The 57,671-nt window shown below is 47.5% G+C and carries 45 protein-coding genes and 1 pseudogene (2 of these 46 cut by a window edge); 18 read left to right on the forward strand and 28 right to left on the reverse strand.

The features are described 5' to 3' along the window. Positions 1-447, forward strand: partial view of a valine--tRNA ligase gene (locus HMPREF3091_RS19400; RefSeq protein ID WP_070718177.1) — the final stretch only. Its footprint begins 2,409 nt before the window's first position; 447 of the gene's 2,856 nt are visible here — the last part of the coding sequence; its start codon lies off the left edge, out of view; it ends in the stop codon at positions 445-447. Positions 448-534: 87 nt separating this feature from the next. On the opposite strand, the gene HMPREF3091_RS19405 is transcribed toward HMPREF3091_RS19400, so the two are convergent. The 6 genes from HMPREF3091_RS19405 to atoS form a co-directional block, all read right to left on the reverse strand. Further along, a complete protein-coding gene (locus HMPREF3091_RS19405; protein WP_070718181.1) occupies positions 535-1,713 on the reverse strand; it encodes an acetyl-CoA C-acetyltransferase in 1,179 nt (392 codons plus the stop codon). Positions 1,714-1,724: 11 nt separating this feature from the next. Continuing rightward, a complete protein-coding gene (locus HMPREF3091_RS19410; RefSeq protein WP_004097239.1) occupies positions 1,725-3,047 on the reverse strand; it encodes a TIGR00366 family protein in 1,323 nt (440 codons plus the stop codon). Beyond that, the gene (locus HMPREF3091_RS19415) at positions 3,044-3,709 is read right to left on the reverse strand and encodes a 3-oxoacid CoA-transferase subunit B (RefSeq protein WP_070718185.1); all 666 of its coding nucleotides are present in this window, start codon (positions 3,707-3,709) and stop codon (positions 3,044-3,046) included. Before HMPREF3091_RS19415 ends, HMPREF3091_RS19410 begins: the two co-directional genes overlap by 4 nt. Continuing rightward, entirely contained in the window at positions 3,706-4,371 is a 666-nt protein-coding gene (gene atoD / locus HMPREF3091_RS19420) for an acetate CoA-transferase subunit alpha (protein WP_070718187.1), read from the reverse strand. The genes HMPREF3091_RS19415 and atoD overlap by 4 nt, the downstream gene beginning before the upstream one ends. Positions 4,372-4,639: 268 nt before the next feature. Beyond that, positions 4,640-6,034: an acetoacetate metabolism transcriptional regulator AtoC gene (gene atoC / locus HMPREF3091_RS19425; protein ID WP_070718191.1), complete on the reverse strand. Its 1,395-nt coding sequence runs from the start codon at positions 6,032-6,034 to the stop codon at positions 4,640-4,642. Then, a complete protein-coding gene (atoS, locus tag HMPREF3091_RS19430; protein WP_256385893.1) occupies positions 6,031-7,881 on the reverse strand; it encodes a two-component system sensor histidine kinase AtoS in 1,851 nt (616 codons plus the stop codon). The genes atoC and atoS overlap by 4 nt, the downstream gene beginning before the upstream one ends. 502 nt (positions 7,882-8,383) lie before the next feature. On the opposite strand from atoS, the gene HMPREF3091_RS19435 reads away from it, so the two are divergent. Further along, a complete protein-coding gene (locus HMPREF3091_RS19435; protein WP_070718198.1) occupies positions 8,384-8,887 on the forward strand; it encodes a GNAT family N-acetyltransferase in 504 nt (167 codons plus the stop codon). A gap of 39 nt (positions 8,888-8,926) precedes the next feature. On the opposite strand, the gene HMPREF3091_RS19440 is transcribed toward HMPREF3091_RS19435, so the two are convergent. The 4 genes from HMPREF3091_RS19440 to lysA are packed head-to-tail and all read right to left on the reverse strand — an operon-like array spanning position 8,927 to position 14,351. After that, positions 8,927-10,324, reverse strand: a complete 1,398-nt coding sequence (locus HMPREF3091_RS19440; protein WP_070718201.1) for an amino acid permease — start codon at positions 10,322-10,324, stop codon at positions 8,927-8,929. 46 nt (positions 10,325-10,370) lie between these two features. Further along, positions 10,371-11,474 (reverse strand): alanine/ornithine racemase family PLP-dependent enzyme, encoded by a 1,104-nt coding sequence (locus HMPREF3091_RS19445; RefSeq protein WP_070718204.1) that lies wholly within the window; start codon positions 11,472-11,474, stop codon positions 10,371-10,373. Between the two features lies 1 nt (position 11,475). Further along, positions 11,476-12,897: an APC family permease gene (locus HMPREF3091_RS19450; protein WP_035504391.1), complete on the reverse strand. Its 1,422-nt coding sequence runs from the start codon at positions 12,895-12,897 to the stop codon at positions 11,476-11,478. A 56-nt stretch (positions 12,898-12,953) separates the two neighbouring features. Next, positions 12,954-14,351, reverse strand: coding sequence for an ornithine/lysine decarboxylase DokD (lysA, locus tag HMPREF3091_RS19455; RefSeq protein ID WP_004097228.1), 1,398 nt, complete (start codon positions 14,349-14,351; stop codon positions 12,954-12,956). Positions 14,352-14,544: 193 nt separating this feature from the next. Here lysA and HMPREF3091_RS19460 point away from each other — a divergent pair, with 193 nt between their 5' ends. After that, the gene (locus HMPREF3091_RS19460) at positions 14,545-15,990 is read left to right on the forward strand and encodes a sigma-54 interaction domain-containing protein (protein WP_070718207.1); all 1,446 of its coding nucleotides are present in this window, start codon (positions 14,545-14,547) and stop codon (positions 15,988-15,990) included. Positions 15,991-16,083: 93 nt separating this feature from the next. Here the strand turns inward: HMPREF3091_RS19460 and HMPREF3091_RS19465 are convergent, their stop codons facing one another. Then, positions 16,084-17,712 (reverse strand): ABC transporter substrate-binding protein, encoded by a 1,629-nt coding sequence (locus HMPREF3091_RS19465; protein ID WP_070718210.1) that lies wholly within the window; start codon positions 17,710-17,712, stop codon positions 16,084-16,086. A 242-nt stretch (positions 17,713-17,954) separates the two neighbouring features. Next, positions 17,955-18,386: a ribonuclease E inhibitor RraB gene (gene rraB, locus HMPREF3091_RS19470; RefSeq protein WP_070718212.1), complete on the reverse strand. Its 432-nt coding sequence runs from the start codon at positions 18,384-18,386 to the stop codon at positions 17,955-17,957. Between the two features lie 166 nt (positions 18,387-18,552). On the opposite strand from rraB, the gene argF reads away from it, so the two are divergent. Further along, positions 18,553-19,569, forward strand: coding sequence for an ornithine carbamoyltransferase (argF, locus tag HMPREF3091_RS19475; RefSeq protein ID WP_083321471.1), 1,017 nt, complete (start codon positions 18,553-18,555; stop codon positions 19,567-19,569). 62 nt (positions 19,570-19,631) lie between these two features. Here the strand turns inward: argF and HMPREF3091_RS19480 are convergent, their stop codons facing one another. Continuing rightward, entirely contained in the window at positions 19,632-20,555 is a 924-nt protein-coding gene (locus tag HMPREF3091_RS19480) for a carbamate kinase (RefSeq protein ID WP_070718218.1), read from the reverse strand. A gap of 435 nt (positions 20,556-20,990) precedes the next feature. On the opposite strand from HMPREF3091_RS19480, the pseudogene HMPREF3091_RS19485 reads away from it, so the two are divergent. The 5 genes and pseudogenes from HMPREF3091_RS19485 (at position 20,991) to allS (ending at position 26,876) form a co-directional block, all read left to right on the forward strand. Next, positions 20,991-22,214, forward strand: a pseudogene (locus tag HMPREF3091_RS19485) (MFS transporter). Between the two features lie 15 nt (positions 22,215-22,229). After that, positions 22,230-23,897: an acyl-CoA synthetase FdrA gene (fdrA, locus tag HMPREF3091_RS19490; RefSeq protein WP_070718221.1), complete on the forward strand. Its 1,668-nt coding sequence runs from the start codon at positions 22,230-22,232 to the stop codon at positions 23,895-23,897. Between the two features lie 10 nt (positions 23,898-23,907). Continuing rightward, positions 23,908-25,149: a YlbE family protein gene (locus HMPREF3091_RS19495; RefSeq protein WP_070718223.1), complete on the forward strand. Its 1,242-nt coding sequence runs from the start codon at positions 23,908-23,910 to the stop codon at positions 25,147-25,149. A gap of 121 nt (positions 25,150-25,270) precedes the next feature. After that, the gene (locus HMPREF3091_RS19500) at positions 25,271-25,945 is read left to right on the forward strand and encodes an oxamate carbamoyltransferase subunit AllH family protein (protein ID WP_083321472.1); all 675 of its coding nucleotides are present in this window, start codon (positions 25,271-25,273) and stop codon (positions 25,943-25,945) included. 1 nt (position 25,946) lies between these two features. Beyond that, the gene (allS, locus tag HMPREF3091_RS19505) at positions 25,947-26,876 is read left to right on the forward strand and encodes an HTH-type transcriptional activator AllS (RefSeq protein ID WP_035504383.1); all 930 of its coding nucleotides are present in this window, start codon (positions 25,947-25,949) and stop codon (positions 26,874-26,876) included. A 75-nt stretch (positions 26,877-26,951) separates the two neighbouring features. On the opposite strand, the gene HMPREF3091_RS19510 is transcribed toward allS, so the two are convergent. The 4 genes from HMPREF3091_RS19510 to HMPREF3091_RS19525 form a co-directional block, all read right to left on the reverse strand. Then, positions 26,952-27,419, reverse strand: a complete 468-nt coding sequence (locus tag HMPREF3091_RS19510) for a NanQ anomerase/TabA/YiaL family protein (RefSeq protein WP_070718229.1) — start codon at positions 27,417-27,419, stop codon at positions 26,952-26,954. A gap of 150 nt (positions 27,420-27,569) precedes the next feature. Beyond that, positions 27,570-29,219, reverse strand: coding sequence for an alpha,alpha-phosphotrehalase (treC, locus tag HMPREF3091_RS19515; RefSeq protein ID WP_070718231.1), 1,650 nt, complete (start codon positions 29,217-29,219; stop codon positions 27,570-27,572). A 57-nt stretch (positions 29,220-29,276) separates the two neighbouring features. After that, positions 29,277-30,692 carry a PTS trehalose transporter subunit IIBC gene (gene treB, locus HMPREF3091_RS19520; protein ID WP_004097204.1) on the reverse strand — a complete coding sequence of 472 codons (1,416 nt, stop codon included), beginning with the start codon at positions 30,690-30,692 and terminating at the stop codon, positions 29,277-29,279. Between the two features lie 227 nt (positions 30,693-30,919). Further along, positions 30,920-32,104, reverse strand: coding sequence for an MFS transporter (locus HMPREF3091_RS19525; RefSeq protein ID WP_070718402.1), 1,185 nt, complete (start codon positions 32,102-32,104; stop codon positions 30,920-30,922). Positions 32,105-32,242: 138 nt separating this feature from the next. On the opposite strand from HMPREF3091_RS19525, the gene HMPREF3091_RS19530 reads away from it, so the two are divergent. Further along, on the forward strand, positions 32,243-32,953 hold the full coding sequence (locus HMPREF3091_RS19530; RefSeq protein WP_070718234.1) for a MurR/RpiR family transcriptional regulator: 711 nt from the start codon (positions 32,243-32,245) through the stop codon (positions 32,951-32,953). 31 nt (positions 32,954-32,984) lie between these two features. Here the strand turns inward: HMPREF3091_RS19530 and HMPREF3091_RS19535 are convergent, their stop codons facing one another. The 5 genes from HMPREF3091_RS19535 to glpA form a co-directional block, all read right to left on the reverse strand. Beyond that, entirely contained in the window at positions 32,985-34,364 is a 1,380-nt protein-coding gene (locus HMPREF3091_RS19535; RefSeq protein WP_070718239.1) for a family 4 glycosyl hydrolase, read from the reverse strand. Between the two features lie 13 nt (positions 34,365-34,377). Continuing rightward, positions 34,378-35,949, reverse strand: a complete 1,572-nt coding sequence (locus tag HMPREF3091_RS19540) for a PTS transporter subunit EIIC (protein ID WP_070718241.1) — start codon at positions 35,947-35,949, stop codon at positions 34,378-34,380. Positions 35,950-36,488: 539 nt separating this feature from the next. Continuing rightward, positions 36,489-37,688 carry an anaerobic glycerol-3-phosphate dehydrogenase subunit GlpC gene (gene glpC / locus HMPREF3091_RS19550; RefSeq protein WP_070718247.1) on the reverse strand — a complete coding sequence of 400 codons (1,200 nt, stop codon included), beginning with the start codon at positions 37,686-37,688 and terminating at the stop codon, positions 36,489-36,491. Further along, positions 37,685-38,956 carry a glycerol-3-phosphate dehydrogenase subunit GlpB gene (gene glpB, locus HMPREF3091_RS19555; RefSeq protein WP_070718250.1) on the reverse strand — a complete coding sequence of 424 codons (1,272 nt, stop codon included), beginning with the start codon at positions 38,954-38,956 and terminating at the stop codon, positions 37,685-37,687. The genes glpC and glpB overlap by 4 nt, the downstream gene beginning before the upstream one ends. Continuing rightward, positions 38,946-40,601: an anaerobic glycerol-3-phosphate dehydrogenase subunit A gene (gene glpA, locus HMPREF3091_RS19560; protein WP_070718251.1), complete on the reverse strand. Its 1,656-nt coding sequence runs from the start codon at positions 40,599-40,601 to the stop codon at positions 38,946-38,948. The genes glpB and glpA overlap by 11 nt, the downstream gene beginning before the upstream one ends. A 447-nt stretch (positions 40,602-41,048) precedes the next feature. Between glpA and glpT the strand changes: the two genes are divergently transcribed. The 8 genes from glpT (at position 41,049) to kch (ending at position 51,999) form a co-directional block, all read left to right on the forward strand. After that, positions 41,049-42,404 carry a glycerol-3-phosphate transporter gene (gene glpT, locus HMPREF3091_RS19565; protein WP_008815371.1) on the forward strand — a complete coding sequence of 452 codons (1,356 nt, stop codon included), beginning with the start codon at positions 41,049-41,051 and terminating at the stop codon, positions 42,402-42,404. A gap of 144 nt (positions 42,405-42,548) precedes the next feature. Further along, a complete protein-coding gene (glpQ, locus tag HMPREF3091_RS19570) occupies positions 42,549-43,625 on the forward strand; it encodes a glycerophosphodiester phosphodiesterase (protein WP_004097194.1) in 1,077 nt (358 codons plus the stop codon). 840 nt (positions 43,626-44,465) lie between these two features. Beyond that, complete coding sequence (locus HMPREF3091_RS19575; RefSeq protein WP_008815373.1) at positions 44,466-44,744, forward strand: YdgH/BhsA/McbA family protein; 279 nt, start codon at positions 44,466-44,468, stop codon at positions 44,742-44,744. A 204-nt stretch (positions 44,745-44,948) separates the two neighbouring features. Next, positions 44,949-45,560: a glutathione S-transferase gene (locus HMPREF3091_RS19580; RefSeq protein ID WP_070718253.1), complete on the forward strand. Its 612-nt coding sequence runs from the start codon at positions 44,949-44,951 to the stop codon at positions 45,558-45,560. Between the two features lie 102 nt (positions 45,561-45,662). Beyond that, on the forward strand, positions 45,663-47,066 hold the full coding sequence (gene selA, locus HMPREF3091_RS19585) for an L-seryl-tRNA(Sec) selenium transferase (protein ID WP_070718255.1): 1,404 nt from the start codon (positions 45,663-45,665) through the stop codon (positions 47,064-47,066). Further along, the gene (gene selB, locus HMPREF3091_RS19590) at positions 47,063-48,931 is read left to right on the forward strand and encodes a selenocysteine-specific translation elongation factor (protein WP_070718258.1); all 1,869 of its coding nucleotides are present in this window, start codon (positions 47,063-47,065) and stop codon (positions 48,929-48,931) included. Before selA ends, selB begins: the two co-directional genes overlap by 4 nt. A 185-nt stretch (positions 48,932-49,116) precedes the next feature. Then, on the forward strand, positions 49,117-50,652 hold the full coding sequence (locus HMPREF3091_RS19595) for an acetaldehyde dehydrogenase ExaC (RefSeq protein ID WP_070718260.1): 1,536 nt from the start codon (positions 49,117-49,119) through the stop codon (positions 50,650-50,652). A gap of 153 nt (positions 50,653-50,805) precedes the next feature. Further along, positions 50,806-51,999, forward strand: a complete 1,194-nt coding sequence (gene kch, locus HMPREF3091_RS19600; RefSeq protein WP_070718262.1) for a voltage-gated potassium channel protein — start codon at positions 50,806-50,808, stop codon at positions 51,997-51,999. 64 nt (positions 52,000-52,063) lie between these two features. Here kch and ridA read toward each other — a convergent pair whose 3' ends face one another. The 6 genes from ridA to aaeB all read right to left on the reverse strand — a co-directional run. Beyond that, the gene (ridA, locus tag HMPREF3091_RS19605; RefSeq protein ID WP_008815379.1) at positions 52,064-52,450 is read right to left on the reverse strand and encodes a 2-iminobutanoate/2-iminopropanoate deaminase; all 387 of its coding nucleotides are present in this window, start codon (positions 52,448-52,450) and stop codon (positions 52,064-52,066) included. Positions 52,451-53,064: 614 nt separating this feature from the next. Beyond that, positions 53,065-53,493, reverse strand: a complete 429-nt coding sequence (locus HMPREF3091_RS19610) for a hypothetical protein (protein ID WP_070718265.1) — start codon at positions 53,491-53,493, stop codon at positions 53,065-53,067. A gap of 972 nt (positions 53,494-54,465) precedes the next feature. Beyond that, on the reverse strand, positions 54,466-55,149 hold the full coding sequence (locus tag HMPREF3091_RS19615) for a hypothetical protein (protein ID WP_070718267.1): 684 nt from the start codon (positions 55,147-55,149) through the stop codon (positions 54,466-54,468). 437 nt (positions 55,150-55,586) lie between these two features. Further along, positions 55,587-56,051 (reverse strand): aspartate carbamoyltransferase regulatory subunit, encoded by a 465-nt coding sequence (gene pyrI / locus HMPREF3091_RS19620; protein ID WP_070718270.1) that lies wholly within the window; start codon positions 56,049-56,051, stop codon positions 55,587-55,589. Between the two features lie 15 nt (positions 56,052-56,066). Further along, on the reverse strand, positions 56,067-57,002 hold the full coding sequence (gene pyrB / locus HMPREF3091_RS19625) for an aspartate carbamoyltransferase (protein WP_004097182.1): 936 nt from the start codon (positions 57,000-57,002) through the stop codon (positions 56,067-56,069). Between the two features lie 346 nt (positions 57,003-57,348). Beyond that, positions 57,349-57,671: the final stretch of a p-hydroxybenzoic acid efflux pump subunit AaeB gene (gene aaeB / locus HMPREF3091_RS19630; protein WP_371328697.1), read on the reverse strand. Its footprint extends 1,624 nt past the window's final position; only the last 323 of its 1,947 coding nucleotides appear in the window; its start codon lies beyond the right edge, outside the window; its stop codon occupies positions 57,349-57,351.

Below are 57,671 nucleotides of genomic sequence, written 5' to 3' on the forward strand. Positions count from 1 at the left end.
ATCATCGCCGTACGTAATATTCGTGCCGAGATGAACATTGCGCCAAGCAAGCCACTAGAACTGCTTCTGCGTGAATGCAGCGCTGACGCTCAACGTCGTGTTCAAGAAAACCTGAGCTTCATCAAATCACTGGCGCGTTTGGAAAACATCACCGTGCTGCCTGCTGGCGATAAAGGCCCAGTATCTGTGACTAAGCTGGTTGACGGCGCAGAGCTGCTGATCCCGATGGCTGGTCTGATCGACAAAGATGCCGAGCTGGATCGTTTAGCTAAAGAAGTGGCTAAAATCGAAGCGGAAATTGGCCGTATCGAAGCAAAACTCTCTAACGAAGGTTTTGTCGCTCGTGCACCAGAGGCCGTTGTTGCTAAAGAGCGCGAGAAGATGAACGGTTATGCGGATGCGAAAGCGAAGCTGATCGAACAACAAGCGGTTATTGCCGCGCTGTAATTATTCGTCTTTTCATCAGCAACATATAAACAGGGAGCGATAATCGCTCCCTGTTTTCTTATGGTAACTTGAGGCAATTTTCGTAGATTAAATACGCTCAACCACCATCGCGATACCCTGCCCACCGCCGATGCACAGCGTTGCTAAACCTAGCGTCTTATCTCTGGCGGCTAAAGCGTGTAGCAGAGTGACCAGAATACGCGCACCGCTCGCACCTATCGGATGACCTAACGCGATCGCGCCGCCGTTCACGTTCACTTTATCTTCATTAAACCCTAACGTTTTCCCTACTGCGCCAAACTGGGCGGCAAAGGCTTCATTAGCCTCAATGAGATCGATATCCGACAAACTCAAACCACCATTTTTAAGTGCTAGCAGCGTTGCTGGTACCGGGCCCATTCCCATCAACGCAGGTGCAACACCGCCGCTGGCGTAGCTACGGATCCGCGCAAGCGGGGTTAATCCCTGTTCTTTTGCCATGCTTTCAGACATCACAACCAAAGCCGCGGCACCATCGTTGATCCCTGACGCATTGCCTGCCGTTACCGTTCCTTCTGAGGTAAAAGCGGGTTTTAAGCTGGCTAACTTATCTAACGACGTCATACGCGGATGTTCATCCGTAGAAAAAATCTGATCGCCCTTTTTATTCTTAATCACTACTGGCGTAATTTCTTTCTCAAAGCACCCAGTGGCAATCGCCAGCGAAGCTTTTTGTTGAGATGAAAACGCGATGCGATCCTGTTCTTCGCGGCTAATGCCATACTCTTTAGCCACATTCTCCGCGGTGATCCCCATGTGATAACCTTCCGTTGCACACATAAGCCCATCACGCAAAATCACATCATAAACTTGGCCATCACCTAACCGATATCCCCAGCGAGCTTGGCTCTCCAGCAGATAGGGAGCCCGGGTCATGTTCTCCATACCTCCGGCTATCACCGCTCTAGCGTCGCCTGCGCGAATAGCCTGAGCAGCCAGCGCTACGCATTTTAAGCCAGAACCACACACTTTGTTGACGCTATAGGCAGGCACTTGATGCCCAATACCCGCCTTAAGCGCCGCCTGCCGTGCAGGGTTTTGCCCTAACCCGGCCTGAAGCACATTGCCCATGATAACTTCATCAACCAAATTCACATCTAGACCAGCACGATTCAATGCTTCACGAATCACGATTTCGCCAAGAGAAACCGCAGGAATAGAAGAGAGTGAGCCATTAAAGCTCCCTACAGCAGTACGAGTTGCACTGACAATAACGACGTTTTCCATAATGAGATTCCCTAGAAGAAGACCAAACCAATGATGAAAATGGGGCATGTTAGGAGCAGCACGGTGACGCAATAGCCCATGATGTCGCGCACTCCCAAACCTGCGATAGCGAGTGCTGGCAATGCCCAGAATGGCTGCGCCATGTTCATCCACTGCTCACCATAGGCGATAGCCATGGTGGCCTTGCCTAAGTCAGCGCCTAGCGCTTGAGCGGCGGGAATAACAAACGGTCCTTGGATAACCCAATGCCCACCACCAGAAGGGACGGCAAAGTTGATCAGCGCAGAGCTGAAGAAAGTCATGACCGGGAAGGTGTCTTTGTTGGCGATTTCGATGAACCACTGGGTGATCATTCCACCTAACCCCGAGTGTTCCATCATCAACTGGATACCCGCATAGAAGGGGAATTGAACCAGAATACCCGCCGTGCTGCGTGCCGCAGCCGTCACCGCACGCATGTAGGCCATCGGCGTTTTATGCAGCAGCAAACCGGCGATCATGAACAGCAAATTGACAATGTTAATTGTCAGATTGAAACCGTTCTTCCAGAAATACATCACCAAATAGCAGATGCCTAATGCGCTGATAATGAGCGTGATAATGCGGCTCTCTTCCATTTTTTCAGCTACTGTTGCATTCGCTGAAAGGGTCTTTTGGAAATCAGGTTCTTCAGCCAGTAAAGCAGGATCGATGGAAACCACGTTTCCTGCTTTTGGCATCATCATTCTGGTAATAAACGGTAAAAGGACGATCAGCGTGCCGGTAATAAAAATATTGGCGCCAGACAACAAGGTATGACTAACAGGGATAAGCCCCGCAATATGCTCAACGGGGTTACCTGGCGTCGCTGCCAACAAAGGCATTGAGCCAGAAAGGCCACCGCCCCAAGTCATAAAGCCGATATAGGCACAGGCAATCAGCAGCGGATAGTCTGAACCGGGTACACGCCGAGCAACTTCTCGAGCAAACATGGCACCGACAATCAACCCGAAACCCCAGTTAATCACGCAGGCAACCAAGCCAAAGAAAGTCACCAGCATGACGCCTTGAACCGGCGTTTTCGCCATGGACGCGACGGTTCTCAATAGGCGTTTAACCGGAGCCGAGCTGGCTAACGCATGGCCGGTAACAATAATGAGCGCCATCTGCATCCCAAAACCAAGCAGGTTCCAGAATCCATCCCCCCACATTTGCACCATCTGTATCGCGGAGTGCGGCGTACAGGAAAGACCAATGATGAACATAATCATGGTCAGCAACATGGCAAATATCAGGGGGTCAGGAAGATAGCGGCTAACGACTGCCGACATCGCACGCGAAATGCGTCCAATCATAGAGCCCCCTCATTGATCTGAATGGGCATCTCTTTGAAATCGCTCGCCACGCTAAACTGCGCACCGGTCTTCTCTATGATGGTCTCCAAAGAGACTCCAGGTGCATGTTCTTTGAGAATTAATTCCCCTTCAGAGAACGCAAATACCGCCAGCTCGGTCACGATCATATCGACGCAGTTTGTCGCCGTGAGTGGTAGCGTACACAGCGGTAATATTTTCGCCGAACCATCTTTAGCACAGTGCTCCATGGCGATAATCACGTGGCGAGCACCGGTCACCAAGTCCATTGCGCCCCCCATGCCTGGCACCATTTTTCCTGGCACCATCCAGTTAGCTAAATTTCCCTGCTGATCGACCTGCAAACCGCCGAGAATACTGGCATCAACATGGCCACCGCGAATTAATGCAAACGAAAACGCGCTATCAAACATGGCGGCGCCAGCTCGCAGACCACAAGGTTTGCCTCCGGCATCCACCAAGTTTGGACAGGCTTCAGTCACTGGCCCAAGACCTAAGAATCCATTCTCTGATTGCAGAGTGATTTCAATGCCATCAGGCAAGTAGTTCACGACCTGCGTTGGTAGCCCAATTCCCAAGTTCACAACGTTGCCGTCTTTAAGTTCCAACGCAACACGGCGCGCAATTAACTCTTTCGCATTCATGAGCAAACCTCCGGTGAAACCACAACGTAATCAATCAATGCACCTGGCGTGATAACCTGATCGGGCGGGATAGAGCCGACATCAACCATCTGATCTGCTTGGGCAATAACCAGATCGGCCGCTAAGGCAATGATGGGATTGAAATTTCGGGCAGTGAGTTGATAGGCCAGATTGCCGGAACAATCGGCGGTATGCGCATGTACAAGAGCCAAATCGGCGCGCAGCGGAAGTTCTAATAAATATTCAACGCCGTTTTGGACGATCTTTTGTTTGCCTTCCTCAACCACGGTGCCAACGCCTGTTGGGGTCAGAAAACCGCCAAGCCCTGCACCACCACAGCGAATACGCTCAATCAACGTCCCCTGTGGAACAAGCTCAACCAGCATTTCATCGGCGATCATCCGGCGCCCCGTTTCAGGGTTAGTACCAATGTGTGAAGCAATAACTTTTTTGACCCGGCCACTGCTGATCAATGGGCCGACGCCGGTATCTACAAACGCGGTATCGTTGCCAATAATGGTTAAATCTTTTATACCAGATTCAAGTAAGGCTTCGATTAACAGTGGAGGCGTCCCAACCCCCATAAACCCGCCAAACATAATCGTCATCCCATCATGGAAATAAGGGATCACATCAGCGAGAGATATTTTTTTATTTTTCATTGCAGCTCCTTAGAGTTTGCCCTTACTGGGCTACGCCAAGGCCATTGCAATGAGCAGGCCATTATTTATCAACAGTCAGAAATGAATATGCGAATATCTATCCAAATGAATTTTAAGAATATATTTTCACAGAGTTTAAAAGACAAGAAAATAAACAGCGGGCGCAGGTGCAATTTCTTGCACCCATCGCTGCAAGAAACTTCACCTGAACATTAATTTATGTGATCACAATGACTAAAGGGGCTGGCTGAAAATAACATTAAGATAGCTAATTAATACTGTATTCCTGAAGTTTATACATTAAAGCACGGCGACTAATCCCTAACGCTTTAGCCGTATCAATCCGGTTTCCCTGATATATTACCAGCGCTCGTTCAATAATCTCTTTTTCATACTGTTTTAAGCTCTCTTTTAATTTCATTGGTTTATCGAGTCGCTCTGCCAGTTTCGGACTATTTTCCACTACAGCAGCGTCTTGAATCATTTCTTGCTTAAATCCGATAGGCAGATCGTCAACGAAAATCATATATCCCGTACTCATAATCACGGCGTGTTCAACGGCATTAGCAAGCTCACGCACGTTACCTAGCCATGGATAATTCTCAAGCATACGAATAGCACTGACGTCAAAGCCGATAATGTCTTTATTATTTTCCGCGCTAAATTTCTGCAAAAAATAGCGCGCCAGTAATAAAATATCTTCCGGTCTTTCACGTAGAGGTAATGAATATAGGTGCATTACATTAAGACGATAATAAAGATCACGCCTGAACTCACCTTGCTCAATCATGTCACTCAAATCACGATTGGTAGCCGCCACAATGCGCACATCAATTTTGATGGTTTGACTGCCACCAACACGTTCAAACTCCTGCTCTTGTAATACGCGCAACAGCTTCACCTGCAAATTAAGTGGCATCTCACCAATTTCATCCAGCAGCAGTGTTCCCTGATGGGCACGCTCAAATAGCCCCTGCCGTTGCATTTGCGCACCGGTAAATGCCCCCTTCTCATGGCCAAACAATTCGCTCTCTAGCAACGATTCGGGCAATGCGCCGCAGTTAACCTTAATAAACGGTTGCTTAGAGCGCGGGCTATTATAATGAATCGCCTTCGCGATAAGCTCTTTGCCAGTACCGCTTTCGCCTGTGACCAACACATTGGCATGGCTCTGAGCCACTTTGGCAATGGTTCTACACAGCTCCATCATTTTAGGGTTATTCGTCAGAATTTTGTCACAGTGATAACTATCTGACAGTTCACGGTGCAGAATATTGATTTCTTGCTTCATGTTGCGTAATTGCAGCGCACGATTAATTAAAAGTTTTAACTCATCCAATTCAAACGGCTTGATGACATAATCAAAAGCGCCTAGGCGTAATGCCTCCACGGCCGTTTCAACGGCGGCATAAGCCGTCATTAAAATAATCGGCGTATCCAGCCATTTCTCTCGCATGCGCTGCAAAGCTTCAAGGCCATTCATCGTTGGCATACGGATATCCATCAACACGATGTCAGGCCTTTCTTGTTCAAAAATAACCAGTGCATCCTGACCATTATCTGCACAGAAAACCTGATTACCTTCCTGTGAAAAAACCGTGTTCAACATCCTGAGAACGTTTTTTTCATCATCAACGATAAGAATACGGCAAGGTTGGCTCATAGCAAATTCCCACTATTTCTTTTCAGAGGTAAAATAATCATGACCTTTGTACCCTGGTGAATTTTACTTTCTATTATCACGTCACCAGAGTGGTCGTTAATAATGCGCTGCACAATCGATAGTCCTAATCCCGTACCCTGTGACTTGGTGGTAAAGAATGGCATGAATATTTTCTTCTGAACGTCATCACTCATGCCACCGCCGGTATCTTTGATTGTGATCTGTATCTTTTCCATCGTTAAGCGGTTCGTTTCTATAGAAATTTCACCTTTATCGGGAATTGACTGCACAGCATTAATCAGCAAATTCAGAAATACTTGTTTCAAACCGCTAGCGTCCACCTCAAGCGCGGGAAGCGTTTCATCCAGAGAAATAGAAAAGTCTATTCGACTATTCACCCCATTGGTCTGAACTAACACCAACGTTTCTTTTATAATCTGATTAATGGAGACTTCTTGGAACAGTCTGGATTGTGGACGCGCAAAGTCTAAAAGCTGTTGAATAACTTTATTAATAGAGCGTACTTCGTGAATAATAATATCGATATATTCAATTCGCTGGGGATCGCTCTCACCCTGTTTTAAATATTGGATAAACCCACTAATAGCGGTTAATGGATTTCGTACCTCATGCGCAACCCCAGCCATAAGCTCACCGAGCGTAGCCAATCGTTCAGCCTGAGCGATATGACGCTGCATCTCTTTTTGTTCCGTAAGGTCGGTAAAAATCACCAGAGCCCCAATAATTTCATCATCGGAGTTGCGTAATTGGCTACTGCTGGCTTTGATTTGTAACACGCGTTCTTTCGCTGGATAACTGACCTCAACGCCAACGTGTTCCACGCCGTGTTTTAGCGTATCAAGCAAAGGGCTACGATATTCATCCTTTTCAAAGATAGTGGCATAGTCGTGATCAAAAAGCTCTCCTAATGAATAACCCGTAATATTAACCGCCGCCGGATTACACATAATAATACGCCCGTTAACATCAACGCTAATCATCCCGTCGGCGGCGCTTTCGATAATTAACTCATTCAAGGTTTTCGCTTCTTTCAACGCGTAAGCCAAATGGTTAATTTTATCCGCAATACCTTCCATCTCCCCTTTAAGCGGTGGCATCTTCGTATTTAAATCAAAGGGAAGTTTACTCAATCGTTCTTTAATTAAATCAACATCTCTCGATAAACGACGTGAAAATGAGAGGATCAAAAAGAGGCTGCTAATAAGGCCAATGCTAATCACGCTGATAATGCTGGCATCCATAGCCCAAGCCTGCTTATCAATATCGTTAGAAAACTCATTAGCCCAAATATAACCAATGACTTCACCCTTCCGGCGAATCGGGATCATGGCATTAAGAACGTCGCCCCTGACCTGCGACCCCGATTTGATCTCAGCTTTACCGCTTTTCATCACCGTTCTTCCGGGATGATCCTGTGCAATCGAAACGCCCACTTTACTGCCGTACAGCGCCTGTGGCGCATAGGTGATGATGGCATCGACATCTCTATGATAATAACCTGCCCCTACATTTGGAAAAGCACGCGTTATTTTTTCCGTTCTGTCGGCCAACACCTTATTCAACGCAGCAATTCTTTCTTGTCGTGAAGCCGTTGCATAGAGCGTTAAATCATCACCTAAAGCGTCATCAAGCAGGTGAGCGATAGAGTAAAGCTTATTCTGCTTCTCCTCTATCAATGCTGTTCTGCCATTCTTTTCAACAAAATACGACATCACTAAAATAGGGAGGAAAACCATAAAAACGGCCAAAAAAATCATTCGGGCACGTAACGTTGCTGGGAATAATCGATTCCCTAGTGAGATATAGGGTCTCAATAGCCACTTCATAATGATATTCCGACATAGGCGTATAAAAAATTCATATTTATGAAAATTAAGTTAAGAAAATATTTATAATGATATATTTCATTTTCGCATCATCAGAAACTCTTAATTATCACAGACAGTAAAAGCAGTAGATAAATATACGCGTTTTTAAACAATAAGCTTTGAGCACACTCTCAAAGTCTGCAATGAGTGAAGCTAGTCGAATAGAAAGGCGGTTTATCACTGATGAAGAAACACATAGCACAAGAAGAACAATCACGTTGATGATTAGATATTGCATCTTGACCTTGTGCAATGGTATACCCGTGAGACTTCAGGTTGCAGCGGCGTTTGTGACTCAGACCAGACTCATGTCTCATCCCGCGATGATGGCTGCAACTCGAACTATTTAGGGTATATTAGAATTATTGCTAATCTCCACTTATCCGAATCAGTAACGCTGCGCAACAAAACGACAAGCGGAGACAGAAACCACGGATTACACGCTATTACTGGAAAAACAATGACGACTGCAACCCACATTCATCTGCAAGTGCGCCCAATGGCGCCCAGCGACAACTCCGACATTGCTCAAGTTATTCGTGCAGTCTCAGCAGAATGCGGCCTTACCGCAGACAAAGGCTATACCGTTTCAGACCCTAACCTCGATCACCTCTTTGACGTCTATAGCCAGCCACGCAGTGCCTATTGGGTTGTTGAGCTAGATGGAAAAGTCGTTGGCGGCGGCGGCATAGCACCGCTTGAGGGGGCCGATCTCACCTTGTGCGAGTTGCAGAAAATGTATTTCTTGCCTGTATTACGCGGCAAAGGTTTGGCCAAGCAGTTGGCGCTTCAGGCGATGGATTTTGCCCGTGAGAACGGTTTTACCCAATGCTATCTGGAGACGACCGCCTCTCTCACCGCGGCTATCGCGCTATACGAAAAGCTCGGTTTTCAACATATCGACGAAGCGCTAGGCAGTACGCGCCATGTAGATTGCGAAGTCAGGATGCTAAGAGATCTGTAATCTTCCGCTCTGTTTTCAGGCCGATATATTCGGCCTGTTTTAATTTAACGAACTGCATTCTAGCCGCTCACGCCAGCGATAAGACGCTAGTATGATGATGAGTAAAACCCCCTCAGCCACCAGCATGCTCATTCCCTGTGGGCTAAACCACGTTCCCAGAATCACCGCCGCGTTTAAAACAATTGAAATCCACGCAATCCAAGGAAAGAACGGGGAGCGATATTTGATCGTCTCTTGTGGATAGAGCCCTGCGTTAACCTGCTTACGAAATCGATATTGGCACCACGCAATGACCATCCACGCCAAGCAACCAACCTGTCCTGTACTCGCAATAAGATAGAGATAGAGCGTTTGAGCCGAGATGTATTTTGTTAATAGTGAAACCAGCGCAATAGCCGCTGTAAATAAAATACCTTTAGCCGGAACGCCCTGCATATTCACGCTGGCAAAGACTTTTGGTGCGAAGCCATCCTTTGCCATCGACCACAACATGCGAGAGCTGGCATAAATGGCAGAGTTGGCGGCAGAAAGCGCAGCAGAAAGAATCACGATCAGCATGAGTGTTCCGGCGCTGGGTAAGCCGACTCGTTCAAATACCCAGACAAACGGACTCACGCCGCGGATAGGATGGTTGTAAGGATAAACCAAGGCCAAAATAGAAATCGCCAGCACATAGAAAAGAATAATGCGTACACCAATCCCTTTAATGACTTTTGGTAAAACCTTTTGAGGGGATTCGGTTTCTCCAGCCGCATTTCCAACTAACTCTACGCCTTGAAAAGAATACACCACGATAGTCATGCAAATAAAAATGCTCCACACGCCGTGTGGAAACCATCCATCAGCGGTTTTTAGCGTTGGCTGCCACGGAGTTTGGTTATACATCTGGATGATCAAATAGAGGCCAATCAAAATAAAGAAAATAATCGCGAAAACTTTAATGGCAGAAAGCCAATATTCACACTCGCCAAACACATTAGCAGACAATAAATTTACAGCGGTTAATAACAATAAAATCCCTAGGCAGAAATAATAAACCGGAATATCTGGCATAAACTGATGAGCGATTAATCCTGCGGCAGTCAAATCGGCCGCCAGTGAAAATACCCAGCTAAGCCAATAGAGCCAGCCAATGGCATAGCTCCAAATAGGATGGGGAAGGAACATCAATGCATAGTGTTGAAATGAGCCTGAGTGTGGAAACGCGCAGGAAAGCTCGCCAAGACACATCATGGTCATCATCATTACGCTACCAGCTATAAGGTAGGCCAGCAGCGTTCCCAACGGACCAACCGTATGTAATGGTTCAGCAATACCGATAAATAAACCCGTTCCAATGGTGCCTCCTAAAGACATCATCAGCAAATGACGTCTTTTGAGAGTACGCCGTAGTGTTGTTCCCTCTTGCGGGGGAGGCACTTCCTGCATACAGCTCATAGATTCCCCCTACCGGTGGGTTCTCCCACCGGTATCAGGTTAAGTATCAATATTTGAAACGTCGTTGCACACCGCGCGTTTGGCACGCCATCAATAAACCGGTGTAATCCAGTTCAAAGCTGACGATATCCCCAACTTTCAGTTGCTGTTGGCTATCTTCAATATCAACGAGCGTATGATCGCTGGTTTGGCCTAACACGCTGATGGCATCGTCTTGAGGTACACAGTTTTCAGCAGGCACGTCCTGACGACCAAACGCCAACAACGCACGTTTTCTCGTGCCGTGATCGGTAAATGACTTTGGCTGTAGGAAAGCGTCAACGCCAAGCTCCCCAACGGGAACCGTCGGTTTACTATTAAGCTCAATAATTTCTACATGCAGCATATACATATCAGAACATGCCTTGCCGACATCTTTGCCTGAATGGTGAAAAGCATCGAGATACTTCATATCCACATATTCAATGCCAAACTCATGCAATCCACCGATACGTAAATGATTTAATCCCGCAGGCCAGATACCTTTGTCCAGCAGGTGATAACTGGTGCAGTTTCCGGCGGAAAGATGCTCAATTTTCACGCCTGAATCAGTTTCGATGCGTTTAGCGATTTCAAGAAAGTCCTCGCCGTTTTTCACCGTCGGCAAGACGGTTCCATAACAGTTGAAATTAGTTCCAAGCCCATACAGCGCAAGACCCGGTAGCTCTTCAATCAGTTTTACGGTCGCCAGAATTTGCTCGTAGTGGGCAAACCAAATGCCTTCCCGTAAATCCCCCATATCAATCATTAACAAGACTTGATGAATTTTCCCCTGACGCTGGGCCTCATCTGAGAGCGCCTGCATAACCACCGGCTCACTGTTCAGACTGATATCCGCATAACGCACCACATCTTCAATTTCACTCAGGCATGGGCTACGTAATAAACAGGTCGTGCAGCCCGTGGCGCGAATTTTTTTCAAATTATAGGTACGCGATTCTGCGATCACGTTAATTCCGCCGTCTAAAACGGCCTGTGCCGTTTCAATACAACCATCAAAAACTTTATTTACTGCCATAACCTCAATACCGTGTACGGCTAACATATCTTTTTCCACACGAGCATTTTCGGTCAGTTTCTTTAAATCAATTTCAAGCGTTGGCATGTACATATTATTTCACCTCACCAGCCAGCAATTTTGCATTGCGCCTTTGAGCACGGTGATAAATCACTTCCGCCACAATGACAGCTAAAAGTGCCCCGCCGATAATTTTTCCGGCATATTGGAAATAGCCCCCCATATCGATCTGTGAAGGGGGAATAAACAGCAGACATACGGCAAAAGCGATCGAAATAAAGCCCAGAGCCGGTAGTAACACGGGTAATACGCGACCAGGAATTTTAAAACTGCGAGGCGTATCCGGCTGAGTGATACGCAGGCGATAAAATGCTGGGAACATCACCAGATAAGGAATGAAATAGGTGATAGTTGTTAACGCAGTCAGCATCCAATACGCCGCAGCAACGCTTGGGGAAACGAAAGTGGAAAAGCATAAGACAGTTACGATCAGAGCCTGCATCACCAATGCGAAAGCCGGCGTTTGATATTTAGGGTGCAGCTTACCGATACGCTCACCCAGCAAATTATCTTCACGTGAAGCCTCTTGCAGCATGTAAATTGGGCCGACTAACCACGAGTTAATTTGCCCCAGCGCACCGAAAAACATACAGACGGCCATCACGGGCAATAACCACGGCATGTGCAACGTATCAGCCGCAGAACGCATCGCCTGCATCACGCCCGCGACGATATCGGTATTGCCAGCTGGTAACAGCGTATTCAGCGCCCAGGTACCCACCATATAGATACCCACTATCACGACGGCAGAAACCGCCATAGCGCGCGGGAAATCGCGCTGAGGATTGCGAGTGCGCCCAGCAATCATCGGAGCAACTTCTAGCCCTGCAAAGGCAAACATCATGCTAGATAAGAAAACAATGGTGTCCCAATGGCTAAGGTCAGGGATCCAGTTTGCCGCCGTTGCATAGTCGGTTTGCATTTTGTGTCCAGTACACAGCCAAACAACGGCCAACAGGATCAAAATCGCGGAGGGAATAAACACGCCACACCAAGCACTGACGCTATTAATTATTTTTGTCCACTGCATGCCACGAATATTCAACAGAGTCAGCAGCCAGAATATCACCATGGAGCCAACGCCGATAAATACCTTACTTTCAGCCAAACTGTCGCTGAACATATAGCCCAACGCCGTAAAACCAAATTGCAGCATCAAAGGGAAAAACAGCACGCAGGAAAACAGAAAGCACACCACGACTATCCATGCGATGCGTTTGCCAAAGGCTTCTTTAATCCAAACGAAAATACCACCGTCTTTTGGCCAACCGGTAGACAGCTCGCCACACACCATTGCTAATGGGAAAAACAGGCAAAAAGCAGCGATAACCCACAGCAACATGGCTGATGCCCCATAAGGCGCCACGTTGGGTATTTGTCGTAAACTCAGAATCGCAATGACGTTCATAAAAACGATGTCTTTGATTCCGAGCAGACTTGAGTTGCTATTACTCATAGTCATCTCCAGAGAAAACCAGAGGGCGACCGTCGCCCTCTGTAGCAAAGGGCAAATTAGAAAATGTCGTATTTGACCATATCTTCGTAGGTGTCTTCGCGTCGAATCAGTCGATCCTTGCCCTGATGGTCAATCATCACCACCGCAGTACGTGGGCGGTTGTTATAAACCGTCTGGCTTTCAATGGTGTAGGCTCCCGCATCAAGGAACACGACGACGTCACCAATTTGGGTATCGTGCGGCAATAAGAACTCTTCCCCTTTGACGCCCATATGGAAATAGTCCCCACCGTCACACAGCGGACCCGCTAGCTTGATATACTGATCGTGCGGCTCAGTGATGCGAGAAGCGTTATAGACGTAGAAGAACCAGTCGAAATGCTGGCTGTCAGACAAAACGCTGTAGCCCGCATCCACGAATTTCCATTCAACGTGGCATTCAACATTGCCTTCTAGGTCATAGTTTGTTTTACGTTTTTCACAGGAAACATCGGTTAACAGCACGGCTGCAGAACCGGTGACTTTGCGTCCTGGTTCAATACAGATTTCAACGTCGGTACGCCATTTATGCACTTCACGAATCACTGCATCAGCAAAGTCCTGAGCCGTGATCCCTGCATACATGTTGTCTTTTAACGGATCGCCATTCTCTTCATCATATTTGTAAGGCACTGGAATGCCGCCACCCACGTTGATCAAATCAAATTTGATCCCCAAAACTTCTTCCAAACGGCGAGATTCATCTACCAACACCTTGGTCGCTTTCGCAAAAGGCTCTGACTCTGGAACCTGATCGCCAACGTGCATGTGTAAGCCACGCAGTTTCACATAAGGCATTTGCAGAATACGGCGACAGGTTTCCTCTGCCTGCTCGAGATCCAGCCCCGATTTAGCATGAAACGCAGTAACTAGCTCAGCATGAGTCGCGGAGGGAACATTCGGTTCTACGCGGACACAGACGTTGGCCGTTTTCTTCAGACGACGAGAAATTTCGTCGATATGGTCAAGCTCATACAGGCTATCGACGTTGATAAGATAGAGTTCATTATCAATAGCATATTCAAGATCTTCCGGCTTTTTCACCACGCCGTTAAACACGATTTGGCTACCGGAAAAACCTATTTCTAGACACTTACGTACCTCATAAAGCGAGTTAGCCTCTGCGCAGATGCCTGCATCTTTAATCGCTTTCAATACGCCCATCACCGAACATGTTTTTGAGGCAAAAAACGTTTTGGTATTGGCATGCGCAGAGAACGCCTGCTCAATTTCTTTGATGTTGCGCACAATCTCTGGCTCAGAAAACACATAAAACGGGGTACCGTATTTTTTTGCCAAGGCCTCGACGTCTACACCTTCAAAGCACAGTTTTCCATTATGGCTAGTGAAACGACGATCGTGCTCAATAACGTTTTGACGCAGTTGGTTATAGTTTTTAACGATGTTATCTGACATAAAATCCTCTGCTTATCGGCGGCTTGATGTGTGATATACCCATACAGATAACATTGTTATTGCAACCACCATGCCAAATTTATTTTCCTTTAAAATCAATAAAATAATAAAGCAGGTAACAAGTGGTTTTTGTCATATATTCGAAAAGTTGCCTAAGTGACGAAAATCCGTCACCTTTTGAAAGGACACACATATGCCTCCACTCGATCCAGAACTGCAGCATGCGCTTGAGATGTTTTCTCGCTTCTTCGATCTTATCCACCAGCCATTAGCGATTATTAATCGCGAGGGAAAATACGTTTATTACAATCAGGAAAGCGCAGATCTGGATGGCTATACCGTTGAGCAGGCGCTCGGCCATCACATGTTGGACGTGTACCCCAAGATGAAAGAGTCACAAAGCACCATGCTGCACTCTCTCAAACAGGGGGTGGAATATATCGGCCACTATCAGGTCTATTACAACGCTAAAGGGCAGGCCGTAGATTATCAGCACACCACCGCTCCGCTGTATGGCAGCAGTGGTGAAATGGTGGGCGTGATTGAAATTGGCAGAAACATGTCCAGCGTGCGCCGATTGCAAGAGCAGGTTGTCGAATTAAATCAATTGCTCTACTCAAATCGAGCAGAAAACACGCATGACATCATTACAGAAAACGCCGCTATGCTCGCGCTGATTGACAAAGGTAAACGCCTCGCCGTCAACGATATTCCTGTCGTCATTGTGGGAGAAACCGGCACTGGCAAAGAGCTTTTTGCGCGCTTAATACATCGTTGCAGTAAACGAGCGAAAAAGCCTTTCATCGCCCTAAACTGTGGCGCGCTACCTCCAACGTTGATAGAAAGCACTCTCTTTGGCACAGTCAAAGGCGCTTTTACCGGTGCAGAAAATAGCCAAGGTTATCTTGAACTTGCTGACGGTGGAACCCTGTTCCTCGATGAACTGAACGCCATGCCAATAGAAATGCAAAGCAAGCTACTGCGTTTTCTACAGGATAAAAGCTTCTGGAAATTGGGAGGAAATCATGAGATCCATTCCAACGTGCGCATCGTAGCAGCAATGAATGAATCCCCTACCCAGTTAATCAAACAAAATAGAATGCGCGCAGACCTGTTCTATCGTCTTGGGGTAGGAATGCTCGCGTTGCCACCGCTTGCCTCCCGCCCTGAGGACATTCTGCTTTTGAGCCGCTACTTTATTGATAAATATCGCGATGACGTTGAGCATGACATTCAGGGAATAAGTGAAAAAGCCTGCCATATTCTGCTAAAACGCTCATGGCCTGGTAACGTCCGTATGCTGGAAAATACCATCGTGCGCAGCATGATTATGCAAGAACACGACGGTCCGTTAGAAAACATTGCTTACGATGAAGAGTGTCCAGAGCTGTTCCCTGCCAGCAACACGGCCTGCGAGATAGCAGCAGAGCAAACCCATACTCTTGAGTCATTTGCCAGCAATGGCGATCTCGTCAGTCAAGTGGCCCAGTTTGAACAACAGCTGATTACCCGTGCGCTTAATCATGCCAATGGCAACGTCGCAGAGGCCGCCAAAAAACTTGGGCTATCTCGTACAACGCTGCATTATAAAATCAAAAAATACGCGATTCGATTAGGGGTATTATCTAACGGAGCTTAGCCCTTTAAGTCATAATTCACCGGCCAAAAGGCCGGTGAATTACTATGAATGACGTTTACGGAATATCTTTGTCAGAATAAAAAACACATTCATTTAATGTTTTTTAATGTACATGTCCTTGGTATAGAAATATCCAAGATTGTTAGTGTGATATCCACCGACATACGGTTTTACCAGTTTGACCACCACATATTGGTAAACAGGGATAGCGGGAACCTTCTGCGCGAGAACATCTTCTGCCTTCTGGTAAAACTGCCCTCTTTGCTCAAGGCTTCCAGCCATTGCCGCTTGCTTCATTGCCTCATCAAAATCAGCGTTGCTAAAGCCCGTGGTATTTTGGCTATCGCCAGTACGGAAATTATTTAAGAAGGTTGAAGCATCATCATAATCGGCGATCCATGCATAGCGAACCAAGTCATAAGTGCGGCTGTGCATGGTGTCTAACATGGTTTTCCATTCCTGATTTTGCAGTTTGGCTTCCACGCCTAAATTCTTTTTCCACATCGAACTTGCCGCAATAGCAATACGCTGATGGGACTCCGAGGTATTGTAGAGTAAATCAAAACTCAACGGTTTCGCTTCGCTAAAACCAGCCTCTTTCAGCAATTTCTTCGCCTCGGCGATCCGCTGTTCATGCGTCCAGCTTGCGTAGTCTGGTTTCTTGAACGTCACACCACCGGTCGTATCCTGACTCGTCATCCACGCAGGCCGCTGTCCTTGCCCTAATACTTTTTCAGCAATAATATCTTTATCTAAACCAAGGTTTAATGCCAAACGCACTCGAGGGTCATTAAACGGCGCTTTTGTTGTATTGAATTGGTAATAATACGTCGCCAGATTGGGTTCAACATGAACCTGCTCACCCAACTGCGCTTTTAACGCTTTAAATTGAATCTGCGGAACCGGATAAGCAATATCGATTTCTCCGGCTTTATAACGATTTATATCCGCTGTTTCAGATGCAATAGGTAAATAAGTCACACGGTTAATCACCGTATGGGCATCATCCCAATAGTTTTTATTACGTTCTCCAACCACTTTTTCATTCACAACCCATTGTGAAAGGGTATATGCGCCGCTGCTGACGAAATTTCCCGGCTGAGTCCATTTATCGCCATATTTCTCTACGGTTTTCTGGCTGATAGGCACTAATGAGCTATGCGCCAGCATCGAAAGAAAATAGGCCACCGGCTGATTCAGCGTTACCTGTACGGTTTTATCGTCCAGCGCTTTGATGCCAAGCGTATCCGGTGATTGCTTGCCCGCCACGATTTCCCCTGCGTTGTCGACATGCATGTTATTAAGATAGCTGCCATAAGGAGAAACCGTTTTAGGATCGACAAGCCTACGCCAGCTAAATACCACATCCTGCGCGGTAATAGGCTCGCCATTCGACCACTTAATATCCGGTCTTAAATGAAACGTCCAAACGCGGTTGTCTTTATTCTCCCAGCTTTCCGCCAATCGAGGCTCTATGCTGCCATCGTGTTTAATGCCTACCAGCCCATCAAAAAAATCGCTAATAATATTAAACTCAACGTCGCTCTCAACCTTATGCGGGTCAAGCGATGCGGGTTCACTGCCGTTATTTCTGACGAGTTCCTGCTTAGTCGCCAGTTCTGTTCCTGCGGGGATAACCGCCGCCAGCGCAGAGCTACACATTCCCATTAGCCCTAATGTAAGCCAGATATTGCGTTGTATTTTATGTTGGTTTGCAGCCATTACGTTCACCTTATGCAGTGATTTTTATAGGTATTATTTGTTTAATCTCTATGGCTTCGATTTACAATGAATTTAACTAACTATTTACATTAGATGTGACATACCGCATTTACATCACGCGCCTATTTATTCAACGCGTAATTCAACACTGATAAATATAAAAACTAACCAAAAAAATACGCAAAAAAAATCCGGTGCCATTACTGACACCGGATCCACTGTTCTCTATGAGAAGTTAAAGATTAATGGCGAACGCCGTTATCATCTTCGTCAACGCCTTCCGCGTCGTCTTCATCACCTTCGTCGCCTTCTTCACCATTTGGATCTTCGAAGTAGGTACCCCAGCCGTCATAATTCACGTTCATTTTTTCGGCCAGATTCATCAGCTGTTCAACCTGAGTGTCGATAACTTCCGCATTCAGGCCGACTTCGCTGATCACGTCACAGCACATCAGCAATGTACCGTCTTCGACTTCCAGCTCTTCGGCATCCGTCACTTCGTAACCCAGCTTGAAAGCTTCAACCGCCGCTTTCTCTAACAGCTCGAAGTTATCCGCCGAAAGGTGATGCTCAATGGTGTATAACGCGTCCGGATCGCTGCCATCATCCAGCAGTTCTTCAATGATCAGGCGAGTTTCTTCACGTTGTTCTTCTAATAGCTCAGGGTTTGCCATGTCTTTGTCCTCAATCTGTGTGCAATCGCGCTAGTTTCATTCTCCCACAGCCACGGCTGCGCCTCCATAAGAAACGTGAATATTTCTCTGATAGGGGTTGATTTTGAATTTTAATACACATAATGTGAATATTAATTCATCAAGCACAATAAAAACACAACTGGGGATGGGCACTATGAGTCAGCTATATCAGCATCACTTTCTTAGATTATTAGATTTCACTCCTGCGGATATCGCATACCTACTCACTTTAGCCGCTGAGTTGAAACAGGCTAAAAAGGCAGGCAATGAACCGCAGACGCTGAAAGGCAAGAATATCGCGCTCATCTTCGAAAAAGACTCCACCCGAACCCGTTGCTCTTTCGAAGTTGCCGCTTATGACCAAGGTGCCAGCGTGACCTATTTAGGCTCCAACGGCAGCCAGATTGGCCACAAAGAATCCATTAAAGACAGCGCACGAGTTCTGGGCAGAATGTACGACGCCATTCAATACCGTGGCTGGGGACAAGAGGTGGTCGAAACGCTGGCTCAGTATGCCGGAGTGCCGATTTGGAACGGGCTTACCGACGAATTCCATCCAACCCAAATTTTGGCCGATTTGCTTACGATTCAGGAGCATATGCCAAACACCCCCCTATCGCAGGTAAAACTCGCGTATTTGGGCGACGCACGCAACAACATGGGTAATTCTCTGCTGGAGGGTGCCGCACTGATGGGAATGGAACTACGTTTAGTTGCCCCCAAAGCCTGCTGGCCGGAAGCGGAGCTGGTGGCTCAGTGCCAAGCTATTGCCGATAAAACCGGAGCCAAGCTCGTTCTCACCGAAGATCTCGCTGAGGGCGTGAAAGATGCCGATTTCCTGTATACCGACGTTTGGGTTTCTATGGGAGAACCGAAAGAGGTGTGGAAAGAACGTATCGCGCAGCTACTGCCGTATCAAGTCAACATGAACGTGATTAAGCTAACAGGCAATCCACAGGTGAAATTCCTGCACTGCCTGCCTGCATTTCATGACGATCAAACCACCGTCGGCAAACAGATGGCGGAACAATACGGCTTACATGGCGGAATGGAAGTCACCGACGAAGTATTCGAATCTGAACATAGCATTGTGTTCGACGAAGCGGAAAATCGCATGCATACCATCAAAGCTGTGATGGTAGCGACGTTGGGTAAACTCTAATTACAGCTCTACTCATCAACAAATCAGCGCGCCTGATATTCATCGGCGCGCTGATTTTATTTTTAAATCGCGGTCACTGCTTCAGGCCTAATACAGGTGCCTTTTTCTCGACGTAAAATTGCTTCGGCATCGGATAAAGCACCAATGAATGCCGTTCCGCCAGTTTGTTCGACAAACTCAATGACGGCCTCCGCCTTTGGCCCCATGGCACCATCCGGTGCAGCAAAAGGACGCAATATTTCAGGCGTAACATCACGCAAAGCTCTCGCCTGCGGCGTCCCCCAATCCTGATAGACCGCATCTGCGTCGGTTAAAATCATCAAATATTCAGCTTGCAGCTCTTGGGCTAGTAAAGCAGCGGATAAATCCTTATCGATGACCGCTTCAACGCCACAATAGCCATGTTGATTAGCAATCACCGGCATTCCACCGCCCCCGGCACAAACTACAATATGATCGCTATCTAGCAAGCACTTAATGGAGGCAAGCTCTACCACCTTCCTCGGCTTAGGCGAGGCCACAACTCGACGAAAATATTGGCCATCCGCTTTCATCGTCCAGCCATAACGCGCCTCTGGCTCATGTTGCTGATCGGGAAGGTATACAGGGCCAATAAATTTACTCGGATGCTGGAACGCGGGGTCATCTGCCTCCACTTGAATGCGTGTCAAAAGAGTAACCACCTGTGGAATACTCTCTTTTTGCTCCAGCGTTTGAGCAATCATATACCCCAACATTCCCTGAGTTTCAGCCACGAGAATATCCAACGGATACGCAGGCGTTTGCTGATCCAAGGCACCTTGCAACGCAAGTAAGCCTACCTGTGGGCCATTACCATGCACAATCACCACTCGATAATTTTTGACCAGACCAGCAACCACCTCAGCCACCTGAGTAATATTTTTGTACTGATTTTGGGCCGAAAGAGTTTCTCCACGCTGTAAAATAGCGTTTCCTCCCAGCGCGATAACAACGGTTGGTTTCATTTTATTCCCCATAAAAAGCGTTAATTTGTTGGGGTAAAAATAAGTTTATTTAAAATATAAAATGTGATGGTTGCTACATTTAAAATATAGCCTATTATTTTTTTATAATCGGAATACCACGGCGCCACTTAATTAAATAAAATTGAATAATAGATTTTTTAATTTTTTTTACTAATAAGCCTTCAAATAAGAAAACTTACCTTACAATAGATCAAATGTGATTTATCTCACCAGAATCCCCTTACGATTATTATAGCTTACCGTCATAGCGATTTGGCACGAACCATTTTTCATTATAGCTATGCCCAATAATTTCAATATTTGGGACGGTAGCATTTTTGACACCCAGTACCACCGATTGAATCAGTGATAGGGATGAGCAGAACAGCTAACGCTCCAAAGGCTAGAAGTGCTGGGTATTCAGGGGAGTATCTTATGTCACAATCGATAGAGCATGCGGGCTCACCGCAAAAAACGGGCATACCTGCTTGGTGGGTAACCGTATTTTTATTCTGGCTCGGCTGGATATTTATGTATGCAGACCGTACGGTATTGAACCCAGTGATGGGAGAGCTACAAAAAGAGTTTGGATTAAATGGAACACAATTAGGAATACTTAATTCAGTTTTTTATTTTTCCTATGCACTACTGCAAGTCCCAGCAGGAATTCTAGGCGACAAAATCGGTAAGAAAAAAGTATTAGTCCCTGGGTTTTTATTATTTGGCATTTTCACCGCCGTCACCGGATGGGCGAAAACGTGGACCACGCTACTATTTTCTCGCGTCGTTACCGGTGCTGGAGAAGGGACTTATTACGGCCCTCAATATGGTTTATCTTCTGAACAAATTCCTAAGAAATATCGTTCTCTGGGCAGCGCCATCATTAACAGCGGTATGGCATTCGGTATTGCTCTTGGACTGATGTCATCAAGCTGGCTTGTTTACGATCAGGGCCACAGTTGGAGAATGCCGTTTTACGCGATGGCCGTGCCAAGCATCCTAACCGGCTTAGCTATCTGGTTCTTCGTTAAAGAAAAGAAACGCAGTGCTGTCACCGCCGATGGCGTCGCGGTTAAAAAAGGCAAATTCAGTGATTTGCTGAAAAACCGCAACCTGCTGTTGGTCTATCTGATGGTGTTCTGCAGCCTGTTTGGCTTCTTCGTCATCCTGACATGGCTGCCCTATTACCTTCAAAGCGAACGCGGGATCCCTGGCAGCGCAACTGGCTTTATCTCGTCGTTGGTGGCGTGAATTTCGATTCCTGGCGCTCTGCTGTTCTCAACCATTTCAGACCGTTTAGGCAAACGTAAACCGCTCATTTTGATTCTGGTTCCACTCGCCATTCTGAGCATGCTCTCCATCGTTTGGATGCCGACCATGGGCGGCGTTATTGCAGCGCTATGTATCTACGGTTTGGTTGGCAAGCTCGCGCTCGACCCAGTTCTGGTGGCTTTAGTGGCCGATAGCGTAGACGAAAATAACTACAGTACCGCCTTCGGTTTATTCAACTTTATCGGCATGAGTTCCTCTATTTTGGCGCCGATCATCGCGGGTGCCGCTCGCGATCTCACCGGCAGTTTAGCCTCCAGTTTCTACGTATCAGCAGCCCTCTTGGTCATTGGCCTGTGCGGCATGTTGTTCCTGAAAGAAAAGAAATAATCCGAGGGAATTAAAATGATTTATGCATCTGTAAAAAAAGGCAGTTTTCAGGACTCCGTAAGTCTGATGCTGATATCACGTAAGCTCAGTGAATCACCTCAGGTGGATGAGGTTTCCGTCATGATGGGCACTCCAGCGAACAAATCACTGCTGGAGACGACGGGCTTCTGGCATGAAAGCTTTGCCAGCGCCACGCCAAACGATATCTGCGTAGCAATACGGACTCACGCAGAGGTTCCAGATATTGCCCAGCTCATCAGCCGCCAGTTGGAAACTGAGTTGAGCGCTATCGCTCAAGGACAGGCCAGTGGGCAACACTTGCAAAAGGTTCGTCGTTGGGAAAGTGCGCTGCAAAAGCTTCCTGATGCCAATCTGTTACTCATCTCCGTCGCGGGTGAATACGCTAACGACCTAGCCCGTCAAGGGTTAGAAAACGGCAAAAACGTTATGTTGTTCTCCGATAACGTGCCGGTTGAACAAGAGCTCGCACTTAAGCAAACCGCTCGGGAAAAAGGGTTGCTGGTGATGGGGCCAGATTGCGGTACCGCCATGGTGGCAGGCGCACCTTTAGCCTTCGCTAACGTGCTGCCCAAAGGATCTATCGGGGTGATTGGCGCATCCGGCACGGGTATTCAAGAACTCACGTCGCAAATCGCATTGCTCGGCCATGGGGTAACACATGCACTGGGCCTTGGCGGTCGCGATCTCAGCGAGGCGATTGGCGGCATCAGTGCCCTAAGCGCACTAGAAATCCTTGCCAGAGATGAACAAAGCAAAGTACTCGCCTTTGTATCTAAACCTCCAGCGGAAAGTGTGCGTAAGCAGGTGGTTAGCGCCATGCAAGCCGTGGCAAAACCGGTGGTCGCGCTCTTTTTAGGCAGTAAACCCGAACAGAAACACGAAGGGAATGTTTGGCTAGCCAGCTCATTAGCGGAAGCCGCTCACCTTGCCGTTATGCTGGCTAGCGTAGAGGAAATCGCCGCCGCACAGTCTAGCGTGGTAGGCAAGAAAATCCTTGGACTCTATGCCGGTGGCACGCTGGCGGCGGAAGCCGCAATGTTGTTGGCAGAGCAGATTAACGTCACTGCCGATGGCAAGCATGAGCGTGGCATTATGCTGCACGCCCAAGGACATACCATCATCGATTTGGGTGATGATGCTTACACCGTTGGGCGTCCACACCCAATGATCGACCCAACTAGCCGCTCGCTTGAGATCCAAAAAATTGCCCACCAGCCAGAAATTGGCGTGCTGATGGTCGACGTTGTGCTGGGCTATGGTGCATGCGCCGATCCTGCCAGCGCAGTTCTGGAAGCAGTAAACAAAGTACGCGCAGCACGCGGCGCTGAAAATCCATTAGTCGTCATCGCAACGGTCACCGGAACTCAGAAAGATCCTCAGCCGCGCGCTGAGCAGATCGACACGCTCATCAACGGCGATATTGTCGTGATGAACACGCTACAGGAAGCCGTGTTATTGGCTCACCATCTGATCGTCCGCGTACCAGAGACACCTCATTATCCCCGTGCTCCACTGCTGGATGGCATCAAAGTCATCAACGCAGGCCTGCGCAGTTTTGCTCAGGATTTGCAAAGCACCGGCTGCCCTGTGGTGCATTACCAATGGGCCCCCATCGCGGGCGGCAACGCTCATTTAGCCAGTTTGCTAAAACAACTACATTAAGAGGTCTGCTATGTACTCATCTATTACGCACGCCAATGAGGCGATCGTGGCACGCATTAAAGAAGCCCGCCCATTCTGGACCGGTGTTCATTTGGCGAAAGACGTTATTCCAGCGCTACGTCAGGGGAAAACCTTACTGCACGCCGGACCACCGATTGAATGGCAGGATATGACGGGGCCGATGCGTGGAGCATGCCTCGGTGCATGCCTCTATGAAGGCTGGGCTCAGAATGAACAGCAGGCTCATGCTCTGCTCGAAGCAGGAGAGATCACGTTTATCCCTTGCCATCATGTTAACGCCGTCGGCCCAATGGGAGGGATCACCTCCGCCAATATGCCAGTGCTTGAAGTCAAAAATCATACACATGGCAACAGTGCCTACTGTAATTTGAATGAAGGCATTGGCAAGGTGATGCGTTTCGGTGCCTATGGCGAAGACGTTCAACGCCGCCTGCGTTGGATGCGAGATACTTTAGCTCCGGTGTTGCAACAGGCGCTGAGTGAAACCGAAAACGGCATCGATCTCAGTGCGCTGATGGCGCAGGCCATCACGATGGGAGATGAATTCCACCAGCGTAACATTGCCGCCTCTGCGCTGCTGATGCGCACGCTGGCGCCTAAAATTGCGCTACAAAACGACGATAAAGCACGGCTGGGTGAAGTCTTACAGTTCCTTAGCGTAACCGATCAGTTCTTCTTGAACCTCGCCATGGCTTATTGCAAAGCCGTGATGGATGCCGCCGCAGAAATCAAAGCAGGTTCCATTGTGACAGCAATGACACGTAATGGCCGAGACTTCGGCATTCGCGTAAGTGGGCTGGGCGATCGTTGGTTTACTGCGCCGGTCAATACGCCTCAAGGACTGTTCTTCACCGGCTTTAGCCAAGATGACGCTAACCCCGATATCGGCGATAGCGCCATCACTGAAACCTTTGGCATCGGCGGTGCAGCGATGATTGCAGCACCAGGCGTCACGCGGTTTGTCGGCGCTGGCGGCATGGACGCAGCGCAAGAAACCTCTGAAGAAATGAGTGAAATCTATTTGCAGCATAATCCGCTGCTGCAAATTCCATCCTGGAATTTCCAAGGCGCATGCTTAGGTTTAGATATTCGTCGCGTCGTCGAAACCGGGATCACTCCGCTCATCAATACCGGTATTGCCCATCGCGAAGCAGGCATTGGTCAGGTCGGCGCAGGCACCGTTCGGGCACCATTGCCTTGTTTTGAACAAGCGCTAGATAGCCGCCAGTGATTGCCTACCGCCAATAAGTGGCGTCTGGATATGTGAAAATCGGTTCAATCACGCCATCAATCTACGTAATGCATCACATCAATTGTTAACGCTACACCGCTATGGACAGGGTATTAGCCCGATGGGATGGGTCATACGCTGCGCTGACTTTGACCGACTCGCCCAGTTTTTGGAGCCTGAAACCCGCCTGACAGCCATGAACGGTGGTTTGCATACTCCTTATTTTCAATTACTCAAACCACGGCGTACGCTCTGTTTGCGCATGCCTGATACGCTACAGATAGCGCCGCAGCGTCTTGGACAATATCTGACGCGTTATAGCAAAGCGACCGGGCTCTGTGGGCCGCTCAATCAGATATCTCACTCGACATCACCCTATCTCCAAATTTTCGAAACACAGCTTTCTCGCTGGGCGCAGGGCCTCGCCCCAGATTGGCGTTCTATTATTGGCTTAGGTCCCGGCTTAACCCCAAGCGGCGATGACATGTTGGTAGGTATGATGGCCGTTCTTCACGCCACGTCTTACACCGCTCAGTTGCCTTCACTCCTTCCCGACGAAAAGCAGCTGACAACATTAACCACAAGCGTCAGCGCCAGCTATCTTAACTATGCAAGACGCGGTTATTTCAGCACCACCCTACACACGCTTCTACGCCGACTCGCATGTGGCTCACAGGGTATCGAACGCTCACTTGAAAGCATGCTGCATCATGGACATACTTCGGGAGCGGACACTTTGTTGGGAATGGATCTCACTCTGCGCTGGCAATATGCTCATCTACGGAGGGTTGAATAGAATGTTTGATCAAGAAACGCTCCGCACTTTTATTCGGGTGGCTGAAACACGTAGCTTCTCCAAAGCTGCGGAATGCCTACATAAAACGCCTGCAGCCATCAGCTATCGCATTAAAACGCTGGAAGAAAGTCTGGGAACGCAGCTATTTCTGCGCACCACACGCACCGTCAGTCTTACACCTGCGGGAACGCATTTACTGGAACGTTGCCACCAATGGCTAAGTTGGATCGACGCCATGCCCGACGAACTAAGTCAGGTGAACGACGGCGTTGAACGGCAGGTCAATATCGTGGTCAATAATCTGCTTTATAATGCGTCATCAGCGGCAAAACTGCTGACATGGCTGAATCAACGTTTTCCTTTCACCCAGTTCCAACTTTCGCGTCAGGTTTATATGGGCGTCTGGGATGCCATGCTTTACGATGATTTCCAACTCGCCATTGGTGTGACAGGCTCTGAATCCCTCTCCAATTCAATCCGCACCCTACCATTTGGCGAAGTGAGCTGGGTCTTTGTACTCGCCCCTCACCATCCATTAGCCGCAAGTTCAGGTCCTTTAACGAATACGCTCTTGCGCGGATACCCCGCCATTAATATCGAAGACACTTCGCGAAATTTAACTAAGCGTATTGCTTGGCTATTACCGGGACAAAAAGAGATTAAGGTTCCAGATATGCAGACCAAGCTTGAGTGCCACCTAGATGGCCTTGGGGTGGGATTTTTACCGAAAAATATTTGCCAACCGTTTATTGAGCGGGGGCAATTGCTAACGCGAGATGTCGAAAACAAACGCCAACCATCGCCTTTGTCTCTGGCATGGAGTAAAGATCGTAACGGTAAAGCGGTACAGGAAATTGTTTCACTGTTTAAGTATGGCGATGAGCGAATACGTGGTTTTCTTACCAATATCGACAAATACACGCTGCTATAGTGGCGTTTGCATCAACGATTAATCATCGCAACCGCTGCTCGGGTTGCGATGAATCACTAACCGACTTCATCAAAATCAGTTAACTAAAATCTTCACGACTGCCTTCTTGACTGGCGCATTGTCGCCTGGTGAACACATTGGTTTGTGTAGCTCTCCAGGATAGAACACCACAAAATCGCCTGGGTTCATAATAATGCTTTTCTCTTCAAGCCCCTGCTGATCCAGCGGTAAAAACGCAATGTCGCTCCCCTCTAGCCATTCCCCCTGCCCCTCTGGAGCAGCCAAATTGCTAAAGGTCATCTTTTCCTGTCCGGCGAGCACAATCTGAATATCTAAATAGCGCCCATGATATTCCTGACGACGTTCTTCTGCCGGAGACGTTGCATCATTAAAAACCATCACAAACTGGTTTTCACCATCGATATCAAATCGACCTAACGCCGAATCGACGTTGATATTTTCCATAACATACTGAATAGCCTGCTTTAACTTAGCAGGGAGATAAGGCAGCAACGCTAAATGGTTAACATTCCCGGTGATCATAAGTTCCTCAATGTCATATTCAAATTATTTTGAAACATTGTTTTATTATATCTCTAGAGAAACCGCTGAAACGAGGTACTAACCACAATTTGGCTTATAGTTCCCCCAAAAAAATCCCCCTTCACAGGGGGACCAAAAAAACGACTTTTCTCACATCAACCAATAGATACTTTCATAGGGTCGCAATAGAGCGGGAATATCATCCTGTTGCGGATAATTGCTCATGAGCATGCCGCCCTGCTCTGGCAACGTCAGCTCCGACGTTAATGACTGCGGCTGAGCACTGAGGTTGGCCAAAATATACAGCGCACGGCCCTGATAGCTGCGACGATAGCACCACAATGATGGATGCTCCGGCAGCAGATCAACATAGTCGCCATATGTCAGTAAAGGCAATTGCTTGCGAAGCTCAATGAGTGCCTGATAGCAGTAATAAACCGAATCTTTGTCCGCGACTGCGGCTTGCGCGTTAATTTCGGCGAAGTTACCTGCGGGCTCAATCCACGGAGTGCCTTGAGTAAACCCGGCATTTTTATCGGCGCTCCACTGCATCGGCGTACGACTATTATCGCGCGATTTAGTGGCTAAAATCGCCAACAGCTCGGCGCTCTCACGCCCCTGCGCGCTCAGCTCACGGAACATATTCAGGCTTTCTACGTCTCGATACTGCTCAATACGCGTAAAGCCCGGATTGGTCATACCAATCTCTTCGCCCTGAAAAATATACGGTGTTCCCTGCATACCATGTAAAACCATCGCCAACATTTTTGCAGCAGTCACGCGCAGCTCGCCTTCGTCGCCAAAACGAGAAACAATACGCGGCTGATCGTGATTACACCAAAACAGCGCATTCCACGCTTTGTTGTGCATTCCCTGCTGCCAATAGGCAAAGATCTTCTTCAGCTCGATAAAGTCTGGACGCGCTAACGTCCATTTCTCCCCGCCGGGATAATCAACTTTGAGATGGTGAAAATTAAAGGTCATCGATAGCTCGCTGCCGTCTAGCGCCGCATAGCGCTGGCAGTGCTCAAGCTGAGTTGACGACATCTCACCGACCGTCATAAGCCCACGAGGTTTAAATACATCACGTCCAAATTCGCCAAGAAACTCATGAATTCTTGGGCCATCGGTGTAAAAACGGCGGCCATCACCCTGTAAATCATCGGGGAAGTCTTGCTGCTTGGACACCAGATTAATGACATCTAATCGCAAGCCATCCACGCCCTTGTCAGCCCAGAAATGACACACCGATTTCAACGCTTCACGTACCGGCGGGTGCTCCCAATTTAAGTCCGCCTGCTCAGGCGCAAACAGATGCAGATAATACTGACCTGCGCTTTCAGACCATTGCCAAGCATCCCCCCCAAATTTTGAGCGCCAGTTATTTGGCAGCGCATCTGCTTTACCATCGCGCCAAATATAAAAATGGTGCTTTTCGTTCGCTGGGTCTTGCGCCGCCACAAACCACGGATGCTGAGTTGAGGTATGGTTAAATACCATATCCATCACAATCCGCATTCCACGTTGATGAGCCTGTTCCACCAAGCGTTCAAAGTCAGCCATCGTGCCGTAATCAGGGTTAATCGCGCAGTAATCCGCCACATCATAGCCATTATCGATCTGCGGTGACGGATATACCGGCGTCAGCCACAGCGCACTCACGCCGAGTTTTTCAAGATAGTCTAGGCGACTGATAATGCCGTTAAGATCGCCAGTGCCGCTGCCAGTACTGTCTTGAAAGCTTTTTGGGTAGATTTGATAAATCACCCCGTTTTGCCACCACGGAAGTGTTTCACTCATCGTTATATTCCTATTATTCAGCCCTCCGCATACGAAATACGAAGAGATAGCAGTTCGTTATACCGGCAGCTCGCCGCGTTTTTCTTTGCGCTTGTAAACCAAGATAGTCAGAACCAAAGGCACAACGACCGCAACCACCATCGCTACCGCATAGATCCCCCAGAAGCGCGGCTGGATAGACAGAATGCCAGGCAAGCCCCCAACGCCAATCCCGTTAGCCATCACGCCAAATAGCCCACAAATCAGACCTGCGCAGGCACCGCCGATCATCGCGCACAGCATTGGGAAACGATATTTAAGGTTGATACCGTACATGGCAGGTTCGGTCACGCCGAGGTAAGCAGAGATAGCGGCTGGCACAGAGATTTCTCGTTCATTGGCTTTGCGACTGACAAAAATAATCGCTAATACCGCAGAGGCCTGCGCAATATTAGACAGTGCGATAATTGGCCACACCGGCGTTCCGCCCATGCTCTGCACCATCTGCATATCGATCGCCAACGTCGTTTGATGCACGCCGGTCACCACCAACGGCGCATATAAGAAACCAAACAGCGCAGCACCGATAGGGGCAAAACTGCCCGTCATGACCGACTTCACGCACCACGCCACGCCGTCGCCAATCATGCGGCCAAACGGCCCGATCAGGGTATGAGCTAAGAATACCGCCAGCAGCAATGAAGTAACCGGAACCACCACCAGATAGAGATAGTCTGGAATTAAACGTTTCAGTCGAGTTTCAATCCATCCCAGTGCTAAACCAGCCAGCATGGAAGGAATAACCTGCGCCTGATAACCCACTTTCTCAATAGTAAACCAGCCGAAATTCCACACGTCGGGCAACTGCTGGCCTAGCATGTAAGAGTTCATCAACTGTGGGGAAACCAGAGTGACCCCCAAAACGATGCCAAGAATGGGCGTGCCGCCCATTTTCTTCACCGTCGACCAACAGACGCCAACCGGTAAATAGAAGAAAATGGCTTCGCCCAATAACCACAGGAAATCGTAAATCGTTTTCCAGGCAGGGTGTAACGCCGTTAGCGGTTGCCCATCGACCAGCGGAATATCACCGATCACATTGCGGAATCCCAAAATCAAACCACCGCTAATCAGCGCGGGTAACAGTGGGAAAAAGATCTCGGCAAAGTGAGAGATCGCAATTTCCCACCAGCTCATATTCTGCCGAGCTGCTTTTTTTGCCTGCTCTTTGTCGCTCGCATCCACATGTGCGGTGCTGATCAACGCCTGATACCAATCACCGACGTCCATGCCGATAACGACCTGAAACTGCCCAGCATTGGTGAAACAACCCTTCACCATCGGCAGCTCTTCAATTTTTTTGGGCGAAGCTAACGCCGGATCGTTCAATACAAAGCGCAATCGGGTAAGACAATGGCTGACAGTGGCGATATTTCCGCGCCCGCCCACCAACGTAATCAGCCGATCAACCTGATCTTGTTTTACCTTGCTCATAATGAGTACCTGTAGATTCGTTCTGGTTTAAGAGTAACGCGGATCTCAATCATTCGATCCATAAACATCTGGCTGTTTAAAGCGTAGCCACTCTTCTCTTTTTATGGAACGGGAACGTTCCCAAAACTAGGCAGAGATCACAAGAATTGTGGTGAGCGAAAAAGAAATGGAGGAAACAGAACGCAATCCACAGTTAAAATCTAGCCAATCCACTGGCTAGATTTTCATCAGTTACCCGTCGCCGAAGGTGACTGTGAATCTAGATATTTTGCTCCCCAGCATGCCAATAGCAGATAAAGTGCGAACGGCAATAAGAAGCTAAACCGTAGCGCGATAATTTCTACCAGCATGGCCTGCAGATAAGGCACAACGGCGCCGCCAATTCCTGCCATGATTAAAATACCTGCGGCCAAATTGGCTAGCTGGGGCACCGTCTTCATACTGTGGCTGAAAATAATAGGATACATAATTGAATTAGCGAAACCAATCAACAGTAATAAATATCCGCCGATGGTGTTATTCAACACTATTGCTAAAAATACGAGTAAAGCAGAAGTGATGGTTACCGTAAAAAAAGCTTTTCGCAGGCTAACTTTATGGGCAAGAAAACCAAAGAGAAAACGACCAATTAAAGCGCCTCCCCAGTAAAAAGAGATTAATGAAATAGCGACTTCCGCATCCCACTGACCTATTGAAGTGAGATAGCTAATAGTATTAGTACCTAAAGTGACCTCAACACCTACATAGGTAAATATAGCGCAGGCGGAAAAAACAAAACCTTTATTTTGCCAAAGTTGGACAAACTTCCGCTCTATTGATTTGGGTTGCATCACATCGGGAATTTTGATCAAGAAAGTGATCATTATCAGCATGCCAGAGAATATCGCCAGCCCCAGCCAAATCCATCTGATGGGTTCTTTGTGGCTGACATAATCAATGGGGGAATACTGTAGAGCGAAAGCAATACATAGTGGGGCTAATGTTGTTCCTAAAGAATTAACTGCCGATGCAAGACTCAGGTTGCCCACCCGCTTATGTTCTTTACTCAGTAAGGTGAGGTAAGGGTTTGCGACCACTTGCAACGCCGCCACCCCCGTTGCAATCACAAAAACTGCGCACATGGAAAGTGAAAGGAAATATTGACTTAATGCATAACTCAGCAATAGACACCCGCCCATCACCAGGCCCAATGAAGCTCGTAAAACGTAGCGATATCCCAGAGAAGCTATCAACGAAGAACAGGGTAAACAGGTCACAAAAGGAGCCACATAAAAAAGGACATTAATCAACATGGCCTGAGGCCACGATAGGTTAAAATAGTGATAGAAAAACAAGACTAGCGTGCTGTTAATGGCAGTGATCAGTCCCCATAAAAAAAATGTAGAGCCGAGTGTAGCCAAGTTTTTTTCCATGTGATTATATTCCACTGATTTATTTTCGTTTAATGTTTTCACAACAAGCGCTAACATATATAAAAAATTTATCTATTAGACATTCAGATATTCATATCTAACTATGTTAATCTCTTTCCAACACAATAGGAGCATATAATGGATATAAAAAACATATTTCGCGACACAGTATTAAATAACACTGAAATTGGCGTACTTCAATATATCCAAGCTAATCCCGAAAAGTGTATTCAGGAAGGTATACGTAGCGTGGCCGAGAGATGCTACAGTAATCCTTCAACTCTCGTGCGTCTAGCCAAAAAACTTAAGTTCAGCGGCTGGCTCGAAATGGTCTATTTCATAAAGTTTAATATCACCCTGCCTAAACTCGATGTGACTAATGACGTTAACTTTATGAATATCCAGCCACAGGAAAAATTAGAATCTATTTTACAGCGGTTAGCAAAAGAAAGGGTTCTTATCCACGGCAGCGGTTTCTCCCAACTCATCGCTCAATATATCTACAATAAATTTCTGGTTACCGGAGTCAATGCCAGTTTGGCGCTATGGCCTGATTATGAAATTCTGGAACAAAAGAATGCCAATAAATTTGATTCCGTCTGGATTATTTCAAAATCAGGCAGAAGTTCATCAGCACTCAGTTGGGTGAAGGCACTAGAGCAAAAGAACATCGATCTTGTCTGCTTTACTGGCGACCATGAGAGTCCGTTGGCGCACGCCGCCGATATCTCATTTATTATCCACGACCCACAAAAATATGATGATGATATCTACTGGTCAAATCCATTCTTTGGCTATTGTATTCTAGGGTTTGAGCATCTTCTCAAACTGTGGTTTAACCAAAGATAAGCAGGGTACCACAGAGTACCCTGCCTCTTTTTTATTTCCAGTTTTGGAACTGTGGCCCTTGTAGATAGGCTGCCACGAGTTTCTCCGCCAATGACCATGAACCCACTAGCGGGTGTGCCATTAACGCTCTAACCGCCAGCGTTCTGTCTTGATTTAAAATGGCGGCCACCGCTAGACGCTCATATTCTTTCACACAGGAAATCATATTTTTCTGTGCGGTTGGAACATGAATTGGCTTAACCGGTTTTAACCCTTCTTTACTGAGATCGCAGCTAATTTCAATGACATCATCAGGCCGTAGGAAATCCAGCGTATCGTTGTTTGAAATCGAAACCACAATTCGTTTTGTGGTGTTACTGTTTACCGCTTCTAGAATATCTAATGCGACACCCGCATAACCACCACTGTCCGGCTCTTCGATAAACTGTTGTAGCGTCAGAGGTTCTCTGGTGTGGAATTTCTCCTGCTGCGATTCATTTTGCATATAGCTATTTTCGCGGCGCAGATAATGTCTCATCCAGATATCAAAGGCTTCGGCCGGATTCGTTTTAACATCGATACGGCGCAGATCTTGACGCATTTCATGGTTGATGCGGGCAATCTGTTCCCCTCTCGTTTCACCGGAGTCTTTAATCGCCTGCAAGGCTTCTTCTTTGTAATAGTAATAATATAAGTATTCATTCAGCAGTTGTTTATCACACAGACGAACCAGTTCTGGTGAAAAATACTGCATCGCCGTTTTGCTATACAGATCCGGAGAGTTAATCAGTCGGTCGGTAACGTCTTCACCACGAACGGTGAAATGCGTGAACCAAGAGAAATGATTCAATCCATAGCATTCAACCTGTAATTCGTTTTCCTCACAGTCCAAAATAGCCGGAAGTTCACGAATAAGTTCTGAAGGAGCATCACAAATCCCATAAACGCGACGTTTAAAACCGGATTTAATAATGGCCTCTGTCACCAGCCCAGAAGGGTTGGTAAAGTTGAACAAAATCGCATCAGAAGCCGCATGCTCTTCAATTAACCAGCAGTAATCCAAAATCGCAGGAATAGAGCGCATCGCCATCGCAAAACCGCCCGCTCCCGTGGTTTCCTGCCCTAATGTATTATGGTCAAGCGCAATACGCTCATCACGGATACGGCTTTCATCACCGCCCACTCGTAATGTGGTAATCACGTAGTTGGCTCCCTGCAACGCGGTCACCGGATCGGTCGTTAAGCTAAATTCAATATCTGGTCGGATAGTTTCAAAAATATAACGGGCGATCTCACCAAAGATAGACAGATTATCTTCTGAACTATCGAGAAAAACGACTTTCTCCAACCCAATCCGATGCGCATTATAAGCCAAAGATTTTGCCAAAAATGCGGAACGTACACCACCGCCACCCAATACTGTCAGTTTCATAAATACTCCACAATTAGTTATCCGCTAGCCAGGTATCAACTTTGGAACGCACCTGCCCAACTTTGACGCCATATATAACCTGAACTTCATTTCTGTTTCGCACCACGCCACTTGCGCCGGTTGTTTTCAATACGGCATCATCTACGAGGTTTAAATCATGAATGGCTACACGTAGGCGAGTGAAACAATTATCGATAGAGATAATGTTCTGTTTTCCGCCTAGCCCTTTAATAATTTCACCGACTTGTGTCTCCTTACCGCTCTTACCTTGCTGTATTTTTTCTTGATAATCTTTCTTGTTATACAGTTTCACTTCGTCGTCATCTTCACGACCCGGCGTTTTAAGTTTTAATTTCACCACAATAGTGCGGAAGATGACGTAATACGCGATAAATTGACCGATACCGATTAACACATAGAGTGGCCAGCGTGTTAATGAAACAGGCAATGGTAGGTTATAGGCCAGGAATTCAATTAACCCTGACGCTCCCCATGGCCTCACACTTAACAAATCACAAATTGCCTGAGATGCAGCGGTTAATGTGGCGTGTATAAACCACAACAGAGGAGAAATAAATAGGAATGTAAACTCAATAGGCTCGGTAATACCGGTTAAAATCGAAGTAATGATGGCGGGCAGTAAAACGGCCTTGGCAAGCATTTTCTTTTCAGGCTTTGCAGTATGATAAAAAGCCAAAGCAGCACCGGACAAACCAAAAATAGTCGTCATGCCTTGCTGAGAGAAACGTAGCGCATCGTTCATGACGGGTGTCAGGTCAGGATGGCGCATATAGGCAAGGAAGATAGCCTGTGTACCTGATACCGTTTGACCATCTACCGTTAACGAGCCCCCAATTTGTGTAAGCTGGAAAGGAGACCAAACAAAATGGTGCAAACCTGTTGGGATTAAAAACTTCTCAAAGAAACCATAAACAAAAACACCCGCAACGCCTGCGTTTTTCATAAAACCAGTCATCGCCGTGATGCCGTGAGTCATTATTGGCCAGAACCACGTGAAGGCGATAGCATAAACAATCACTACCGGTGTCATCGCAATGAGAGTCAGCTTTGCACCGCCATACATAGAGAGCGCACCGGGTAATTCTATTGATGAAACTTTATTATGTACCCAAGCAATAGTGCAGCCAAGAATAATACCGAGAAATATCCCCATATCGACAACGACAAAACCCAATAATTGAGTTTGCCCCGTGCCATAATACTCACCATTTATTTTATCGGCTATCGCATTTGTATGCTCAAGCCAAGAATGATTAGCGCCAAGAAACATAATAAAGCACATAACAGAAACCAGCGCGACTTCTGTTTTTTTATCTTTGGCTAATCCATAACTAATACCCACACAGAAAAGCAAACCTAAATTACCAAAAAGAGGCCAAAAGGTGTCACCTAATAACTGGCCTATTTGATGGAGAAAACTCGTTTCCGAAATAAGCGTTGGGTTAGTTAAGATTGAGCTAAACGCCAGAATTAAACCAATTACTGGCAAAAACAACACTGCACCGATCATCGCTCTGGAGAATTGCTGCATACTCTCCAGAGTACGTTGCCGTATTCCAGACATAGTTGTTCCTTTATTATTAGTAGGGTTGAATTAATTATAATAAGTTCACTTCCAGTACAGACTTTATAGCAACTCTATTTTTTAAAAGGAACCTGTTGCAAAAAATAGGCACAAACAGCCTCGAAATGCACACCTGTTTCGGCTTTAAGGCAACGTAAATCACTTTATTGTGAAACACAGATTTTGTTATTCCAGAGTTTATGTGACAGACACTAAATATTTCGTCAGCCAGCAAAATCCCTGCCGATGGCGCTAACATGCGTACATTCTTTCAAATACGATAAAGACAAAACAATATTGCTTTGTCTTTGTTTTTACCGTTTAAAAGTTTAAGCCTTGGTAGGGAGAGCCGCCGGTACAAGGATGTACCGACGGAGTTTGGGGCGCTCTGGATGGGAGCGGATTAAAGCGCAAAAGTTGAGAGCCCCACGCAATGGGGCTCTCATCGGACGCCTTCGACTGAGGTTATATGCAAAAACGGTTACTAATAGGCGGTCTAAACCTTACACCGCAACCGCAAAATATCAGCAGATAAAATCTTAAGCTAATGCCCTCGCCAACAACGAAATGGGATGCTCACACTTCTTACTTGTCGACATCTCTATTTGCCACTTACAGGTTTCACAGTCGGTCACCACTAAATCGACACCGCTCTCCTCAATCTGGCGGAACAGGCCTGCGCCAATTCCCTGTGACGTCTCATAGTTTTCTTTTTTGAAACCATAGGTGCCTGCAATACCACAGCATTGAGAGTCGAGAACCGTTAGCTCAACACCGGGGATCATCTGCAACAAGGCCAACGTATACGGAGTCCAGCCCATTTTTTCCATGTGGCACGGCGTGTGATAGGCGATTTTCATCGGCGTGCTTTTGAGCTTCAGTTCACGCCCGCCGTCTAACATGCGATAAAGATAGCGCGTTGCTAGCTCTACGTGTTCGCGCACCTGCGTAGTATCTACATCCAGCACATGTGGGTATTCATCACGAATGGTGAACGCACAGGTAGAAGAGGTCGCCACCACTGGGATCCCTTTCCCGATCACGGCATCGGTCAATGATTCAGCATTCACGCGCGCCTGCTTTTTCGCCTGCTCAATAAAACCATTAGCGATCAAAGGAACACCGCAGCATTTCTCACGCTTCAACAGCTGTACACCAATCCCCATCGCGTTAAATACGCTCACCAGATCTTTACCCAGTTGAGGATGGTTATAGTTAACAAAGCAGCCGTGGAAGAACGCGACCTGATCTGCAAATTTGGTCTGCTCTGCCGCCTGTTTCTTATACCAGTGGCGGAATGTACCCAGTGAGTATTTTGGCAGCTCACGGCGGTGATCGATTTTCAGCGCCTTATCCAGCAATTTACGTACTGGTTTAAGGCCTGTGGTCATATTCACAATCGGGGCGAACGGCGTGGATAATGTCCCCATCAAATCGGTATGGCTCAGAATAGCATCGCGCAGCGTGGGTTTATGTTGGCTGTAATTCGCTTTAGCACGCTGAATGATATCGCCGATTTTCACGTCTGACGGACAGGCGACCTCACAACGCTTACAGTTGGTACAATATTTCAGTGCATCATCATAAAGCAGGGGATCTTTTAAGCGCAGACGCTCGCCGTCTGGCCCTGCCTGTTTCGGCCCAGGGTAGTTCGGGTTGACCTTCGCGACCGGACAATAGGTGGTACACACGGTGCATTTAATGCAATTCTCGAAACTGTTATCTGCAAGTAGGCTCATAGCGCGCCCTCCGCCTTAGCCAAAATAAGTTCTGCCGCATGCAAGGCCGTCAACATTGACACACCAGCCCCACAGCCTTGTTGAATAGGATCATAGCCGCCTAAAACCGCGCCAATAACACGCAGATTACTCACCGGCTGGCCATCAATCGTTGGCCGTAGCTGTGAATCCGTTTTCACCCCAAACTGTAAATAAGGTTGGGGGGCAAACATATTCTCCTGACTCCAGTTTGCTCGGGCACTTTCGCTAATCACGTCTAAACCAAATACGGGCTCAGTAACGCCATTGAAATCCGCTTTTAAACCGTTGCTAAAGAAACTTCCGCTGGCGAGCACGACGTTGTGGGCACGCAGAGGAATATCGGTATGGTTACGCGTATAAATTCTAACCTCTTTACCCTCGTCCAGATCGGCTCTTAGCACCGCATCACCAGGCATGATCACGCCGCCCAACGCCTGAAAACGACGGCGTAATAGATGGTGCAAACGCATACCCAGCACAGAAGGCGGTAAGGTTGGCAATAGCAGCAACGGCGTTTTCACCCGCGAACGTAGGTGCTCTAGCGCGTCAGCCTGCTCCATGCCGACACAGGCTGGCATGATGATAGCGTCAACCTGCTGAGCTAAACGGTTTAGCTCTTCGATCAGAAGCTGTTGGTTATCAGGTAAATCCAGCACGCGGGCAATATTCACCGCACGGAATTCACTTGGGTTATTACGCAAACGATCGAGTGCGGGCAGCGTCAGCTCAGCAATTTTGGTTTCAATGCCCTGCTCTGCCAAAGAGTTGGCCACCAAGTGCGGTTGGAAATCGAGGAATCCCTCAATGCCCGCCACCAATACACGTTTCCACGGCAGAGGTTCCTCTAGAGCACTCACTGGAACTTCATTCGGGCTCAGCCAAGTGGTGCGGCGGGTCCCTAGCGGGGTCACACGTAAATGATTCTGTTGGCAACTTCCCACCAGCGCCAGCCCACTGCGTTCTAACAAACGCTCTGACTCAGCCGCATAACGAACCACGGCATCGTGTCCCATCAGGCTGTAAGGATGTTGAGGAGCCTGCACTGACAGCGCTTCTAGCGCCGCAAACGGCTGTTCTACAGGGCTGCCGTCTGGCAGTTGGCAGAGTAAGTCCAAGGAGCCAGAGGAGAAATGCAGCGCACTTTGACCGGAGCTAACGATCGCACACTTTTGTCCCGCTTCAGCCAAACGAATGCCACACAACAACCCAGCTAAGCCACCACCGATCATTACCGTATCAAATTTCATTGTCATTCTCCTGAACACTCTGGTTCACCTCAGGTGCTTCCATGCCACATAAACCTTGGTAAACCCAAGCGGTAAACTCGCTTTCACGTAGCGCATCGCCCCACGCTATCGGACGTACGCCTTTCCAGCGTTCATTAAGGAAATGAGACAGTTGATCGATAGACTGTTTTGGCGTGGTGACTTTAAAGCGGTTGAGTAATCCAGCGGCTCGACAAGCGCATAGCTCACCCTGACAGGTGCCCATCCCCACTCGCGTACGGCGACGTAGATCGACCAAATTGTTCACCGTCAGAGAATCAACCGCATAGCGTACTTCACCCGCGGTGACCGCTTCGCACTCACACACCAGACTGTTGCTCAAACGATCCCCTGCCAGCATGCGATCGGCGCGATCGCCATGCCGATACACCGCGGAACCACGGATCGTCGCCGGCAGTGAAATCACCTTGCGCAGCGTCTCTTCTGCAGAATGTTGAGAACCGGGTAATGCCTCTGTCGCCGTGGTGCAAGCGGCCGTGATGCCCAATTTTTCGCAGACTTTATCTGTAGCCCATTCCGCCATTAGACGATAGGTCATCAGCTTGCCACCGGTAATGGTGATAAAGCCTTCCAAACCATCGCGCACCGCGTGATCGAGTAAAACAATGCCACGACTAACGTTGCGTCCGCTCGGATCGTCATCGCTCGCCACCAATGGACGCACACCTGCATAAGCACGCAAAATACGGGTTCTTGCCAGCTTAGGTGAGAGTTTTTCACCTTCTCGGATCAGAATATCCACCTCTTCTGGCGTTACGATCATATTGTCGATTTGATCGTAATCGATATGCGTGGATGTAGTTCCGATCAGCGAAATAGTATCACCAGGCACCAAAATATCGGCGTCAGCGGGCTTACGACAACGGTTGATCACCATGTTGTTAATACGATGCCCTAGGATCAGCAACGCGCCTTTAGCTGGGAACATACGTACGCGGAGATCCGCGTATTCGGCAATATGTTGCCCCCAGATCCCTGCTGCATTCACCACGATCTGTGCGTGAATTTCATAACTTTCACGGGATTTATGGTCGATAACGCGCACGCCGGTAATCCGATCACCATGGCGTAACAAACCGCTAACTTCATGATAGGTCAGTACTTGTGCTCCATGCTCACGAGCATCCAACATGTTCGCTGCGGTTAAACGGAAAGGATCGACAGTGCCATCAGGAACGCGTACCGCACCAATCAACGCTGGGTTTGCCGCAGGCTCAAGCCGTAGTGCTTCTTTCGGATCGATGGCCTGTGCATCAATACCCGCTTTTTGGCAGGCTTCAATAAAGCCAGACTGAAAACCCAAATCGTCTTCAGGAAGCGTGATAAAAAGCCCGTCAGAACGTTCTACGCAATGGCGAGCAATCCGCTTAAGAATTTTATTTTCTTCAATACATTCACGCGCGGATTCGCCATCGGTTACCGCATAACGCGCACCGCTGTGCAATAAGCCATGGTTACGACCGGTTGCTCCCGTGGCAATATCGTGACGTTCCAATAAAATGCAGCGTAGGCCACGCCGTGCGCAGTCGCGTGCAATCCCTGCACCGGTAGCACCGCCCCCGATGATGATGACATCAGTCTCTTGTGTCGCTGGGCTTTGTAACATGAATGGCTCCCGACCTTTTCACAACAATGAATATGCGGATAAAACGATTAAGGCTATTAAGACATAACCCACACAGAAATTGTTTGATAAGGAGCAAATACGCGCACAAAACGAAAGTGATTAGCGCGCATTTAACCATTTTTGTGATCATTATCACTGGGATAGTATGATTTTTGGTTTCAAAAAATTAACTAACCGCTCAAAATCAGCATCGCATTCATAAAACTGTAACAATTTGAGCGATCTCTCACAGTAAAGAAATGCGCGTTTGAATACCCTACGCTCGAAAAAGAAAATGGAACACACTTTGCTGAATGGAAAACGGCACAACAATTAAAACATTGCTGTTCTATTTATCATAGGCGCACAGCAGACCTTTACCGAACTCACTGGGGAATCGATAAAGGAAACACAAAAGAATGAGAAAGCCATCGGAGGCATATCTATATGTTAAGCATTTTTAAACCCGCAGCGCACGTCAAGCGACTGCCTGACGCGCAGGTCGATCCGACCTATCGTCGCTTACGTTGGCAGATCTTCATGGGGATCTTCTTCGGTTACGCGGCCTACTATCTGGTGCGTAAAAACTTTACTCTGGCCATGCCTTACCTCATCGAGCAAGGCTTCTCTCGTGGCGACCTAGGTTTTGCGCTTTCAGGTATCTCCATCGCCTACGGTTTTTCCAAATTTATCATGGGCTCGGTCTCCGACCGCTCCAACCCACGCGTCTTCTTACCTGCGGGTTTGATCTTGGCGGCCGCCGTCATGCTGTTCATGGGCTTTGTGCCGTGGGCTACATCAAGCATCGCAGTGATGTTCGTGCTGCTGTTCCTGTGTGGCTGGTTCCAAGGAATGGGATGGCCTCCGTGTGGCCGAACCATGGTTCACTGGTGGTCGCAGAAAGAGCGCGGCAGTATCGTTTCGGTCTGGAACTGTGCCCATAACGTGGGTGGCGGTTTACCTCCACTGCTGTTCCTGCTGGGTATGGCGTGGTTTAACGACTGGCACGCCGCACTCTATATGCCGGCTATCGCCGCGATCTTAGTGGCTCTGATCGCTTTTGGTCTGATGCGTGATACTCCTCAGTCTTGTGGCCTGCCACCGATTGAAGAATATAAAAACGACTATCCAGATGATTACAGTGAAAAAGCAGAAGAAGAACTGACCGCAAAACAAATCTTCATGCAGTACGTGCTGCCAAACAAACTGCTGTGGTACATCGCTATCGCTAACGTGTTTGTTTATCTGCTGCGCTATGGCATTTTGGACTGGTCACCAACGTACCTGAAAGAAGTGAAACACTTCGCGCTGGATAAATCCTCTTGGGCTTACTTCCTGTATGAATACGCGGGCATTCCGGGCACCCTGCTGTGTGGCTGGATGTCGGATAAAGTCTTCCGCGGCAACCGTGGCGCAACAGGCGTGTTCTTCATGGTGCTGGTGACCATCGCCACCATCGTCTACTGGATGAACCCGGCCGGTAACCCTGGCGTCGATATGGCTTGTATGATCATCATCGGCTTCCTGATCTACGGTCCTGTGATGCTGATCGGCCTGCACGCGCTTGAACTGGCACCGAAGAAAGCGGCGGGTACCGCAGCCGGATTTACCGGTCTGTTTGGTTACCTTGGCGGCTCCGTTGCTGCTAGCGCCATCGTGGGCTACACCGTTGACTTCTTCGGCTGGGACGGCGGCTTTATGGTGATGATTGGCGGTAGCATTCTGGCCGTTATCCTGCTGTTAATCGTGATGATCAACGAGAAGAAACATCACGAACAGATCGCGGCAAACCGCGGAAACTAACTATTAATATGTTTCATTAGGCCGCGTCGTAACTCCTTGCGTCGCGGCCTTTTTTTACCTCGGTAGCGCCTAATTTATTCAATCTACATATCAATAAAATGCAGTGCGAAGCAAAACGGGCGTGGAAAATAATAAGGGAAAACCATGAACCTACGACTCAATACTATTATGGCGGGCCTGCTGCTAAGCGGAACTCTGGCGATGAGCGCTCAGGCTGCCGATAAAGTGGTTATCGCCCATCGCGGGGCGAGCGGATACCTACCTGAGCACTCCTTGCCATCCAAGGCAATGGCCTATGCCCAAGGGGCTGATTATTTAGAACAAGATCTGGTGATGACCAAAGATGACCATCTGGTTGTACTACACGATCATTATCTAGATCGCGTCACCGACGTCGCTGACCGTTTCCCAGATCGCGCGCGCAAGGATGGTCGCTATTACGCTATCGATTTCACGCTCGATGAAATCAAGTCTCTGAAATTCACCGAAGGCTTTGACATAAAAGACGGCAAGCGTGTGCAAAGCTATCCGGGCCGTTTCCCCATGGGCAAATCGGATTTCCGTATCCATACCTTTGAAGAAGAGATTGAATTCGTTCAGGGTCTAAACCACTCAACGGGTAAAAATATCGGGATTTACCCAGAGATCAAAGCGCCGTGGTTCCACCAGCAGGAAGGCAAAGATATCTCCACCAAAGTTTTGCAGGTGCTTAAGCAATACGGCTATACCGGCAAGAACGATAACGTCTACCTGCAATGTTTCGATCCTAACGAGCTCAAACGCATTAAAAATGAGCTTGAACCTAAGATGGGCATGGATCTGAAACTGGTTCAGTTAATCGCCTATACCGACTGGAATGAAACCTACGAGAAGAAACCTGACGGTACATGGGTAAACTACGATTACGACTGGATGTTCAAGCCAGGCGCCATGAAACAGATTGCTCAATACGCTGATGGTATTGGCCCTGATTACCATATGTTAGTGGGTAAAGATGCTACCAAAGAGAACCCTAAACTCACCGCGATGGTCACCGACGCTCACGCAGTCAAAATGGTAGTGCACCCCTATACCATTCGCGTTGACGCATTGCCTGACTACGTGAGTAACGGCGATCAACTGTACGATCTGATCTACAACAAAGCCGGCGTTGATGGGGCATTTACTGATTTCCCAGATAAAGGCGTGCAGTTCTTAGAAAAACAAGGTCAACATAAATAATATTTAAGTCTCATCATTATCTATACAGGGAGCATACGCTCCCTGCTTTCTTATCCTATATCAACAGTTCAATCACGAATAATAAAAAGGGTTGTCTGCATTATCAGTCATTCTATAATAAACATTATTGTCATGAGATGAATTTCTGATATTAGCATTATCATTAAATGACGACATAAACCATAAGCACTATCAATAACAAAACGGAATTTAATCAAATAGAAATAAGGACATATAAAATTGAATCATCAAAGTTACCCACCAAAAAAGCTTAACGACTGGCAATTCATCTCCTTAATAATCATTTCACCCATAATATTCACTGTACTTAGCTTTATACTTTTAAGAGCATCAATTGCGCTATATTGTATACTTCCTCTCTTAGCGATTATCATTAATTTTTTCTTTTTTTTCTCTGATAGACGTTTTCTAAAACAACAAAATGCTTTTTTACCACACTGGGCTTGGATGTTTTTATTTCCCGTTTATGTATACCAACGACAAACGCGGAATAACTTAGGCTTATTATTCTTTTGGGTATATTTAATCCTAAATATCGTTATTATTCCTCTATTCACTATCATCTCAACGCCTCATTATCCTTAAATAGGCGTCAATAAGCATACTGCACTCTTTTCATGCAGGGGCCACGTCTCCTGCAGTTCCACTAGACCGTTTTCTTCTATCATTTCTGAAAATATCCACTACGCTTAAAAGGTGTTCAAAAAACACGCTCATTAGCGCTCTCAATCATCTCCTCTTGTTAGGCGTCACAATGCTGTTTTGAGCGTCTCATTGACCCAAAATCAGTAACCCAATAATAAATCGAGGATTAAAGAAATGAATAAATATCTTCTGGCAATCGCAGGGGCCTCTCTGCTTTCTTTCTCTGCATTCTCTAGCGCAGCCGACGAAATCAAACATTCCGATATGGAGAAATACACCAAAATCGGCGATGTCAGCGCAGAAGTTCGTGACGGAACCATGGACGATATTGTGAAAAAATTGGAGAAAAAAGCCGAAGAAAAAGATGCTGATGCTTATCGTATCACCTCTGTGGGCACTGAAGGCATGGGAGATATTGCCCGCGGTACCGCTGAGATTTATAAGAAGAAGTAAACTATTTTATCAACCGGCCTCATACCGTGGTCGGTTCCCCCTTTCTAAGCTAGGCGTTTCTGCCATACTCATCCCTAAATCCTTTTAATTACCCCACATAACTCGAGTTGCATTGAGACAGCCAGTGAGCGCACGCAGCCACCACAAATGCAGCTTGAAGTATGGCGGCTATAAACTCTCAACTATTGGATAAGGACAGGGACAATGAAACTCATTGGCAGCTATACCAGCCCCTACGTGCGAAAAATCTTTATACTGCTGTTGGAAAAAGGGCTAACCTTTGAATTTGTTAATGATATTCCGTGGGAAAGCACAACTCACGTACCGCAATACAATCCGCTTGGCAAAATCCCCGCGTTAGTGACCGCTGACGGTGAAATTTTTTATGACTCACCGATTATCGCTGAATACGTCGATCTCTTGGATGCCTCACCCAAATTTTTACCCGAAGATCGCCAACAGGCGCTGCGTATTCGTCAGCTAGAAGCCCTGTCAGACGGTATCTGCGATGCGGCGGTGCTTTTGGTGCAAGAAATGATGCGCCCTGCGGATAAACAAAATAGCGATTGGATCATCCGCCAACGCAGCAAAATCGATCTCGGTTTAGACGCGATGGAAAAACATGCCAAAGACGGCAAATGGATCAACGGACCGCAGATGACATTAGCTGACGTCGCAACCGGCTGCTGTCTGGGGTATCTCAACTTTCGTCGCGTCGCGCCAAACTGGTGCGTGAATCGTCCAGAGCTGGTGAAACTGGCCGAACGTTTATTTAAACGTGAAAGCTTTACCCGCACGGAACCACCGGTCACCTGATTGAGCAGAACCGATAATGCACCTTCAAGGATGAAGGGTATATTCTTGCGCCCTCAGCCTTTATCATATTCGCCATTACGATGATAAAGGCGTGAGATCACCATGAGCGCAGACAGCCAGACTCTTTACAGTCAAATTCCGTCCGTCGATACCCTGTTACGCGACGACACTTTTCAACCCCTGTTGAAAACCTATGGCACACAGCTCGTCACCAAAACCCTGCGTGAGCTGCAACAGCAGGCGCGCGACCGCATTCGTGCCGAGCAACAGCTTCCCGCGTGGTGCGAAAACTGGGAACTGGCTGTCGCTCATCAGCTCTCCGCTAGCCAGAAGAACGCGTTACAGCAGGTGTTTAACCTTACAGGCACCGTGTTGCATACCAATCTAGGCCGCGCACTGCTGGCTGAACAGGCCATCGACGCCACTGCTCTCGCTATGCGCCACTCAGTCACGCTGGAGTATGATCTCGACGGTGCAGGCCGAGGGCACCGCGACCGCGCGATAGCCGACCGACTGTGTGAATTAACCGGCGCGGAAGATGCCTGTATCGTCAACAATAATGCCGCTGCGGTATTGCTGATGCTGGCCGCGTTAGCCAACAACAAACAGGTTATTGTCTCGCGTGGTGAACTGGTGGAGATCGGCGGCGCATTTCGCATTCCAGACGTCATGCGTCAGGCAGGCTGCGAACTGGCTGAAGTCGGCACCACCAACCGCACCCATCTGAAAGATTATCGCCAAGCGATCAATGAAAATACGGCATTGCTGATGAAGGTGCATACCAGTAACTATGCGATTCAAGGCTTTACCTCAGCGGTTAACGAAGCTGAGCTGGTCGCCTTGGGGCAGGAAACGGGTATTCCGGTCATCACCGATCTGGGCAGTGGTTCTCTGATCGACATGGCCTGCTACGGTTTGCCAACAGAACCCATGCCGCAGGTACTGATCGCCGACGGCGTAGATTTAGTGAGCTTCTCCGGAGATAAACTACTCGGCGGCCCTCAGGCAGGCATTATCGTCGGCAAGCGCAAATTAATTGAGCAACTGCAAAACCACCCGCTCAAACGTGCGCTGCGTTGCGGCAAGATGACGCTGGCGGCGCTCGACGCTACGCTCCAGCTCTATCAGCAGCCGGATAAACTCGCACAATCACTGCCAACGCTGCGCCATATGACACGCCCTGAGTCAGAGATTCGCGCCTGCGCCGAGCGCCTATTGCCGCCGCTGCAACGCCATTTCGCCGAGCAGTTTAACGTAGCCATTACGCCATGCCAGTCGCAGATAGGCAGCGGTTCACTCCCTATTGACCGCCTCCCCAGCGTCGCGATTACATTCATGCCGCACAGTGGAAAAGGTGGCGAACTAGAAGCGCTTTCTCAGCAATGTCGCGCCCTACCGTGTCCGGTCATTGGCCGTATCGGCGAAGGTAAACTATGGCTGGACTTACGCTGTCTAGAAGATGAAGAAGGACTTTTGCACGCGTTATTACAGGAGTTACGCCCATGATTATTGCAACCGCTGGGCACGTTGACCACGGAAAAACCACCCTGCTACAGGCGTTAACCGGCGTTGATGCAGACCGCTTGCCGGAAGAAAAACGCCGCGGTATGACGATCGATCTCGGCTATGCCTATCTCCCTTTAGAAAATGGTATGGTGCTGGGTTTTATCGATGTCCCCGGCCATGAAAAGTTTCTCGCTAACATGCTGGCAGGGATCGGTGGCATTCCACACGCTTTGCTGGTCGTCGCCTGCGATGACGGGGTGATGGCGCAAACGCGTGAACACCTCACGCTGTTACGCTTGGCGGGCAAACCCGCGCTAACCGTTGCGCTAACCAAAGCCGATCGCGTAGAGAGTGAACGTATCAATGAAGTCCATGAGCAGGTCACTGAGTTGCTCAATCAGATGGGATGGCGCGATGCCCCTATATTTGTTACCGCAGCTTCACAGGGTGATGGCATTGAAGCGTTGCGGACACACCTCATCGCATTGACCGAGACGCCAGCCCATTTAGACAAACGCTTTCGTCTAGCAATTGACCGCGCCTTTAGCGTGAAAGGTGCCGGTCTCGTCGTTACCGGCACCGCCTTGGCCGGACGTGTCAGCGTAGGCGATAGCTTATGGTTGACCGGCTGCGATCGACCGGTACGCGTACGCGGAATTCACGCTCAGAATCAACCATCAGAGAATGCTCATGCAGGCCAACGCATTGCGTTAAATCTCAGCGGCGAAGTGAATAAAGATCAGATTAGCCGTGGCGATTGGCTACTGGCCCAGCGTCCATCTGAAGCGGCAAGTACGCGGATTCTGGTTGCGCTCGATCCCATCGCGCCAATTCAGCATTGGCAGCCGCTGCATCTGCACCATGCTGCCAGCCATATCACTGGCCGTATCTCTCTACTGGAAGAACAGTCGCCAGAAAGCGTGGTTCAGTTGGCTGAGTTGGTGCTTGATAGCCCGCTGTGGCTGGTCGAAAACGACACGCTGATCATGCGCGATATCTCCGCTCGAACCACGCTGGGTGCCGCACGCGTTTTGCAGATTTCATCTCCGCGTCGAGGCAAACGTCTCCCCGTCTTTTTGAATTGGCTTCAACAACTTGCTAACGCTAAATCCGATGCGGAGGTGCTCGCACTCCGTCTGCCAAAGGGCACGCTTTCGATTCCTAATTTTGCTTGGGAACGTCAGCTCACCGCAGAACACTGTAGCGAACTGTTCCACTCCGATGATCTGCTCGTAGTCGGTGACTATGCGCTGTCTAACGAATTAGCTAATCAGTTCCAACAGCGTTTGCTAGATACGCTTGCCTTGTTCCATGAGCAGCATAACGATCAGATGGGCGTAGGCCGGGCGCGCCTGCGTCGCATGGCGCTCCCCGTTGAGCCAGAATCTCTGGTGTTTACGCTTATCAACCAGTTGCTCGCTAACAAACTCATTGTAAATAGCCGCGGTTGGCTGCATCTGCCTCAACATGGTTTAACCATGAGCCCTACCCAACAGGCATTGTGGGAAAATGTCGAGCCATTGATGCAGGATGCGCCTTGGTGGGTACGCGATCTGGCCAATGAATTGAAGGTTGATGAAAACGAAATGCGCCAGTTACTGCGTCAGGCGGCGCTGCAAGGGTATATCACCGCCGTAGTCAAAGATCGCTACTATCGCACCGAACGCATGCACCAGTTTGCCGATCTGATCCGTGCAATGGATGCAACTCAAGGCAGTACTTCAGCAGCAGATTTCCGCGATCGTCTAGGCGTTGGCCGTAAACTTGCCATCCAGATCCTTGAGTTTTTCGATCGCAGTGGGTTTACCCGCCGTCGTGGCAACGATCATTTACTCCGAGACAGCGCGCTATTCAGCGATGAGTAATTCCGATTAATGGCCTTTTGGTGCGCATTTGCGCACCAAACTGTGATCCCTTCCGTATATTCCCCCCCTATCGGCCCGCGTTATGACCTAACGCACTAAGCTTAAAGAGCTAATACCCTGCGCATTCTGCGTAGAGGTTTACGACGTTTCACTGTACCTGCCACTACGGACTAAAGGAGACAGTAATGACGAATCACGCTCTCGATATTCTCACCCCAGGCAGCGGCCAATCGCCTCTTAAACTCAAATCACACTATGACAACTTTATTGGTGGGAAATGGGTCGCTCCAGTTGAAGGGGAATATTTTACCAACCTAACACCAGTAACGGGACAAGCACTATGCGAGGTTGCCAGCTCAAGCAAAAAAGATGTGGATCTCGCGCTTGATGCAGCACACGCCGCCAAAGACGCATGGGGTAAAACATCAGTGCAACAACGTGCCAGCGTATTATTTAAAATCGCTGACCGCATGGAGCAAAATCTGGAACTGTTAGCCCATGCTGAAACTTGGGATAACGGTAAACCCATTCGTGAAACTCTAAACGCCGATGTGCCTCTGGCTATCGACCATTTCCGTTACTTTGCATCCTGCATTCGCGCACAGGAAGGTGGCATCAGCGAAATCGACTGCGATACCGTGGCCTACCATTTTCATGAGCCTCTCGGCGTGGTCGGACAAATCATTCCGTGGAACTTTCCGCTGCTGATGGCGTGCTGGAAAATGGCTCCAGCGCTCGCCGCCGGTAACTGCATCGTTCTAAAACCCGCCAAGCTAACGCCAATGTCAGTCCTTATCATGATGGAGTTAATCGGCGATTTGCTGCCAGAAGGTGTGCTCAACGTCGTTAACGGTGCAGGTGGAGAAATCGGTGAGTATCTGGCAACTTCGCCACGTATCGCTAAAGTGGCTTTCACCGGTTCCACCGAAGTTGGTCAGCAAATCATGGGATATGCCGCCAAAAACGTGATACCTGTTACGCTCGAACTCGGGGGGAAATCACCAAATATCTTCTTTGCCGACGTCATGGACAAAGAAGACGCCTTCTTTGATAAAGCGTTAGAAGGCTTTGCCATGTTTGCTTTTAACCAAGGCGAAGTCTGTACCTGCCCAAGCCGTGCTCTGGTGCAGGAATCCATCTATGAACGCTTTATGGAACGAGCGATCAAACGTGTCGAATCCATTCGTTCAGGAAACCCGCTCGACACGAATACCCAGATGGGCGCACAGGTATCCTCCGGACAGATGGACACGATTTTAAAGTACATCGAATTAGGTAAGAAGGAAGGTGCCCGCGTATTGACCGGCGGCGGTAAACGCGCGTTAGAAGGTGGGTTAGGCAGCGGATACTACTTAGAACCAACCATCCTGTTCGGCAAAAATAGTATGCGCGTATTCCAAGAAGAGATTTTCGGCCCGGTGTTAGCCGTCACCACTTTCAAAAATCAGGCCGAAGCGCTCGAATTAGCGAATGATACGGACTACGGTCTCGGTGCTGGCGTTTGGACTCGTAACGGAACCGTCGCCTACCAAATGGGACGTGGCATTCAGGCCGGACGCGTATGGACAAACTGTTACCATGCTTATCCAGCACACGCCGCTTTCGGTGGATATAAACAGTCAGGCATCGGGCGAGAAACACATAAAATGATGTTAGAGCATTACCAGCAAACCAAGTGCTTGCTGGTGAGCTACAGCGATAAACCGCAAGGTTTCTTCTAATATCATTTGCTCGAAAGCACCTTGTTTTTTTCGAGTGTTGCCTTGCTCCTCCCCACATCGGGGAGGAGCAGCTCAGCTGCCGCAGCCCGATACAAACTGTTATTCATTGTTGTTTCGCGCTACACTTTTTTTATTTGAATCAGTCCCTTTGCCGTGAAAAAACTATTCCACAAATTTATATCTCTGTTTAAACCGCACTGGTGTCTGGCCGTATTAGTGGCCGTTTATGGCTACTTTTTCATGCGTCCGGTAATGCTGCGGGCGTTTGACTATGTACCGAGTGCCATCAGCACGTTCAGCTCATGGAAAGACACGCTTTCTGTCGTGGGTCTACTGGAGATCCCACAGTTTGTACTCGGTTTTGGTTTGATATTAATGGCGTTTGGCCTATTGCTACGTGCTCGCGTGGCATGGGCGTTTTCGCTGCTATTGTTGCTGGTGACTGGAACACTCAGTTTTTTGGCTCCGCAGGGAAGTTTAGGTCTATTCTTCTATGCCGTAATCCTGTCGCTCTTGCTGATAGTCTATTGGCGGCGCTTTGATCATGCGAGCCTAGCCGCTGGCGGGCTATTCGCCTTGGTCAGCTTCGCTTCTTTATTGTTGTATGCCGTATTTGGTTCGCTTTATTTAGGCGGTGAATTTGCGCCGCCCATTCTCGATATGCCGACCGCTTTTTATTTCTCTGTAGTCAGCATGTCAACGGTAGGTTTTGGCGATATTGTTCCCCACACGGCAACCGCAAGGCTATTCACCGTATCCGTTATCGTGATGGGAATTACCGTATTTGCGACGTCGATCAGCGCCATTATCGGACCGGTGATTGGCGGTAATTTAAAACGATTAGTGAAAGGCAGGATTTCTCACGTGATGCGTAAAAATCACTTCATTATCGCGGGTGCTACTCCGCTGGCGCTAAGCGTCTATCTTGGGCTTAAGCAACGTGGCGATGCGCTGACCGTTATCGTTCCACCGAATGTTTCCCACGAGTATCCACCCGATACCGACCTGATTATTGGCGACCCTTCTAGTGCTAAAGTGCTGATTGAAGCGGGTGCAGCTAAGGCGAAATTCATTCTGGCACTACGCGATGATGACGCAGAAAATGCGTTTATCGTGCTGGCGGCTAAAGAGGTGGCGAACGCGAATACCAAAACCATTTCCGTGGTCAATGCCAGCAAGCATCTGCAAAAAATCAAACGCGTCCAGCCTGACATGGTGTTCTCACTTCAATTGTTGGGCAGCGAACTCTTGGTAAGAACGCTTAGCGGCGAGCCGATTGACGACAAGCTGATTACAGAATTGTTCTTCGGCAACACGTCTTCGGTAAAAGACGCAGAAAAAGGCTGATAGCCGCTACCGAAAACAAAACAGGCCAGCAAAAGCTGGCCTGAATCACGTTGGAATCGAAGAATTAGCGACGAACCGCGATCGCTTCGATTTCAATTTTCACGTCTTTTGGCAGACGAGCGACTTCAACGCAAGAACGCGCTGGGAATGGCGCATTGTGCTCAGAGAAGAACGCTTCGTAAGTTGCGTTAACAGTCGCAAAGTCATTCAGATCTTTAACGAAAACGGTAGTTTTCACAATATCTGACACTTTCAGACCAGCGGCTTCAACGATAGCCTGCACGTTTTCCAGAGACTGACGAGCCTGTGCGGAAACGTCTTCAGCAACCTGACCATTTTTTGGATTCACTGGGATCTGACCAGAAGTGATGATCATGCTACCCAGATCAACGCCCTGAACATAAGGACCGATTGCGGCAGGTGCGTTCTCTGTACTGATAATGCGTGACATATCTACTCCTATTAGGATTTTCGGATGTGCATGATGAATATTAAGAATAAATTCGTCGCCTATTATAAGGAAGCCGCCAGCTAAAACCCACCCGCGGCCTCGCAAACCCGAGTAAATCTGGAAATTTCTGTTGCAAATATACCTTCTGGGCTAAATAGCTGCGTGAAGTTGTCGATCACCGTGGTGGAACTCAGACCAGCTACTAGAACAACCGCAATAAATGACGACGAGCCTGAAATACACACCGGCATCCCCTAAATCTGGCGTACCCTTCACACCGAGAGAAATGTGGATCAGAACTACCAGCTATCAGGTCAAGAAATGATTCAAGAGAGTCTGTACCGATCTGCATCTGATTCAGCCACAACTACTGTTCCAACATCAGCGCATGGTGGCGTAGGGCGTGTTCTATTTGATGCTGCGTCTGCTGGATTTCTATAGGAAATTCGCCGTGCGTGTGAGCACGACTGAAGCACACCGTTCTCTAAACTAAACCATGCAATCAATTTATAATTTTAATAGTAAGTGACTCAGTGCCGCGGGGTAACACCTCAACCACCAACGCCATGTTTTTTTTGAATTTTTCATCTACTCCGTGGCCAACTCACACCGAGTCACCCACAATTTTTCAGCATACGGCCAAGAAAATCATTTAATAACTTAATATCTTTCCTATCAAATACCTTTAAATTAATCATTATTACCTTACCGTCACCTTTAATTTCAAGTCGATAAAATGGTAAAAAACGCTCACTATATTTTACCGAACCAACCTTATAGGTTACAGAGCATATATCCGACAAATCCATATAGGTCACACCAGAAAATAAACTTCTATAATGAATTCTTTCATTATCTATCTTTATGTTAAACCTAGAGACGTAAAAGCATACAAACAATTCACAAAAAGATAAGAAAAATAGAACATGAACAGCGCTTGCAATTGGTCCTTTAAATAAAATCACAAGCAAGAATATTAAAAATGGGATGCCAAATATGGAGCTAAAAATAATATAAGTTGTTTTACCTGCGAAAATATTCATATTACTGACACTTACCTGGGTTACAGGTCAGACTATCCAAATGCTCCAGCCCATCTGCTTCAGCTACACTACTTGCTGCGCCTACTGCGATATCTGGAACCAGTGATGTATCGACAACTTAATCAATAAACATTTTGTTGCAGTTTCATTTGAAAAAATTCCCTCCAGAGCCCAACTTCTGCGCGCCACTATCAATACCAAATATAGAAAAATAGCCATTCGCAGGATAACAGATATTCAGTACTATCCGGACTAGCAATAAGGTTTTCAAATAATATTTTTTGCATTATCGCATCCTCTGAGGCTGAGAAGGCAATAGCGACTCCAACAACATCTGAACTCACTTTTTTTCAATGACGTATTCAGGGCAATTTAAAAACTGGGCAAGATTCTCTTTATACCCATCGTCCATAACTTCATCTATAACATCCAGAGCTTGTTCCCACACATAAGCGGCGTCCCAGTCTTACCTCGCAACCATAATTATCGGCTACCTATTCTCCTTGATAAAAAAGAGCAAAAACATATATATATTATATAAATAAAAAAGAGCTCCCAGCCACTACCTAATATGCTTTCCAATGGAAAATATAATGCAGCGCCTGGAGAAATAAACATTAGGTACCCTATATATTTACTCATATCTACACTTCCGTTTTTCTTCATCATTCCAATGATCTTTTATGTGTCCCATTATATTAATAATCTCTCTGAATACCGATATCAATACCAGCGCCACCAGCAATTTCCCATATAACTATATCAGCAGCAATAATAAGAGAGGTAATCATTGCTAATCTGCATCTGATTCAGCCACAACGGCTGTTCCAGCATCAGCGCATGGTAGCGTAGGGCGTGCTCTATCTGATGCTGCATCTGCTGGATTTCTACAGGAGGCTACCCACCAAAGCACTATTGGCATTCAGGAGGAGTACTCGCTGCCCTGCTCTTTCCCTGATTGTCACATCACCCTCAATGCAAATTAAGCTGAGATTCATTGTATGCCTTAATCAACTCATGAAGAACAAGTGGTTGATTACTGTTATTTTCATACAACAATATCGAATGTTTAGAATCAATAGTAACCTTTTTTATTATCTTGAGATCGCCGTGCAGTCCATCGGACAATTTATAAATAGGGAAGTTACTCGAATCAAATAACTTATTTATTTTAAAACAACGATCTATTTTTATAACCTTCAGGCTGACAGGCCCCCATGTTGATAAAATTAACAGCACAGAGTTTTTATAATTCTTGGCATCATTAATAATAAAAACTGATGAATTAGGCTCTCCTGATAAACTATCTTTGTTCACTGTGACCACTGCATTTTGGTTTGATTGCATTCCTTGCAAAGGATACATTTCATTATTAAAAACAATGCTAAGGGCTAATTCATTATTTATTTTTATAAAACTGTTCATTTCTCTATGCAATGTTGATAAATATTCATGATTTTCAATGTTTTTATTGAATTCAGAATTCATCCCTTCAGGAGCAGATCTTGCCAAAGATAAGTAGGAGGATATAGTCTGTTGAAGTTCCTTTGTGTCTGGAAGGCAATGAGTTGCAGCCTGCTCCTCCCCAAATACGCTAAATACGCTAAATACGCTAAATACGCTAAAAAAAATAATCACTCTAGCCACAAAACTCATGGTTACTTTCCATTAATGATAAACTCTTGGACAGCTCCCATTGCTGGGCTCTTTTTTTTCAACATAGCGGTTTCCAACATAGTCATTTTATTAAATCCATGGTATTTATATTTAACCATAAGAAATAACCATGAGTAGCGACTCATAATACCTGCCAGTGATTCCATTGACATCTTTTTTTGTTACGTCAGGTAGAAAACAAACTGCTTCAATATGTTCATTTAAAATCACTCAGATGATTTCCACAGCGCCATCTCTCCCTAATCAGAAATCTCGGTGATTATCATCTTCATATGAGTCACATGCCAATTTGCTTATCTGTATTAGACGTTAGCTCTCTAATACTATGTTTTAAATAATATTACTATTGCACGCAGATACTAAGCCCTCCCTCTAATGAGAGGAGAGCTTAGAGAAGAATACGAGGAGAGAGTACTTTAAACGTTTTGCATCACCGCATGATGCTCAAACTCTTTCTCGCAGTATTTACACTTCAACAGCACTTCGTCTTGACGAACACGAACCTTAAAGCTGGAAGAAACTGGCTCACTGCGGCTAATGCAGTTGCTGTTTGGGCAGTCCAGTACGTGGTCGATCTGCTCCGGCAGCGTTGGCGTCAGCTTCAGTACAACCTCATAGTTGTCGATGCGGTTTACCGTCGCTTTCGGGGCATATAAAGAGAGCTGGTTCACTTGTTCTTCGGTCAAAAAGACGTTTTCAATCTTAATCAGATCCTTACGTCCCTGCGCATTGGAAGGCAGATTCAAACCAATGGTAATTCGCTGGTCGGTTTCCGTGAGTTTAAACAGCGTTAGCAGTTTAAAACCAACCTGCGCTGGAATGTGGTCAATCACCGTGCCACGTTTAATCGCTTCTACCTGTAATTTATTATCGTGTGTCATGTTTAGCGTCCTCGATTAAAAGTTCAGTTCAGCGTTTAAGACCAGTGCCAACAATGCCTGACGAGCGAAAATACCGTTGCCTGCCTGCTGGAAATAATAAGCATATGGCGTGCTATCAACGTCGTTGGTGATCTCATCAATACGCGGCAGTGGGTGTAGCACTTTCATATTGTCGCGAGCGCCTTCCAAAGAAGAAGCACGTAAAACAAACTGTGATTTTACGTTCACATATTCTGATGGATCTAAGCGCTCTTTCTGTACGCGGGTCATATACAGAATATCTAATTCAGGTATCACTTCTTCGATACTGGTGTGCAGGCTGTACTGAATTCCTTTTTCATCCAGCATTTTTAAAATATAAGCTGGCATCGCCAACGCATCCGGCGCGATGAAGTAAAAACGATTTCCCTCAAACTTCGCCAGAGCCTGAGTCAATGAATGCACTGTGCGGCCATATTTCAAATCGCCCACCATCGCGATATTGATGTTATTTAAACGGCCCTGTGTTTCCTGAATAGTGAATAAATCCAGCAGCGTTTGTGTTGGGTGCTGATTGGAGCCATCACCGGCGTTCACCACCGGAATGGAACCACAAAACTCGGTGGCTAAACGTGCAGCCCCCTCTTGCGGATGACGCATCACAATCGCGTCAACATAGGTGCTGATAACGGAAATGGTGTCTGCCAGCGTTTCACCTTTCTTGCCCAGAGAAGTGTTGCTGCTGTCGGAGAAGCCGACTACGGAGGCGCCAAGGCGGTGCATGGAGGTTTCGAAAGAGAGACGGGTTCGCGTGGAAGCCTCGAAGAACAGGCTGGCAATCACTTTATGCTTCAACAATTCTGGCTGCGGATGTGCCTTCAGGCTTGCAGCAGTGCGTAATACCAACTCCAACTCATCACGATTTAGATCGTTTATGGAAATGATATCTTTGTTATACAACGGATTAGCCATTTCTTGTTCTCCTGTTTTTCACGCCCGCTGGCTGGGGTTACTGGATGTTTAAAATGTCATCAACGCGATCGCTGGGCAAAAAAAAGCCCCTCATTGAGGGGCGATTAACGATCGTTTTAGCAACGGAAGAAAAAAACGGTGGCAGCCGCCTTGTTCAGGCAGGGCGTCTAGTCGACTAGCGACCCAAACAGCACTCATAGCCACAACGTTTTTCATGCAGTCTCCCGGCAAATTGTCGGGCATTATACTCAGCCGGAGCGCGTGTGCAAGCGATAAATTGCTGTTTTAATGATCCTGCGCAAACGTTTACTTTTCCTCTGCCAGATAACAAAAACCAGTCTAGGACTCAATCAATCAGCGCATGTTGGTACTTGTCCAGCATATCCGCCAACCGTTTCACCGGAATGGTAACGGTATAGGGAGCCTGATAGTGCACCAGACGTTGCTGGTATTCATTCAGTTCCTCAAGCAGACGGAAAAAATACCCTCTACGTTTGGTATCGCTGCCTGCAGAAATCACTTTATTTGCCGTGGCGCGGATCTGTTTATGGAAATCAGAGAGCTCCTGATTCACGGGAATCGGCGCGTTACGTAAACGCTGGTGAGCAATAATCAGCGTCAGCGCTAAACGATATTTAGCAATATCGTTCGGGAACATATTCAATAGCT

It is taken from the genome of Hafnia sp. HMSC23F03 (assembly GCF_001816025.1).
GTDB classification, from domain to species: domain Bacteria; phylum Pseudomonadota; class Gammaproteobacteria; order Enterobacterales; family Enterobacteriaceae; genus Hafnia; species Hafnia paralvei.

Excerpts from the sequence above, each read along its gene's own strand:
- HMPREF3091_RS19405 (WP_070718181.1), bottom strand. The coding sequence starts at position 1,713 with ATGGAAAACGTCGTTATTGTCAGTGCAACTCGTACTGCTGTAGGGAGC.
- HMPREF3091_RS19410 (WP_004097239.1), bottom strand. The coding sequence starts at position 3,047 with ATGATTGGACGCATTTCGCGTGCGATGTCGGCAGTCGTTAGCCGCTAT.
- HMPREF3091_RS19415 (WP_070718185.1), bottom strand. The coding sequence starts at position 3,709 with ATGAATGCGAAAGAGTTAATTGCGCGCCGTGTTGCGTTGGAACTTAAA.
- atoD (WP_070718187.1), bottom strand. The coding sequence starts at position 4,371 with ATGAAAAATAAAAAAATATCTCTCGCTGATGTGATCCCTTATTTCCAT.
- atoC (WP_070718191.1), bottom strand. The coding sequence starts at position 6,034 with ATGAGCCAACCTTGCCGTATTCTTATCGTTGATGATGAAAAAAACGTT.
- atoS (WP_256385893.1), bottom strand. The coding sequence starts at position 7,881 with ATGAAGTGGCTATTGAGACCCTATATCTCACTAGGGAATCGATTATTC.
- HMPREF3091_RS19435 (WP_070718198.1), top strand. The coding sequence starts at position 8,384 with ATGACGACTGCAACCCACATTCATCTGCAAGTGCGCCCAATGGCGCCC.
- HMPREF3091_RS19440 (WP_070718201.1), bottom strand. The coding sequence starts at position 10,324 with ATGAGCTGTATGCAGGAAGTGCCTCCCCCGCAAGAGGGAACAACACTA.
- HMPREF3091_RS19445 (WP_070718204.1), bottom strand. The coding sequence starts at position 11,474 with ATGTACATGCCAACGCTTGAAATTGATTTAAAGAAACTGACCGAAAAT.
- HMPREF3091_RS19450 (WP_035504391.1), bottom strand. The coding sequence starts at position 12,897 with ATGAGTAATAGCAACTCAAGTCTGCTCGGAATCAAAGACATCGTTTTT.
- lysA (WP_004097228.1), bottom strand. The coding sequence starts at position 14,351 with ATGTCAGATAACATCGTTAAAAACTATAACCAACTGCGTCAAAACGTT.
- HMPREF3091_RS19460 (WP_070718207.1), top strand. The coding sequence starts at position 14,545 with ATGCCTCCACTCGATCCAGAACTGCAGCATGCGCTTGAGATGTTTTCT.
- HMPREF3091_RS19465 (WP_070718210.1), bottom strand. The coding sequence starts at position 17,712 with ATGGCTGCAAACCAACATAAAATACAACGCAATATCTGGCTTACATTA.
- rraB (WP_070718212.1), bottom strand. The coding sequence starts at position 18,386 with ATGGCAAACCCTGAGCTATTAGAAGAACAACGTGAAGAAACTCGCCTG.
- argF (WP_083321471.1), top strand. The coding sequence starts at position 18,553 with ATGGGCACTATGAGTCAGCTATATCAGCATCACTTTCTTAGATTATTA.
- HMPREF3091_RS19480 (WP_070718218.1), bottom strand. The coding sequence starts at position 20,555 with ATGAAACCAACCGTTGTTATCGCGCTGGGAGGAAACGCTATTTTACAG.
- fdrA (WP_070718221.1), top strand. The coding sequence starts at position 22,230 with ATGATTTATGCATCTGTAAAAAAAGGCAGTTTTCAGGACTCCGTAAGT.
- HMPREF3091_RS19495 (WP_070718223.1), top strand. The coding sequence starts at position 23,908 with ATGTACTCATCTATTACGCACGCCAATGAGGCGATCGTGGCACGCATT.
- HMPREF3091_RS19500 (WP_083321472.1), top strand. The coding sequence starts at position 25,271 with ATGGGATGGGTCATACGCTGCGCTGACTTTGACCGACTCGCCCAGTTT.
- allS (WP_035504383.1), top strand. The coding sequence starts at position 25,947 with ATGTTTGATCAAGAAACGCTCCGCACTTTTATTCGGGTGGCTGAAACA.
- HMPREF3091_RS19510 (WP_070718229.1), bottom strand. The coding sequence starts at position 27,419 with ATGATCACCGGGAATGTTAACCATTTAGCGTTGCTGCCTTATCTCCCT.
- treC (WP_070718231.1), bottom strand. The coding sequence starts at position 29,219 with ATGAGTGAAACACTTCCGTGGTGGCAAAACGGGGTGATTTATCAAATC.
- treB (WP_004097204.1), bottom strand. The coding sequence starts at position 30,692 with ATGAGCAAGGTAAAACAAGATCAGGTTGATCGGCTGATTACGTTGGTG.
- HMPREF3091_RS19525 (WP_070718402.1), bottom strand. The coding sequence starts at position 32,104 with ATGGAAAAAAACTTGGCTACACTCGGCTCTACATTTTTTTTATGGGGA.
- HMPREF3091_RS19530 (WP_070718234.1), top strand. The coding sequence starts at position 32,243 with ATGGATATAAAAAACATATTTCGCGACACAGTATTAAATAACACTGAA.
- HMPREF3091_RS19535 (WP_070718239.1), bottom strand. The coding sequence starts at position 34,364 with ATGAAACTGACAGTATTGGGTGGCGGTGGTGTACGTTCCGCATTTTTG.
- HMPREF3091_RS19540 (WP_070718241.1), bottom strand. The coding sequence starts at position 35,949 with ATGTCTGGAATACGGCAACGTACTCTGGAGAGTATGCAGCAATTCTCC.
- glpC (WP_070718247.1), bottom strand. The coding sequence starts at position 37,688 with ATGAGCCTACTTGCAGATAACAGTTTCGAGAATTGCATTAAATGCACC.
- glpB (WP_070718250.1), bottom strand. The coding sequence starts at position 38,956 with ATGAAATTTGATACGGTAATGATCGGTGGTGGCTTAGCTGGGTTGTTG.
- glpA (WP_070718251.1), bottom strand. The coding sequence starts at position 40,601 with ATGTTACAAAGCCCAGCGACACAAGAGACTGATGTCATCATCATCGGG.
- glpT (WP_008815371.1), top strand. The coding sequence starts at position 41,049 with ATGTTAAGCATTTTTAAACCCGCAGCGCACGTCAAGCGACTGCCTGAC.
- glpQ (WP_004097194.1), top strand. The coding sequence starts at position 42,549 with ATGAACCTACGACTCAATACTATTATGGCGGGCCTGCTGCTAAGCGGA.
- HMPREF3091_RS19575 (WP_008815373.1), top strand. The coding sequence starts at position 44,466 with ATGAATAAATATCTTCTGGCAATCGCAGGGGCCTCTCTGCTTTCTTTC.
- HMPREF3091_RS19580 (WP_070718253.1), top strand. The coding sequence starts at position 44,949 with ATGAAACTCATTGGCAGCTATACCAGCCCCTACGTGCGAAAAATCTTT.
- selA (WP_070718255.1), top strand. The coding sequence starts at position 45,663 with ATGAGCGCAGACAGCCAGACTCTTTACAGTCAAATTCCGTCCGTCGAT.
- selB (WP_070718258.1), top strand. The coding sequence starts at position 47,063 with ATGATTATTGCAACCGCTGGGCACGTTGACCACGGAAAAACCACCCTG.
- HMPREF3091_RS19595 (WP_070718260.1), top strand. The coding sequence starts at position 49,117 with ATGACGAATCACGCTCTCGATATTCTCACCCCAGGCAGCGGCCAATCG.
- ridA (WP_008815379.1), bottom strand. The coding sequence starts at position 52,450 with ATGTCACGCATTATCAGTACAGAGAACGCACCTGCCGCAATCGGTCCT.
- HMPREF3091_RS19610 (WP_070718265.1), bottom strand. The coding sequence starts at position 53,493 with ATGAATATTTTCGCAGGTAAAACAACTTATATTATTTTTAGCTCCATA.
- HMPREF3091_RS19615 (WP_070718267.1), bottom strand. The coding sequence starts at position 55,149 with ATGAGTTTTGTGGCTAGAGTGATTATTTTTTTTAGCGTATTTAGCGTA.
- pyrI (WP_070718270.1), bottom strand. The coding sequence starts at position 56,051 with ATGACACACGATAATAAATTACAGGTAGAAGCGATTAAACGTGGCACG.
- pyrB (WP_004097182.1), bottom strand. The coding sequence starts at position 57,002 with ATGGCTAATCCGTTGTATAACAAAGATATCATTTCCATAAACGATCTA.